The sequence below is a fragment of the Bradyrhizobium sp. 33ap4 genome (assembly GCF_032654765.1).
GTDB lineage: Bacteria > Pseudomonadota > Alphaproteobacteria > Rhizobiales > Xanthobacteraceae > Bradyrhizobium > Bradyrhizobium australafricanum.
Genome location: NZ_JAUMTJ010000061.1, coordinates 1 through 56,720, shown reverse-complemented (window position 1 = coordinate 56,720; position 56,720 = coordinate 1). Strand labels below are relative to the sequence as shown.

Genomic DNA, 56,720 nt, shown 5'->3' with positions numbered 1-56,720 from the left:
CGCCGGTGGAGTTTATTCGTCACAAACACCACCTCAAGGATAGCGGTGAGCAATTCGGACTGAACCTCGTCGAGGCTGGACCGGTCCAATTTGCAAATGCTGGCCAAGAGTATGGCTATGACGTCGGCTCCGCTTGTTTGGTCGATCGGGGAAGGACGCTGCGAGTATTTGGGCCGCGTGGGGGGAGCGTCAAATTCGTAACCGTGCAGGCTGCCGCCCTTAGGTCTCTGGTGGCCAACCCGGAAGACCTATCAGGCCGGCCAGCGCGTTCCGGACCGGCGCTGAGACTTCTCAACCGCTACCTGCGGTCGCTCGCATCCTTCAAAGAACCTCCGTCATCAGAGCTAGCCGCCACCGTCGGCGTACATCTCCTCGATCTTGTCGCCGCGACGCTCGGGCCGACCGACCAAGCAACAGACATCATTACGGAGCGCGGTGTGAAGGCAGCAAAGCTGCAGGCGATCCTAGCGGAAGTCGCGAGACGCTACAGCGATCCCAATTTCGATTTGAACAAGGTCGCTGGGGCGATCGGCATGTCGCGGCGATACGTGCAAAAATTGCTCGAGGAGGGGACCGGAAAGTCTTTCACCGAGCATCTTGCAGGACGCCGGCTCGAGCGTGCCTTCGCGATGTTGACTGACCCGCACCATCTGCATTTGGCCATCATCGACATCGCGTATGCAGTCGGCTTTGGTGACGTTTCTAATTTCAATCGCACGTTCCGCCGGCACTTCGGCGAGACGCCCTCAGGTGTGCGCGCCGCATCGACCATGCGGGAGCAGAAGTGATCCTGCGGCTCCTTACCAGTGCGCCGACGATGCCGCAGAATGCGAGTATTTGCGGGCTTCGCGAACACCCTTTCTTTAACATCATCGCCAAGAGGCGCATACCGACATCGCAGGGAATGAGCGCTAGACATGCAGACCGTCAGCTTAGGGCTAGCAGGCAACATCGAAATGAATTAGGCCGCCAACTGAGGCGGCCTAGTCATGTGACCAAAGTTGGTGGTCACTTCTCAACTTCCACGATGTATCGCCGTATCGTTTTCGCGGTTTTCGCGCCCTCAGGTGCAAGGTCCTGCCAGACCTTGGACTGGAAAAATGCTATGGCGGCATCTGCGCTATCCCACTCGGTCATGGCCACACTGATTGGAGCAGGCCCGCCCTCCGCGTGGAAAACTCTGCCTTTCAAAGTCCCCATTGAGCGGCCACCGGCCTCGGCCAGTGCCCTTCTCGCTGCCTCGATATAAGCGGGCGAAACAGTTGCACCAGCAATTGGTTCGATCTCACCGATACTGTAGGCCTTCAGCTTGGTTTGAGCGTGCAAACCTTGGAACGCGAACCCGCCGATTGCGATGCCGCTGAGCAGTGACAATGCCATCAAGTATTGAGTTCTCATGATTTCCTCCAGCTCGCCGATAACCGGCCGGGCGAGAGTAGGGTGAGAGGCAGCCGCACTCAACTTCGATAAAAGCGCGAGGGACTTCCGGTTACCCTCGAAGAGCCAACCTCTCGGGGATCATGCAGACCATCAGCTTAGGGCCATCCCGGACTCATGCGTGCGATGACCATCCTACTCGATCACCTCGTCGGCATTGGCAGGCAACGCACGAGAATGATGAGCCGGAGCACGCTGCGGTGGTGAGATTGAATGCAAAGACATCTCAACGTATTGGCTCGATCCATTGGGCGCGCGACGGCCCCGGCTCAAAGGGATCACCGAAGTACTGGGTTTCACGAACGACCTTCCCGCCTCTGAATTCCATGATGCTCACCGTGTAAGATGGCAAGCCGTCGTATGTGAGGACAAATTCAGTAACCCAAAGGTCGGCAGCGCCGAGTATGCGTCGCACCGTAAAGCGCTTCTTGTTCGGCTGCGCAAAACGAGACGCTTGAATATTGCGTCGACCGCGGATTCTCTCCCCGGATTGAGGGTACTCAAGCACGGCATCATCACGGTAAATCTCATGCTCCGCCTCGAAGTCATTTGCATCTGAGGCTGCCCAGTGATGATCCAAAGCCGCTCGAATGGTTTGATCTTCATTCATTCTCTTCCCTCGCGTCGCAATGCTGCATATTATCTCCAAAACGGAGCATCGGCACGAACGGAATGTCTGCTGAGGGGCCATAAGCCGCCGATAACTACCGAACCGGGCAACTTCCGCTTTATGACGGGAAGCCGACGGTTATGAGTACACGCCTAGGCCGTCGCAAGCGGCCTGACCCGCAAGCTCCCGCGCAGGCCGGCGCCGGTGCCGAGCATGATGCCGGCGATCGCGATGAGGGACGACAGCGAGAGCGTCGACAGCCCAGTCAGCCCCTGCCCGACCGAGCAGCCGAACGCCATCACGCCGCCCGCGCCCATCAACGCGGCGCCGCTCGCCGAGCGCAGCATATGCTGCGGCGACCGGTAGCCTTCGAGCTGGAAGCGCCCGGTGGCGATGGCCGTGATCAGGCTGCCGGCGAACACGCCGAACACGGTGACGATGCCGAAATTGAGCGTCGAGCCGGTCGACAGCATGACGTATTGCAGGGCGTCGGCGATCGGCGCGATGAAGGTCAGCGACGTCACCGGCACCGGATTGAAATCATCGGCGCCGAGATAGCCGGTCGCGTACCAGCCCCCCGCCACCAGCAGGCCGACGATCAGGCCGGCCGCGATCTGGCCCGGTGACTTGCGGAATGGCGCATGGGCAAAGGCGAAAATAATCAAGAGGGCTGCGAGAACCGAGGCCGCCACCATCCGCGCCGGCACCGCGCCGAGGCCGATGTCCGCCAATAGCGCCGGCACCGAATTGGCTGACACTGTGGCCTGTGACGCCTGCACCATCGCGATCCGCGCCGGGGCGATCAGGCCCTTCAGCGTCATCTCGGCGAAAATGCCGAGCACGATCACGACCACGAAGGAGCGCAGATTGCCGCGCCCGAGCAGCACCAGCGCCCGCGAGCCGCAGCCATTCGACAGCACCATACCGTAGCCGAACAGGAGCCCGCCGAGGAACATCACCGGCGCCGAGAAGGACGGTTGCAGATAGATCGACTTGCCGAGATCGACGAGGCCTGCCGCCGCCAACAGCTGCGAGGCCGCGATCGCGACGCCCATCGCCAGCGCATAGGTGCGCGCCAGGCGGCCGTCGCCCTCCGCCCACCAGCCGCGCAGGCCGCTCATCATGCAGAAGCCGCTGAGCAGCGCGACCGAGCCATAGATGAGGCCGATGGTCAGGGCGGCAATGATGACGATCGTGGCGGGGTCCATAATAGTCCTTCAATTACGTTCGTCATTGCGAGCGACGCGAAGCAATCCATACTATCACGCTGGAGAGAAATGGATTGCTTCGTCGCTTCGCTCCTCGCAATGACGGTGAACTAGGGTCGCAAAATCACGCGGTCGCGCGACGAGCCTGCCACGGCAACAAACGCCGCCTTGGCCTGTTCCAGCGGGTAGATCGCGCTCGGCTTGATCGGGAATGGCTTCAGATGTCCGCCGGCAAAGCCCGGCGCGAGCTCGCGCAACACCTCGCCGGTCGCAACCGACGACAGCGCAAGCGTGTCGATGCCGACATAGGTGTGCTGGCCGCGGTAGAATTCGAGGATGTTGAACTGCACGATGCGGTCGACCGCCGCGATCAGGATCTGGCGGCCGCGCAGCGCCAGCGACTTGTGCGCGGCCTGGAAATAGGGATCGCCGACCGTGTTGTAGACGATGTTGGCGCCCTTGCCGCCGGTCAGCTCGCGCACGCGAGCGGCGACGTCGGTGGTCGAGGCGTCGATCACCTCGACCGGCGAATTGCTGTGGCCTTCATAGGGCTCGCTCTTGCGCACCACGCCGATCACGCGCGCGCCGTGCCAGCTCGCGATCTGCACCGCGGCCTGCCCGACCTTGCCGTTGACGCCCATCACGAGCACGGTCTCGCCCGCCTTCGGCAGGCCGGCGCGGCGCAGGCCCTCCATCGCGGTGACGAAGGGCACGCCGATCCCGGCGGCTTCGTCCCAGGAAATGCCCGCGGGTTTTTCCACCACGGCATCGCGCTCGACCACCAGATGCGTGGCATGGGTGCCGTCGCGGCGGATGCCGAGGTCGCCGGACGAGCCGAACACCTCACGCCCGATGAATTCAGCGGGACCATCGATTACGACACCGGCGTAGTCGCGGCCCGGGGTACGCGGGAATATGGCATAGGGCATCAGCCCGGTCGCGGCCTTGACGTCGGACGGATTGACCGCGGCGGCCCTCACCTCGATGAGCAGATCGTCCGCCGCGCGCGACAACGCAAGGGTCTCGACCGCTGGCGCCACCGCCGCCGCGTTCTCCGCCTTCGTCAGCAGGCGGACGCAGCGCGCGTCGACAGGATGACGGTTTGCTTGCGGGGCCGGCGGCATCAGCGTTCCAGTCTCGGTCATGGAGCGCGCCGCAAGGCACGCGGATGGTGGCGGCCGGATGGCCTCGGGCCATGACTAATCGACTGACCGATCAATTCAAGGGGCTTGTTGCGGCCGGCCGAGTCAGAGCTTCGGCGGCGGGGCCGTGCCCAGGATCGCCTCGATCGACAGGCCGAGCCCGAGCAGCCTTGCATCGCTGCCGACCGGACCGTCGAGCTCGAGCCCAACCGGCAGGCCATCGGACGTCATGCCGGCATAGAGCGACAGCCCGGGAAGGCCAGCATTGCTGCCGGGATCGGTGTTGCGGATCAAGGTGCCGAAGGTCGGCACCTGCGCGCCGCCATTGACCGACATCTCGCCGGATCCGTTGTTTTCGTCGATGACCGGTGCAGGCGCGATCGTGGTCGGAAACAGGATCGCATCCAGCCCGTTGTCCCTGATGTAGGTGGCATAGATCGCCTGCAGCACCGGCCGCTGCACTTTGATTGCATCATCATAGGCGGCACCGAAGGCGTCCGTAGTGATGGCACCGAATGCGCCGACGACATCAGGACTGGCGACGCCGGCCGCGATGTCGGACAGCGTGATCCCTTCAATCCCGGAGGCGGCGAGCCAGGCCGGGATATCGGCGATCGGCTCGTGCAACGCGACCACAAACGACACCTTGCCGTTCTGCTCAAACAGATCGGGCATGTCGACATCGACCAGCACCGCGCCGGCCGCCGAGAGCCGGGCGCAGGCTGCGCGGGCGACGGCTTCGACATCGCGATCGAGGCCGCTCCAGAAACAGGCGGGAATGCCGAGACGCACGCCGCGTAGCGGGATGCTCGTTGCCAGCGGCGTGCCTGTCATCACGGCATCGAGCAGCGCGACATCGGCGACGGTGCGTCCCATCGGGCCGACGGTGTCGCGGGTATGGCTGATCGGAACCACCTGGTTGTCATCGTGATAACGCCGCTCGGCGCCGCCATCGCCGACTGAAGGCCGAAGGCCCACGGTCCCGGTCAACGCCGCGGGCACGCGGGTCGAGCCGCCGGTGTCCGATCCGAGGCCACAGGTGGCGATGCGCGCGGCGATCGCCGCCGACGTTCCGCCGGACGACCCGCCCGGGATCCGGCTGGTGTCGTATGGATTCCGCACCGGTCCTGCGAACGGTGCGAGATTGGTACTGGTGATGCCGAAGGCAAGCTCGTGCAGATTGGTCTTGCCGATGACGACGGCACCCGCATCGAGCAGCTTTTGCAGCGACGGCGCATTGCGCGCAGGCCGCGCGTGTTGCAGCGCCGGCGTGCCGCCCGATGTCGGCAGTTCTGATGTGTTGATATTGTCCTTCACGACGATCGGAAGCCCGGCCAGCACGCCGGTCCGCGTCCCGGCATCGACCTCGCGCGCCGCGGCCAGCGCGCCGTCGCGGTTCAGCACGATGAAGGCGTTGAGGTGCTTGAGCCGCTCCGCACGATCGAGCGCGGCCTCGACGACACTGACCGCCGTTACCTTGCCGGCGCGGATATCAGCCAGGATCTCCGCAGCGGTCGTTTCATTGGTGTCGGCCATACCCTGCGCCCTGTTGAATTGCAGGGATTAGGCTATTCTTTCGGCCGCTTGTCGTAAACACGTTTCGCCTTGCCGAGCGAACGCTCCAGCGTCTCGGGCGCAACGACGCGGACGCGGGTGGAGATGCCGATCGTGTTCTTGATGAAGGCGGAGACCTTCTCGGCGTGTGCAGTCAGCCCCTCGCCGTCCCAGCTCTCCGGCCGGGCTTCGGCGAGCACCGTCATCTCGTCCATGCGGCCCTCACGGGTCAGCTCGATGACAAAGTGACCGCCGCACCAGTCGGTCGCCAGCAGCGCTTCCTCGATCTGGGTCGGGAACACGTTGACGCCGCGCAGGATGATCATGTCGTCGGAGCGGCCGGTCACCTTCTCCATCCGCCGCATGCCGGGCCGCGCCGTGCCGTGCAACAGCCGCGTCAGGTCGCGGGTGCGGTAGCGGATGATCGGAAAGGCTTCCTTAGTCAGCGAGGTGAACACCAACTCGCCCTTCTCGCCGTCGGGCAGCACCTTGCCGGTCAGGGGATCGATCACCTCCGGATAGAAGTGGTCCTCCCAGATGTGCAGGCCGTCCTTGGTCTCCACGCATTCCTGCGCGACGCCGGGACCGATCACCTCCGACAAGCCATAGATGTCGGTGGCGTCCATGTCGAACGCCTGCTCGATCTCGACGCGCATCGCATTGGTCCAGGGCTCGGCGCCGAAGATGCCGAACTTGAGCGACGATTTGCGCGGGTCGAGGCCCTGTCGCTTGAACTCGTCGAGGATCGCCAGCATGTAGCTCGGCGTCACCGTGATGATGTCGGGCCGGAAGTCGTTGATGAGCTGCACCTGCCGCTCGGTCATGCCGCCGGAGATCGGGATCACCGTGCAGCCGAGCCGCTCGGCGCCGTAATGCGCGCCGAGGCCGCCGGTGAACAGGCCATAGCCATAGGCATTGTGCATCAGCATGCCGGTGCGGCCGCCGGCGGCGCGGATCGAGCGCGCCATCACGTCCGCCCAGGTGTCGATATCGGCTTTGGTATAGCCGACCACGATCGGCTTGCCGGTCGTGCCGGAGGACGCATGGACCCGCACCAATTGTTCGCGCGGCACCGCGAACATGTTGAAGGGATAATTGTCGCGCAGATCCGTCTTCACCGTGAACGGAAATTTGGCGAGATCGGGAAGCTGCCTGAAGTCGGACGGCTGCACGCCGGCGGCATCGAACGCCTTCCTGTAGTGCGCGACATTGTCATAGGCATGCTTGAGCGACCAGGCCAGCCGCCTGGTCTGCAGCGCCATGATCTCGTCGCGCGAGGCGCGCTCGGCCGCATCGAGCTCGGCGTGATAACCGCTGTCCTTGAGCTTTGCCGTTGCCATCGACGTTTCCCCTGAAGCCTTTATGCCTTGATGTCCGTATCCGGCAGCCAGGTGCCCGCTATCACGCGCGAATGCCCGCGGAATTCGGCGATCACGCTGTCGCCGGAGGTCACGCTCACGTCGTAGATTCCCGAGCGGCCATTGCGCGAGATCTCGCGCGCGGTCGCCACCAGGCGGTCGCCAAGCTTGCCGGGCCGGATGAAAGTGACGTTGCCCTGCGCCGCCACCGCGCGATCGTTGCGGCTGTTGCAGGCAAAGGCGAAGGCTGAATCGGCCAGCGTGAAGATGTAGCCGCCATGACAGATGCGCTGGCCGTTGACCATGTGCGGCTGCACCGTCATCGCCATCACCGCCTGCCCCGGCCTGATCTCGACGAGCTCCATGCCGAGGCCCTTGCTGGCGTCGTCTTCCTTCCACATCGCGTCCGCGCAGGCGCGGGCAACGTCCTCGGGCGATAGCGTGGCCTTCACGTTCACATCGAACTCCCTGTGCGCGGGCCCGTTGCGGAGGGCCTCTTGTGCCGAACTTCAATTTCAAGCGCGACGCACGAGGCGTCAACGCTACTTCCGTCATTCCGGGGCGATGCGCAGCAGCGAACCCGGAATGACGACAATCTCAGACGTGGTCGTAGTCGACCACGACCTTCTCAGAGCACGGCTTGGCCTGACAGGTGAGGATGAACCCCGCCTTCAGCTCCCACGGCTCCAGCGAATAGTTCAGGTCCATCGGCGCCTCGCCTTCGACCAGCTTGGCGCGGCAGGTCGAGCACATGCCGCCCTTGCAGGCAAACGGCAGGTCCATGCCGGCGCGCAGCGCAGCGTCGAGGATCGACTCGCCGTCGGCCACCGGGACCTCGCGGCGCTTGCCGTCGATGATCAGCCCGGCAATCGCCTTCGGCGGCGCGCCGGCCGGAACGACGACCTTCGCCCGCGGCTTGCCGCCGAATTCCGACACGAAGCGTTCGACATGGATGCGCTCGTCGGCGATGCCGATCTCGCGGCAGGTGGCCTCGATGGTCTCGCTCATCGCGGCCGGACCGCAGACGAAGACGTGATCGACCGTCTCGGCCGGCACCAGCGAGCGCAGCAGCACCCGCACCTTCTCGCCGTCGAGCCGGCCGTGCAGGATCGGAATGTCCTGCTCCTCGCCCGAGATGACGTGGAATACCGAGAGCCGCTGCATGAAGCGGTCCTTCAGCTCCTCCAGCGCCTCGCGGAACATGACGCCCTCAGTCGAACGGTTGCCGTAGAACAGGAAGAAGCGGCTGTCCGGCTCGCGCGCCAGCACGCCCTTGATGATCGAGAGGATCGGCGTGATGCCGCTACCGGCGGCAAAGCCGACATAGGTCCGCGCCTCGCCCGGCGCGTGGGCGACGCCGAAACGCCCGGTCGGCGTCATCACGTCGAGCTCGTCGCCGGTCTTCAATTCCTCGGCCGCCCAGTTCGAGAATGCGCCGCCGTCGACCTTCTTCACCGCGATGCGCAATTCGCCGTCGTCGGGACCGGAGCAGATCGAATAGGAGCGGCGAACCTCCTCGCCATCCATCGTGGTGCGCAGCGTCAGATACTGGCCCGGCGTAAAACGGTAGTCGCCTTGCAGATCGTCGGGGATCGCAAAAGTCATCGAGATCGCGTCCGACGCTTCGCGGCGCAGATCGCTGACGGACAGGCGGTGAAAGCGCGGTGTCGACATGGTCAATGACACTTGAAGTAATCGAAGGGTTCACGGCAGCTCCTGCAGCGCCACAGCGCCTTGCAGGAGGTCGAGCCGAATTCGGAGAGCAGCTCGGTATCTCCCGAGCCACACTGCGGGCACGCGACCGCCTGCTCGCCGAACAGCGCGCGGCGCGAGGAGCCCGGCAGCGGCGGCGCGATGCCGTACTCCTTCAGCTTGCGACGGCCGTCCTCGCTCATCCAGTCGGTGGTCCAGGCCGGCGACAGCACGGTGCGGACCTTCGGCCCATGAATGCCTTCACGCGCCAGAGCGAGCTCGATCTCGAGTGCGATCATGTTCATGGCGGGACAGCCGGAATAGGTCGGCGTGATCGCGACCTCGACATGACCGTCGTGGACCGCGACATCGCGCAGTACGCCGAGATCGGCGATGGTCAGCACCGGGATTTCGGGATCGACCACCTGCGCGGCCGCGCTCCAGGCGCGCCGGCGCAGATCGGCATCGCTGAGCGCGACGGTCACCATGTTGCCCCCGGAAAGGTCCGCTGCATCGATTGCAGCTCGCTGAGGAGATGGCCGAGATGCTCGCTGTGCCGGCCGCTGCGGCCGCCCTGCTGCATCCAATCGCTCCTCGGCAACGCCAGCGTCGCCTCGTTGACGATGCCGGTGACCGTCTTCAGCCAGCGCGGCTGCAGCGCCGCTGGGTCGATCGCGATGCCGGCATCGATCAGGCCGCGCTCGCCGTCATCGATCGTGAACATCTCGCCGGTATAGGCCCAGAGGTCGTCGATCGCATCCTGCGCGCGGCGATGGCTCTCCTCGGTGCCGTCGCCGAGGCGAACGATCCATTCCGACGAATGCCTGACATGATAGGCGCTCTCCTTCTCCGACTTCGCCGCGATCGCGGCGAGCGTCGGATCGGACGAGGCCATCATCGCGCGCCAGTAGAGATCGGCGAATGCCGCGTAGAAGAATTGCCGCACCATGGTGCGAGCAAAGTCGCCGTTCGGCTGCTCGACCAGCAGCAGGTTGCGATACTGCCGGACGTCGCGCAGATAGGCGAACTTGTCTTCGTCGTTGCCTCGGCCTTCGACCTTGGCCGCGTAGGTGTAGAGCTCACGGGCCTGACCGAGCAGGTCGAGCCCCATATTGGCGAGCGCCATGTCCTCTTCCATCGCGGGCGCATGGCCGCACCATTCGGACAGCCGATGGCCGAGGATCAGCGCGTCGTCGGCGCGGCGCAGCGCGTAGAGCACCAGCGGCGTTTCGGAGACTTCGATGTTGGCGGTTGCCATGTTCTCTATTCCACCTGCATCCACTTGCTCGACGTCATCCTGAGGAGCCTGCGCAGCAGGCGTCTCGAAGGTTGGCCGCGGTTACGATCGGGCGTCATGGTTCGAGACGGCGCTGCGCGCCTCCTCACCATGACGGGTGAAATTCACATGTGCCCGACTTCGTCGGGGACGTCGTAAAAGGTCGGGTGACGGTAGATCTTGGATTCCGCCGGCTCGAACATCATGCCCTTCTCGGACGGATCGGACGCGGTGATCGCGTTCGAGGGCACCACCCAGATCGACAATCCCTCGCCGCGGCGGGTGTAGATGTCGCGCGCGGCCTGCAGGGCGAGCGTCGCGTCGGCCGCGTGCAGCGAGCCGACATGCTTGTGCGCCAGGCCATTGCGGCTGCGGATGAAGACTTCCCAGAGCGGAACGTTCGGCGTGGCCATGGCGGCGCTCCCTTATTCTGCGGCTTGCGCGAGCTGGCGGCGCTTGCGCTTCTCGGCATAGGCCATCGCGGCCTCGCGCACCCAGGCCCCCTCCTCATGCGCCTTGCGGCGCGCGGCGAGACGATCGCGGTTGCAGGGGCCGTTGCCTGCCAGCACCTGCTTGAACTCGTCCCAGTCGATCGGGCTGTGTTCCCAATTGCCGTTAGCGTTCTGCTTCATGCCGGGATCGGGGATCGTCAGGCCCAGGAATTCGGCCTGCGGGACGGTGGCGTCGATGAATTTCTGGCGCAACTCGTCATTGGAGAAGCGCTTGATCTTCCATTTGGTCGAGGTGTCGCTGTGCTGGCTGACCTGGTCCGGCGGACCAAACATCATCAGCACCGGCCACCACCAGCGATCGAGCGCGTTCTGCGCCATCGCCTTCTGCTCCGCGGTGCCGCGACACAGGGTCACCATGATCTCAAAACCCTGGCGCTGGTGGAACGACTCCTCCTTGCACACGCGGATCATCGCACGCGCATAGGGGCCGTAGGAGCAACGGCACAGCGGGATCTGGTTCATGATCGCGGCGCCGTCGACCAGCCAGCCGATGGCGCCGATGTCGGCCCAGGTCAGCGTCGGATAATTGAAGATCGAGGAATATTTCGCCTTGCCCGAGAGCATCGCGTCGACCAGCTCCTCGCGCGAGGTGCCGAGCGTCTCGGCGGCGGCGTAGAGATAGAGGCCGTGGCCGCATTCGTCCTGCACCTTGGCGAGCAGCGCGGCCTTGCGGCGCAGCGACGGCGCGCGGGTGATCCAGTTGCCCTCGGGGAGCATGCCGACGATTTCGGAATGGGCGTGCTGGGAAATCTGCCGCGTCAGCGTCTTGCGGTAGGCGGCGGGCATCCAGTCGTTCGGCTCGATGCGCTCGTCGGCATCGATGCGGGCCTGGAACTGACTGGCACGGGCGACATCCTCGACGCCGCGATCGTCGCCGTCGGATGAGTTGAGCGCCTGCGTGTACATGGCCGACCTCCCAATGTGTTGTTAGGCAGCATATATAACACAAATTTTCGAATGCAAGAAGTTTTTGTAATATATTCAGACACCCTCGAAACGGCGCGCCACCGCGCCGTTGGGCTTCGGCAGCGGCCCGTCCTGGTTTTTTGCGTGGTCGTCAAGCCATTGTTCCGACGGCGAAAGCAGCCCGCGATAGATCTCGCCGCAGAGTTTCCGCGCCGCCCTGCCCGGCCAGTCCTTCGGCAGCAGCTGATACGGCAGCAGCGGATCGCGCAGCACGACGCGGCGGTAATGGTGGATCAAGAGAATGCGCGCGGTGAAGGCGTCGGCGTCGCTCAGCGTCTCGCCGCGGATGATCGAGCCGTGCAGCGGCTCGAACGTCTTCATGAACTTCAGATAGGCGTCCGCGGTGCGGTCGAGCGGCCAGCTTTCGCTGAGTAGCCGCCTTCCGCTGTCATCTTCCGCGGAGACTTCGAGCCGGATCGCGCGCGACGCTTCATCGGGGATCGGCACGCCCGACGGCGCGACCCATACGCCGGGCAGCGGGGTGCCGAAGCCAGCATTCTTCAACGCCTCGCGCGCGGCGTCGCGGTCCTCGGCATTGCCGATCAACAACAGCTCGAAGCGGCCGGTCCAGTCCGACGGCGGCGGATCGTAGATGTGCCGAGTCGCGGTGTCGAAGGTCTGCCGGCCCTTGGCGTTCAGCCGATAAAAACTGTTGCGGCCGACCTTGTTGCGCTCGAGCCAGCCGTCGGCGGCGAGCCGCGACATCGCGGTGCGCACCACATTGCCGTCGATGTCGAGCGACTTGAAGAATTCCAGCAGCGTGCCGAGCCACACCGAGCCGCCGCGCGGCACGATGGAATCGCCGAACACGGTGATGATGATCGAGCCGGTGCGTGACGGCTCGCGCTTCAGCTGATCGACGATGCGGGCAAGCGGCTGTGGCATGCCCAACGCATAGCGCGTTTTGTCGATTCACGACAATGCAGGGTCTTCTCCTTCTCCCCGCGTGCGGGGAGAAGCTCGGGATGAGGGGGCTCTCCGCAATCACGGTGCGAGTTGCGCTCGTGGAGACTCCCCTCACCCGGATCGCATTGCGCTGCGCTTCATGCGATCCGGCCTCTCCCCGCAAGCGGGGCGAGGCAAGCAAGTCAGCGATTCGGATCCGGATAAACGATGCTGCGCCAGCCGCTGCGATCGAACGGCGCCCACTCGCCTTCCTTCTGCGCGAGGCGATCGGCGACCGCATAGACCACGGCCGGATGATGACCCATGCCGCAATGGCTGCTCTCGACCTCGATGCTGTCGGTCATCGACGAGGCCTGCTCGCGGCAGCCCTGCCAGGCGCAGACGCCGTCGGTGCGGCTGAAGATCGCGGTGGTCGGCACCGGCGGCGCGCTGGCGAGCGAGCCGCCGAAACGGGAATCCTCCTCGTCGGCACGACGCCCGCTGGCCATCTCATAGACGCGCCAGGCGTTGGTCGACTTCGGGCCGGCGGCAAACGGGCTGCCGAGCGTGATCACCTGGCGCACGCGCTCCGGCATCATCTTGGCGAGCTGGCGCGCATAGAGGCCGCCGAGGCTCCAGCCGACCACCGAGACCTTGCGGCCGGTGGTTTCATTCATCTCCTGCAGCAGCTCGACCATCCCGTCCTGCACGCCGGCGCGAAGCCCGAGATTGCGGCCCTGGCGCCAGCCGCTGACGGCGTAGCCCTTGCTCCTGAGAAAGTCGCGCAGCGGCCGGGTCGACATGTCGGAAGCGATCAGCCCCGGCAGCACCAGCACCGGATGCCCATCGCCGCGCGGCGCGAGGCTGAGCAGCGGCAATGCACCAAGAAAGGCGCCGAGCTCATGAATGGCGCGGCCTTCCAGAAACATCAGCGTCCTGGACGGCGGGCGTAGCGTCTGCGCAGCAACGGACATTTCAGCTCCTCTTCCGGCAGGACCGCCGGCAATGGGACCAACGAGAATGGTCAACGGGATTGACTCAAACCCGGCGGAATCGTTCCGCAACGCAACAATCTGTCCTGAAAAGCTAGGGAACCGGACACTTTCGTGCAAGCGGTCCGGGTCACACTTGCCACAACTAAAGTGACGTTCGTGCCCAATCGGTCACAGCAGCCGCAGCGTGTATTCCAGGGTGTAAAGCGCAAGGCCGGCAAGCCCGCCGATCAGCGCGCCGTTGAAGCGGATGTATTGCAGATCCTTGCCGACATTGACCTCGATCAGGGAGATCAGCTGCTCCATGTCCCAGCTCTTCATCTGGTCGGCGATGAAGCCCGAGACGCCGCTCTTCTGCTCGGCGACGACGGTGCGCAGGATCGCCACCAGGCCCTGATTGATCTCGCCGCGCAGGTCGGTGTCGCCGTCGAGCGCGTCGCCGGCCTCGACCAACATTCGCGCCAGCTGATGCTGCAGCACCTGCGACTCGCCCGAGGCGCTGCGTTCGATGAAGTCCTTGACGTTGGCCCAGATGGTGCGCCCGAGATTGGCAAGCTCCGGCCGCGCCATCAAATCGCGCTTGAGACCATCGATGCGGTCGGCGAATGCCTTGTCGCTGCCGAGCCGGTCGACAAAGGACAGCAGCATGCGGTCGAACTCGCCGCGGAACGGATGCTGCGGGTCGTTGCGCACTTCCTCGAAGAATTTCGCGGCGGACGCGATGATCCGGTTCACCACGAACTTGTCGGCACGATAGAGCCTGAGCAGCGTCGGCATCTCGGCGCGGACCTTGTCGCGGATCACCGCCATGGTCTCCTGCTGCGTCAGCGTCTGGTGCAGCACGCGCAGGATGTCGTCGAGCAGGCCGCCATGCTTGCCCTCCTGCACGAAGCCGCGCAGCGCGCCGGCCGCGAGCGGCGCGAGGTCGATCGAGAGCACCTGCGTCGTGACGCGGCGGCTGATGAACTGCATCAACCCCGAGCTCTCGGTCGCCGCGAATGCCTCGGGCAGCATCCGCAGCACGAAGCGGGCGAGATCCTCGGAACGTTTGCGGTCGCGCAGCCAGTCGGCGATGAACGAACCGAAATCGATCTCGCGCAGCTTGGCCTCGACCGGCCCGGATTCCAAAAAGTTGTTCTCGATGAATTCGCCGAGCTTCTCGGCGATGCGCGCCTGATTGCTCTGGATGATCGCGGTATGCGGGATCGGCAGGCCGAGCGGCCGCTTGAACAAGGCGACGACGGCATACCAGTCGGCGAGGCCGCCGATGGTTGCGGCCTCGGCAAACGCGGCGATGAAACCGAACACCGGATGCACCGGCAGCAGTGCTTTCGCTGCGATGAAGATGATGAAGGTTGCCGCCAGCACGCCAGTCGCCAGCCACTTGACGCGCCGCAGCTCGGCCGCGCGTTCGACGTCGACTGGCGTTGCGATGAGGGCGGCGGGAAGGGTCATGGGGTTTCGCGGGGGTGACGAACGAAGCATAGCATGGCTCACCGCCGTCATTCCGGGGCGTGCGAAGCACGAACCTCAGGTGCGCAATTGCGCACCGGGGAATCTCGAGATTCCGGATCGCCGCTTCGCGTCGTCCGGAATGACGGTGGACACATGAGCTATGAAGGACACCGCCAAAAAAGAAGGCCCGCAAAATGGCGGGCCTTCGAAAAGGGCAGTTGGCCAGCGCGGCCGCGATCAGGCGGTCTTGCCGTAGACCTTGGCGAAGTTGTCCTGCGCGGTCTTCGCACCATCGGTGACGAGCTTGCCGAGATACTCAGTGGTGGCCTTCGCCCGCGAGACGAACAGTTCGCCACGCGCACGGGCCAGCTCCGACTGGATCTGGGCGGCTTCGCTCAGCGACTTGGCCGACGCGAGCTTGTCGATGCCGGCGAAGAACGCCTCGGCGTCCTGGTAGATCGCCTGCTGGATGTTGCGGCTGATCTTGGCGGCTTCGGTCACCGAACCGGCAACGGCGGACTCGATCACGTTGGTCACCTTCTCCGAGCCGGCATAGGCATCGGCAGCGCGGGTCTTGGCGGCCTCGGCCTGCTTCTTCACGAACTCACGGGCGGCTTCCGGAACTTCCAGGTTCTGAAGCTTGGTGAACGCCTCGGTGACGGGCGCGAAGGCTTCCTTGACGCTGTTCAGCACGGAATTGGTTTCGGTGGTCATTGGGGTCTCTCCATCCTCAGGTTTGAGCTATGGGCTCACCCCGTCCGGTTTGGCCCGGGGCAACGGTGTTATGACACGCCTCATGGTGCGTCGCAACATCTATGTTGCAGCGCGACATCACGAACCTGTGAACAGCACGAAGATCCGGCGGAATGCCTAGAGAACCAGCAGGAGACGGTTTCTAATTACCACTGACCGCGTCAGACACTCCGTAAGCCTCCATTTGGGCCCGGACCTGCGCCACGTTGTGCCCGAGCACGACAATGTCGTGGGTCTTGCCCTCGACGTCGCGGACATGGTCGCGCAGCAGGGCCTCAGCCTTGAAGCCGAGGCTCTCGAACAGCGCGATCGCCGCCCGCTGATCGACGGTCATCTGCACCGAGAACTTCTCCAGCCCGGCACCGAGCGCGATGGCGAAGGTCTCCTGCGACAGCGCCCGGCCGACGCCCTGCCCGCGCACGTCGAGCGACACCACCATCCGGATCTCGCCGACATGCGGCGACCAGGAATGCGGATCGCGCACCAGGGTGCCGCAGCCGACCACCTTGCCGTCCTTGATCGCGAGCAGGCTCGTGATGTCGCCGCGCTCGATCTCGTTGATCCAGGCCGACAGCACCTTCGGCTGGCTGATGTTGCGCGGCAGGAACAAGAGATCATGCGTCGGCAGCTTTTGCGCGAAGGCCAGCACCGCGGCCTCGTGGTCCCGAATCATCAGGCGAAACTCGATGTCGCCCGCCTCGGTCTTGACGCGGCGCGGATAGGAACGTTGTTCGGTCATGTCGATCTCTCTCAAGTCGACCCTTCTTAGGTCGATCTTTTGCTCAGCCAGGAGTCCAGTTTCGGCCACAGCCGCTTGATTGCATTGGCGCCGGCGACCAGCGAGACGTGACCGCCCTTCAGCATCACCTCCTCCTTGTCCTCGGAGCCGATCTTGGTGATCAGATGTTTTGCCGCATCATACGGCACGATGTGGTCGTGCTCGGCGACCGCGTGCAGGATCGGCACCTTGATGTCGGCAAGCTTGGCCGCGCGGCCGCCGACCGTCATGGTGTCGTTGTAGAGCTTGTTGTCCCACATCAGGTCCTTGGTGATGGAGCGGAAATATTCGCCCGCGAGCGGCAGCGTGTCGGTCGCCCAGCGATCGAACATCCGGTACGACTTGACGAACTCGTCGTTCCAGATGTTGTCCCAGAGCTGGATCTGGCCGACGACACGCGCGGCCGGCCGCAACATGTCGAACGATTGCAGGATCAGTTCGGGCGGCATGTTGCCGGTGCTGTCGATCAGGCGGTCGACGTCGAAATAGCGGCGGTCGGCGAAATTCGAGAACAGCTTCATCTCGCGGAAATCGATCGGCGTGGTGAAGCAGATCAGGTTCTTCATCGGCCCGTCGTTGAAGATCGAGCCGTACAGCAGCGACAGCACGCCGCCGAAGCAATAGCCGATCACCGAGACGTCCTTTTCGCCGGAATCCTGCTGCACGCGGCGGACCGATTCCGGAATGAAGTCGAGGACGTAGTCCTCCATGCGCAGCGATCTTTCCTCGGGCTTCGGCGCACTCCAGTCCAGCATGTAGACGTCGAAGCCGCGCTTGAGCAGGAACTCGATGAAGCTCTGCCCCGGCACCAGGTCGAGGATATAGCCGCGGTTGGTGGTCGCCATCACGATCAGCACCGGCACGCGATAGACTTCGCTGGCCAGCGGCCGGTAGTGATAGAGGTTCATGGTGCCGCGCGAATACAGCACGTCTTTCGGCGTCGAGCCGAGCGACGGGCCGGAGCTCGAGAAATACTCGACGCCCTTGATGCTGCGCTGGATCGCGCGCTGCACCTCGGACTGGACCCGCTCGGAGATCGAGGCGAAATCAAAGGGGGTGGGAGCATTCATTTGCTGCCTCCCTCCGCTGGCGGCTGCTTGGTGCGCGGTGGCCGCGGCGTTGCGCCATGGCCGTCGTCCGGCGCCAGCGAATTGTGGTGCACCTGCTGCAGCAGCGTCTTGATCTCGTTGAGCTGGTTCTCCATCGATTGCATGCGCTCGGCCATGCCGACGAGCTGGGCGCGGCTCGGCAGGTTCATCGCCAGCAGATATTTCTCCATCAGCTCGCCGAGCTGCTTCTGCGCGCCGGCCGCAACGCCGCCGGCCTGGTTCATCGCCTTGGAAAATTCCGGCGAGCTCATGAGCTGGTTGCCGAAGGAGTTGAACCCCTTCTCCATCTCGCCAATCATCGTCTGCCAGATCACGGCAGGGTCGTTGCCCTTGTCGGCCATGCGGCGCTCCTCCACACCAATTTCGGGCGCTTGCCGCGCTTCCATTTGTTTCTGCCATACGACACTGTTGCTGCTGATCGGTCAACTGCGCGGCGCGACCAGCGACGCCGAGGCTCTTCTGCGCTGCGTCAATCCGTGGCATAGAGGTTCCTGACCGCGACACCAGCAGGGGACGCCCGTGACCACGCTCGCCCATCAGCCGCCGCAGATCATCCGCGCCAATGGCATCGACATCTGCTACGAGATGTTTGGCGATGCGAATGCCGAGCCGCTGCTCCTGATCATGGGCCTCGGCGCCCAGATGATCCATTGGGACGACGAGTTCTGCCGCCAGCTCGCCGCCCGCGGTTTTCGCGTCATCCGATTCGACAACAGGGATATCGGCAAATCCTCCCGCCTGAGCGGCGGCAAGCGGCTGACCGCGCTCGAATTGCTCAAGCTCCGCTTCCTGAAGATCCCGGTCGCAGCGCCCTACAAGCTGGCCGACATGGCGAGGGATACGATCGGGCTGATGGATGCGCTCGGCATCCGCACCGCGCATCTGGTCGGTGCATCGATGGGCGGCATGATCGCGCAGGAGGTTGCCATCACCTTCCCCGAGCGTGTGCGCTCGCTGACCTCGATCATGTCGACCACGGGCAATCCAAAGATCCCGGGCCCGACCCGCGAGGCGACCGCAGTGCTGATGGCGCCGCCACCGAAGAGCAAGGAAGAGTATTTCGTCCGCTTCGGGCAGACCTGGAAAGTCCTGCGTAACGGCTCGTTCCCTGAAGATGAGGCGCTCGATCCCGAACGCGCGCGGCGCACCTTCGAGCGCGGCCTCAATCCGGAGGGCGTCGGCCGTCAGCTCCGCGCCATCCTCGCCTCCGGCAGCCGCAAGGAGCGCCTGCGCGGCGTCAAGGCGCCGACGTTGGTGATCCACGGCACCATCGATCCGCTGGTGCATCCCGAAGGCGGCAAGGACACCGCGGTCTCGATCCCGGGCGCGAAGCTGGTGATGATCGAGGGCATGGGCCACGCCCTGCCGATTCCGATGTGGCCGCAGATCATCGACGCCATCGACAAGCACGCGCATGGCGCGGCGGCGAAGGCGGCGTGAGGCCAGAGCGTTTTCGAGCGAAGTGGATCCCGGTTCGCGTGAAGAAAACGCCCCAAAGCCAAAATCGAGAGCCCCGTCCCGATTCAATCGGAACGGGGCTCCGGTATCTTCCGGTAACCATGTGAGCCAGGAGTGCGTTCTTCCGGGCGCGGCATGGACGCTGTAGAGAGCGCTATCCACGCTCAGCCACCGGGAGCAACCAGATGAAGACCCTTCTCCGGCCACAGACAGCCGTCGCCGCTCTCCTCCTCGCGCTCGCGTCTTCATCGGCACTGGCGGCTGCCAGCGAAGCGCAGCAGGAAGCCAACCGCAAGGCGGTGCTGGCGTTCTACGAGAAGGGGCTGAACCAGAAGGACGCCGACGCGGCGCTCGCCTATGTCGACAACCGCTATGTACAGCACAATCCCGGCGCGGCCGACGGCCGCGAAGGCTTCCGCAAGTTCATCGGCTTCCTGCGCGAGAAGTTTCCGAACTCGCACAGCGAGATCAAGCGCTCATTCGTCGACGGCGACTACGTGATCCTGCACGTCCACGCCGTGCGCGAGCCCGGCACCCGCGGCAACGCGATCATCGACATCTTCAAACTCGAGGACGGCAAGATCGTCGAGCACTGGGACGTGGCGCAGCCCATTCCGGAGAATCCCGCCAACAGCAACACGATGTTCTGAGGCATCGTGATGGCTTGTGTTCAGCCACTGGCATGATCAGGCTGGCGAGCGCGCCGGGACGCCCGCTATTGCTTGACCGCGATCCAGATCACGTGGCGGACACCGCGGCCTCGGCCGGTGGCGCGGACGGCAATTTCGTTGACCGCGAACCCGGCCCGGGTGAGCGATTTCGGGAACTTGGCATTCGGACCGGACGACCAGACGGCGAGCACGCCGCCGCGCCGCAACGCGGCGTGTGCGATCTTGAGCCCGGAGACATCATACAGCGCGTCATTGGCCTTGCGGGTGAGACCTTCAGGCCCGTTATCGACGTCGAGCAGGATGGCATCGAAGCCGAGCGGTTGGCGTTCGATCACGCTGGCAACATCCTCCTCCCGGATGCTCACGCGCGGATCGTTCAGGCTGCCGCCGAAGATCTCCGCCATCGGGCCTCGCGCCCAGGCAACGACCGCCGGCACCAGCTCGGCCACCGTGATCCGCGCCTCGGGTCCGAGCACGGCGAGCGCGGCCCGCAGCGTAAAGCCCATGCCAAGGCCGCCGATCAGAAAATGCGGCCGTGCGACCGTCTCGATCTTCTTCGCGGCAAGCGTCGCCAACGCCTCTTCCGAGCCCGACAGGCGGCTGTTCATCAGCTCGTTGGTGCCGAGCATGATCGAGAATTCGTGGCCTCGCCGCATCAGACGCAATTCACCCTCGGTGCCGGGAATGCGCGCGGTATCGATCTTTTCCCATGGAATCATGCGGCGGTTTGTATCATGGCAGGCACCTCTGCCGTAGCCCGGATGGAGCGAAGCGAAATCCGGGGTCTGCCCCGTCCGCATGAGACGCTGTCCCGGATTACGCTTCGCTTCATCCGGGCTACGAAGGCGTGAGCCTAGCCGCCTGTCCAGACGTCGAGCACGTAGCGGTTCCTGGTGCCCATTTCCTCGATCCAGCGCGCGGCGGCGTCGGTGTCGACACCGGTGCGCTCGCGATAGATCGAGATCAAGGTCGCCTTGACGTCGGGCTCCATCCTGCCGCCGTCGCCGCAGACATAGACGACCGCGCCCTTCTGGATCAGCTCCCAGACCCGGTCCTTGTGAGCGGCGACAAGGTGCTGCACATAGGTCTTCGGGCCATCGGCACGCGAGAAGGCGGTGTGGAGTTCACTGACGCCGTCGGCTGCGAACGCCTTCAGCTCATCCGCATAGATGAAGTCCTGCTCGGGGTGCCGGCAGCCGAAGAACAGCATCGCCGGCCCCAGCGTCGCGCCTTGCGCCTTGCGCGCGGCGCGCTCCTGCAGGAAGCCACGGAACGGTGCGAGCCCGGTGCCCGGCCCGATCATGATGATCGGCACGGCGTTGTCGTCCGGCAGGCGGAAGCCGGCCTTGGTCTCCTTGATGGTGGCGTGGACGGTGTCGCCGGCGCGGCGGCGCGCCAGATAGTTCGAGCACACGCCCTTGTAGATGCCGTGGCCGGAACTTGCCGGCGCCTCCACCACGCCCACGGTGACGCTGCAGCGCTGCGCCTCGCCGGCCGGAGACGACGAGATCGAATAATAGCGCGGCGCCAGCAGCGACAGCATTTCGAGATAGAGGTGGAACGGCAGCTCGCAGGCCGGATATTCCTCGAGCAGGTCAAATACCGATTTGCGCTTCGCCAAGACGTCGGCGCGATAGCGCGCGGCCGAGGCATCGTCGTCCCCGACATAGGCCATCAGCTTCGGCTTGGTCACCGGGCAGCGAGTGTGCTCGGCCATGATCTGGATCTGCTTGCGGGTCGCGACCTGCTGCAGCTCGACGAACTCGGTGAGCAGCCGTCCGACCGACACGGCGTTGCCGACCGGCAGTTGCGCGCGGCGGCCTTCCGAGACCTGCAGACGGATCTGGTCGGCCGGCAGGAAGCCGAAGCGGCGCGCAACGGAATCGACCAATGTAGGATCGTTGCGCGGCACCACGCTGAGATGATCGCCGACGCGGTATTTCAGACTGGACGGCAGCTCGACCTCGATATGCCGGGTCGAACGCTCCGACGGATGAGCGCCTGCCTTGGTCTGCAGCTCGCTATTGGCGAGCACCTTCATCGGCACCGCGCCGCCCTGTGTCACGATGGTATTGACCGCACCCTGCGCCACCGGCTCGATCGCGTAGAGCGGTTCGTCCTCGGCGGTGCGGGTGAAATTCCAGTCGATGCCGAATTCCTTGGTCGCGACCTTGGCCGCCTCCGGGAACCATTTCTGGAACTGGCCGTCGAGATCGCTGCGCGCGTCGCCCTCGCCGCGCGGATAGACGGCGCGCGCGCCATGTTTGGTGAGCTGCTCGTCGATGAAGCGCGGCACCGACTGGTAGGTCGCCGCCCAATCGCTGTTGCCGCAGCCGAACACCGCGTAGCGGACCTTGGCGAAGGCATCCTTCGGCAGGTCGCTGTCGAGCCATTTGACGAACTGCGTCGCGTTGTCGGGCGCCGCGCCATTATAGGAGGCGCAGATGATCAGCACGCCGCCCTCCTCCGGCAGCTTGCCCACATAATCGTCCAGCGGACCCAGCCGCGTCGCGAAGCCGTTGATCTCCGACAGATCGGCCATGCGGGTCGCCAGTTCCTCGGCGGAGCCGAGATTGGAGCCGTAGAGCACCAGCATCGGCGTGTTGTGGCCGGGACGCGTGGTCGGCGCGCGCGGAGCCTTCGGCGCGGCCGCAACCGCGCCCGTGCTGCCGGCGAACGCGCCGCGGTCCTTGTCGTCGCGCGGCCGCACCTTGATCCTGAAGCCATCCGGCTTGACGGTCAGCGTCTCCTTCAGATGCATCTGGTAGCGATGCACGTCGATCAGCTTGAAGCGTTGCAGGATCATCCCGATCGCCAGCGCCGCCTCGTGCATGGCAAAGCCGCGGCCGATGCAGGCGCGCTGGCCGTTGCCGAACGGCTTCCAGGCATTGATCGGGCGCTTGGCCTCCGCCTCACGGCTGAAATTCTCGGGATCGAACACGTCGGGGTTCGGACCCCAGACGCTGGGATCGCGATGCAGCGCCATCACCAGGATGGTGATGAAGGTGTTCTTCTTCAGCTTGTACTTGCCGCCGATCATCTCATCGTTGAGCGGCGCGATGCCGTAGGCCGGCGCCGGCGGCCACAGCCGCAGCGCCTCCTTCAGGCATTGCGTGATGTAGGTGAGTTGGGTCACCTGCTGATAGGTCGGCCGCGCATTGACGTCGGGACCGAGGACGCGATCGACCTCCTCATAGGCCTTCTTCAGCACCTCCGGGTGCTTCAGCAGCGCGTAGATCGTGCACGACAACAGGCCGCTGGTGGTCTCGTGGCCGGCGATCAGGAAGGTGTTGATCTGGTAGCGGATGTTGACGTCGTCGAGCTGCTCGCCGGTGGCGCGGTCGACGCCGGTCATCATCGCCGCCAGCATGTCCTTCTTGTCGTCGGTCGCGGCGGTGCTGCCGCGCCGCTCGGCGATGATCTCGTCGACCATCTTGTTCATGAAGGCGACGTCGTCGGCCAGCGTCCTGCGCCGCTTCTGCATCCACAGACCCTCGAGCGGCAGGCCGCGGGTCATCATGATGGTTTCGAGCGAGCGCACCAGCGATTCCACGAACGGGTGGTAGTCGCGGCGGTAGAACGAGTTGAAGCGGTAGTCGAAGCCGCAGAGGCCGATGGTGTCGAGGGTGAGCGCCGTCATATCGTGGACGACCTCGATCTCCTCGTCGGCGTTGAGGCGCTCCCATTTCTTGACCAGCTGCTCGGCGATGTCGACCATGCTCGGGTGGTACGACTGCATGGCGCGGTTGCCGAACGGCTGCATCAGGATGTTGTGCGCCTTGCTCCAGTTCGGCTCCTTGGTGTCGGCGGTGAACAGGCCGTCGCCGCCGACCGCACGCACCCGGCGCAGCGAGCCGCGCACCGCCTTGTCGAAGCGCTTCTCGTCGGAGAGCTCGTCGACGAGATCGTGGCCGGACACGATCACGAGCGGCGCGCCCATCATGTCGAGCCAGAAGATCGGTCCGAGCTCCTTGGAGAGCTTGACGAGATGCTGCACCGGCGCGGTCGAGTCCAGCGACAGCATGTTGCCGACCACCGGCTTCGTCGGCGGATGCGGAATCGGACTCAGTCTGTTGCCGGACGCCATTTTCGAAGTGCCCCCTCTAACCTCAGTCATTCCGGGATGGTCCGAAGGACCAGACCCGGAATCTCGAGATTCCGGGTTCGATGCTGCGCATCGCCCCGGAATGACGACGCTGCCGTCAGCCAAACCGCTTTCTGCGCCATTCGATCAGCTTCGCGCTGACTTCGTCAGGCTTTTCCTGCTGCGTCCAATGGCCGCTGTCCTTGACCAGATACTTCTCGAGGTCCGGCACCAGCCGCTCCATGCCGTCGGCGGCCGAGGGCGGCAGCACCGCGTCGTTCTCGGCCATGATCATCAGCGACGGCACCCGGACGTGATGGTCCAGCCCGGCCGAGCGCTCCCAGTTGCGGGTGAAATTGCGATACCAGTTGATGCCGCCGGTGAAGCCGGTCTTGATGAAGGTGTCGACGAACACCTTTTTCTCGTCCGCGGACAGGATCGGCGTGCGCGGATCATGCTTGGCGTCGTAATTCGCGATCATCTGCGGAAACGCCAGGTTGAGCCGCGCCGAGGCGCCGACGCCGGCGATCGGCTGTTCGGGCGGCGCGTCCGCCGGACGCGGCACCGGCTTGCGCATGAAGGCGTCGAAGGTCTGCTCGACGCGGCTGCCGAAGATGCGGTCGGGCTCGCGCGCCGGATCCTGGAACTGGACGATGTACATGTGATCGCCGAAGCGCTGGCGGAACAGCGCGATCGGATCCATCGGCGCGCGGTCCCAATGCGGCGTGTTGACGCCGACGACGCCGGCGACCCGCTGATGATGCCTGAGCGGCATCTGCCAGACGACAAAGCCGCCCCAGTCGTGACCGACGAAGATCGCCTTGTCGATCTTGAGATGGTCGAGCAGGCCGACGAGGTCGCCGGTCAGGTGCTCCATGTCGTAGGCCTCGACCGGCTCCGGCCGGTCGGTCGCGCCATAGCCGCGCTGATCCGGCGCAATCACCCGGATGCCGGCCTCGCCCAGCGCCTTGATCTGGTGGCGCCAGGAGAACGCCAGTTCAGGCCAGCCGTGGCACAGCACCACCGGCGGCGTGTCGGTCTTGGGGCCTGCTTCATAAAACCCCATGCGGATGCCGTTCGTCTCGGCGAACTGCAGCGGTGGCATCTCAATCATCGACAGGGATCCTTATTCGGCTGCGCCCTTGATGTCCGCGGGCGGGGGAGCGAACGCCGCCTCGAGGACATCGAACTCGAGCGGCAGCATGTCGCACATCACCTGCACGTGGGGAATGATGTTGGCGCCCACGATGAAGCCGAAATCGAGCTGATCGCGGTAGCTCTGCACGGTGATGTTGAGCGCCACGCCGTGGGTCGAGATCGAAACCGGGAAGATGTGCAGCAGCTCGGCACCCGCCGCATACAGCGTCTGCCGCGGCCCCGGCACATTCGAGACCGTGATGTTGGTGGCCGGCGGCAGCACGTTGGAGAGGTCGGAGCGGCTGTAAAGCAGCGCCATGATCTGCACCAGGATCGGCGCGCCCAGCAACGAGATGTTGGTGACCTGCGGCACCAAAGCGCGCAGCGGATGCGACATCTCCTTGGACTTGGTCGACTGCGCGATGATGGTTTCGAGCCGCTTCCTTGGGTTTTCGATGTCGGTCGCGATCGAGCAGATCATGCCGAACACCTGGTTGTTGGATTCGGCGTTGCCCTCCTCGCGCAGCGAGATCGGAACGCCTGCCGTCAGCGACTTGTTCGGCAGCGCGCCCTGGCTGATCAGATAGCGCCGCACCACGCCGGAGGCGAGCGCCAGCACGACGTCGTTGAGCTTGCCGCCGGACGCCTTCGCCAGTGCCTTGGCACGCGACAGCGAGATCGAGGTGCCGGCAAAGCTGCGCTCGGACGAGATCGCCTTGTTGAGGATGGTCGGCGGCGAGGACATCGCCTGCAGGCTCTCGCGCGACCTCGGATCGGCGACCTTGGCGACGACGTCGGACAGGCTCTTCATGACCGTCGGCATGGAGCCGGCGAACTTCACCGCGCTCTCGATCTGAAACATGGCGTTGTCGAACAGGATCGAGCCGAGGTCGCTCTTGCCGGAACGCGGCAGCTCCAGGCTCTTCTGCGCGGCGGCGGCCGCCTCGAACGGCTGGGTCCAGAGTTGCTGATAGGCATCGATCAGATTGGCCGCGATGTCGCGCGGTTCCTGCGCGACCTTCTTCGCGCTCGGCGGCTCGATCTCGCGCGGCACCGGCGTCAGGTCGTAGATCATGCTGGTCAGCGCCGCGCCGGCGCCGCCGTCGATGCAGGCATGGTGCATCTTGGAATAGAGCCCGATCTCGTTGTCCTTCATGCCCTCGAAGACGTAGAACTCCCAGAGCGGGCGGGCGCGGTTCAACAGCTTGGCGTGCATCCAGCCGACGATACGCTCCAGCGTCGCGCGATCGCGCGGCTCCGGCAGGCTGGCGCGGAAGATGTGGCGGTCGATGTCGAACTGGTCGTCCTCGACCCAGGACGGATGATCGATGTCGAGCGGCGCCTTCTGCAGCCGCGCCTTGAGGATCGGCGCGATGTGCAGCCGCGAGGCGATCATCGCCTTGAACTCCTCGAAGAAGTCGCCCTTGTAGCCGTCGGGCAGGCGGAAGATCGCCATGCTGCCGACATGCATCGGCATTTCCGGCGTTTCCAGATAGAGAAACGATGCGTCCAGCGAGGACAGCTTCTTGGCGTCGCTCATGGTCTCCTCCCGAGAGCCTACTTACGCGGGCGCCTTGGGCGGCGCTTCTCGTCGTTTGGTCAGGATAGTGCCTGTTCTGCCGGCCCGTAGGCAATGGCAAAGGGGCCCGAGCGGTCAAAATGCCGGAATTCCCCTTCCGGCTGGGCCAGCCGGTCCGCAATTGCCCACAGCGCCGCGGGATTGACGCCGAGGCCGATATGGCTGGCGAAATGCACCTCGATGTTCTCGGCGGTGGCCGACGGCCGCACGCGCGAGGTCCGCCAGTTCACGATGCCATCGGTGCGGGAATAGATCGAGGTTGTCGGCACCGGCATGTCGCCGGCGATCGCGGCGCGGATCTCAGGGATGTCACCCACAGCTTCGCCGGACAAGAGCTCATAGAGCCGCGTCGCATTGGTGGCGCGGATGTCGTCGGCGAACGGGCTGCCCAGCGTCATGATGGAGCGCACCAGCTCCGGCATCTGCGACGCCAGGTCGCGCGCATAGACGCCGCCGAGGCTCCAGCCGATGATCGAGACCTTCCGCCCGGTCGCCTCATGGACCCGCTTCAGCAGGTCGCGCAGCGCAGCCCGCCTGCTGGAAATCCCGCCGAAATTGCGGCCCATGTTCCAGGCATAGGCATCGTAGCCGAGCTCCTTGAGATAGCGCCGCATCGGCGCCATCGAAAGGTCGCTGGCAAGGAAGCCCGGCAGCGCCAGCACCGGATGACCATCGCCCTTCGGCGCCTGCATCAGGAGGGGTGACAGCAGCAGGCTCGAATTGAGTTCGAGCACGCCGCGCGCCTCCGCCAGCATCAGGAACAGGCTCGGCGGGCGCAACCGGCGTTCGGTCCCATCAACGCTCCTGTCCATGTCGGTCACTATTTCTTCTTGCTCGTGCCGCCGAAGCCGGCCATCGCCACGAACATGTCCTGGAAGCGTTCGGCGAGCTTGGGATCGAAGGTGAACCAGCTCTGCATCAGCGATTCCGGTGAGATCTTGTCGATGTTCGACGTCATCTGCTGCTGCAGCTTGTCCATCACCGCCGCCTGCATCGGCCCCACATCGGGCAGGCCGAAGAATTGCCGCGCTTCGAGGGGCGTACAATCTATCTCGACGTTGACTTTCATATCCGCCTCCTCAAATGCGCCTTGGCCCGCCACAGTATCGCCGGGACGGGGCGAGTTGCGCAAGCGAGCCGTACCTGCCCCGGGGGGCAGTCGGCCTCAATCATCCGTTATGGTCAACCAAACCGTTTGGAGCGGTTGCTCGAGGCGCGCCGGTGATCATTCCCGTGACCGACAAGCGGCACTCCGAAAGTCGAATGTCACGCGTTCGCGCCTACAGCCTACTCTCCAAGCCGGTTCATTGCGCTGCACCCGCGCGGATGGGTTAACCCTTTGGCAAATCGCGCTTGCGCGGCCGGTAAACTCTGGCAACATGGATCAATAATACCAGCCGGACAAAGCAGCCGGCGGACAAAAACGGGGACGCGGGATTACATGTCGGGACGTTGGAGTTTGTTTGCGGCCACTGTCGCCGCACTCGTCGCCTTTGCTTTGCCGGCATCGGCCCAAACGTTGAAGTATGCGAACCAGGGCGAGTTGAAGTCGCTGGATCCCTACACGCTGAAGGAAACCACGACGATCGCGCACCACGCCCACGTCTACGAAGGCCTCACCGCGCGCGACAAGGACCTCAAGATCATTCCGGCCCTGGCGGAAAGCTGGGAGACGCTGAGCCCGACCAAATGGCGCTTCCATCTGCGCAAGGGCGTGAAATTCCACAATGGCGATCCCTTCACCGCCGACGACGTGCTGTTCTCGGCCGAGCGCGTCCGCGCCAAGGGCTCCAACTTCCTCAGCAACGTCCCGGCCGACGCCAAGTTCAGCAAGGTCGACGACTACACCGTCGACGTGACGCTGGACTCGCCCAATCCCATTCTGATCTCACAATGGGATAGCTGGTACATCATGGACAAGAAGTGGTGCGAGGAGAACAACTCGGTCGCACCGACGCCGGCCTCCGCAACCACGCCGAGCTACGCGGCGCTGCACGAGAACGGCACCGGCCCCTTCACGATCGAGAGCCACCAGCCCGGCGTGAAGACCGTGTTCAAGGCGTTTGCCGGCTATTGGCGCAAGCCCGAGCATAATCTCAAGGAGATCATCTTCACCCCGATCGGCTCCGACGCCACCCGCGTTGCCGCGCTGCTCTCGGGCGAAGTCGACGTGATCGAACCGGTTCCGCTCCAGGACATCCAGCGCGTCAATTCCAGCGGCGTCGCCACCGTCATGACCGCGCCGGAGATTCGCACCATCTTCATCGGCATGGATACGGCGCGGGACGAGCTGCTGTATTCCAACGTCAAGGGCAAGAATCCGTTCAAGGACATCCGCGTCCGCGAAGGCTTCTACAAGACGATCGACGTCGATCTGATCAAGACCCGCGTCATGCGCGGCATGTCGACCCCTTCGACGTTGATGATCGCCCCCGAGCTTTATCCGCTGTCGAAGGAATTCACCCGGCCGAAGCTCGATCCTGATGGTGCCAAGAAGCTGCTGGCCGACGCCGGCTATCCGAACGGCTTCGAAGTCACGATGGACTGCCCGAACGACCGCTATGTCAACGACGCCGCGATCTGCCAGGCGGTGGTCGGCATGCTGGCCCGCATCGGCGTCAAGGTGAACCTGCTGGCGCAGCCGAAGGCGCAGTATTTTGCCAAGGTGCTGAAGCCCGGCGGCTACCAGACCTCGTTCTTCATGCTGGGCTGGACGCCCGCGACGTCCGACTCGCACAACGTGCTGCACGACATCCTCGGCTGCCGCGACGATCCGAAGGATGCCACAAGGGGTGAGGCCAATCTCGGTGGCTATTGCAACAAGGAAGTCGACGCGCTCACCGACAAGGTGCTGATCGAGGGCGACACTGCCAAGCGCGACCAGTTGATCAAGCAGGCCTACGACATCGTCATCAAGGATTACGGCTACATTCCGCTGCATCAGCAACCGCTGGTGTGGGGCGTGTCGAAAAAGGTCAAATTGACCCAGCGCGCGGACAACCAGGTGCTGCTCTACTGGGCGACCAAGCAGGGTGAATAGTGGCTTTGGCGAATTGGGTCCCGGAAGCGCAGGCTTCCGGGACCTCGCGTTTTCCGGCCGCGCAAAGCCGCGCGCCGAATGTCAAAGGCAGTGAAAGGTAGAGATGCTGGCTTTCACTCTTCGCCGCTTCCTGCAGGCGATCGGCGTGATGCTCGCCGTGGGCGTGATCGCGTTCGCGATGTTCCGTTTCGCCGGCGACCCGGTGAACCAGATCGTCTCGATCGACACCTCGGCCGCGCAGCGCGCCGAAATCCGGCACTCGCTCGGCCTTGACGATCCCGTGCTGGTGCAGTTCGGCCGCTACTTCATCAATGCGCTGCAGTTCAAGTTCGGCGTGTCCTACCAGTTCCGCCTGCCGGTCTCCTCGCTGCTGGCGGAGCGGCTGCCGGCGACGCTGGAGCTTTCGATCTGCGCCACGCTGTTCGCGATGGTGGCCGGCATCCTGATGGGGGTCTATTCGGCGCTGCGCCGCGACACCGTGCTTGCCAAATTATTCCAGGCGGTATCGCTGATCGGCATTTCGCTGCCGACCTTCCTGATCGGCATCCTCCTGATCTATCTGTTCGCGGTGACGCTGGGCTGGCTGCCCTCCTTCGGCCGCGGCGAGGTGGTGAAGCTCGGCTGGTGGACCACCGGACTGCTGACCGTCTCGGGCCTGAAGGCGCTGATCATGCCGGCGATCACGCTCGGGCTGTTCCAGATGACCCTGATCATGCGGCTGGTGCGTGCCGAAATGCTGGAAGTGCTGCGGACCGACTATATCCGTTTCGCCCGCGCCCGCGGGCTGACCACGCGCGCAATCCATTTCGGCCATGCGCTGAAGAACACCCTGGTTCCCGTGATTACGGTGGCCGGCCTGCAATTTGGCTCGGTTATTGCTTTCTCGATCATCACCGAAACCGTGTTCCAATGGCCGGGCATGGGACTTCTCTTCGTGCAGGCCGTGCAGAATGTCGATATCCCGATCATGGCCGCATATCTGTTGATGGTCTCGCTGATCTTCGTCACCATCAATCTCGTGGTCGACATCCTCTACACCGTGGTCGATCCGCGCTTGCGCTCGACCGTCGGCCGCGCGGCGTGAGGGCTGACCGATGTCCGATGCCGTCAAGTCGGATCGTAGCCATGTCGTTCTGTGAGCCAAGGAGTTGAGTGTTATAGTTGTCTTCCTAAGACCGCTTGGCCTCCGACTTAGGCTGACGATGGTCGCCGCCGTGATTACGCTGCTGTTCTTTCTGCTCGCAATCTTCGCGTCGTGGCTCGCGGTGCAGAACCCGTTCGATCCGGCGCAACTGCAGCTGATCAACTCGCGGATCGCGCCGCTGTGGACCGCCGACGGCCAAAGCCCGTTCCTGCTCGGCACCGACGAGCAGGGCCGCGATGTGCTCTCGGCGATCCTCTACGGCCTGCGCATCTCCCTTGCGGTCGGCCTGGCCGGCGTGGTCTTTGCCGGCGCGCTCGGCATCGCCCTCGGGCTGATCGCAGGCTATTTCGGCGGCGTGGTCGACACCGTGATCATGCGGATCGCCGACGTGCAGCTCACCTTCCCCGCGATCCTGATCGCGCTGCTGGTCAATGGCGTCGCCAAATCGGTGCTCGGCAACCGGCTCGACGAGATGAGCACGCTCGGCGTCCTGATCATCGCGATCGGCCTCAGTTTCTGGGTGCAATATGCCCGCACCGTGCGCGGTTCGGTGATGGTCGAGAAGAACAAGGACTACGTCGCCGCGGCGCAGCTGATCGGCCTGCCGGCGCCGAAGATCATGCTGCGGCACGTGCTGCCCAACACGATGGGCCCGATCCTCGTCATCGCCACCATCAACCTCGCGCTCGCGATCATCACCGAGGCGACGCTGTCGTTCCTTGGCGCCGGCATGCCCGACACCATGCCCTCGCTCGGCACCCTGATCCGGATCGGCAACAACTATCTGTTCGCCGGCGAATGGTGGATCGTCGCCTTCCCCGGCATTGCGCTGGCCGGCCTGATCCTCTCCATCAACCTGCTCGGCGACTGGCTGCGCGACGCCCTCAATCCGAAGCTCCGATGACCAAGCCTGTTCTTTCCGTGCGCAATCTCGAGGTGGAATTCGTCACCCGCCGTGCGACCTTGCGCGCCATCAACGGCGTGTCGTTCGACATCGCCAAGGGCGAGGTGCTCGGCGTGGTCGGCGAGTCCGGCGCCGGCAAATCGGTCACCGGCCTTGCCGTGATCGGGCTCATCGATCCGCCCGGCCGCATCTCCGGCGGCGAGATCGAACTGTCGGGCACGCGGATCGACCATCTTCCGCTGGAGGAGATCCGCCGCATCAGGGGCAAGCGGATCGGCATGATCTTCCAGGATCCGCTGACCAGCCTCAATCCGCTCTACCGGATCGGCGACCAGATCATCGAGACCATTCGCACCCACAGCAATCTGAGCGAGAGCGCCGCGCGCAGGCGCGCCATCGATCTGTTGGCCGAAGTGGGCATTCCAGCGCCGGAGAAGCGCATCGACGGCTACCCGCACGAATTCTCCGGCGGCATGCGCCAGCGCGTCGTCATCGCGCTTGCGATCTGCGCCGAGCCCGAACTGATCATCGCCGACGAGCCGACCACCGCGCTCGACGTCTCCGTGCAGGCGCAGATCATCGCGCTGATCAAGCGCCTCGGCCGCGACCACGGCACCGCGGTGATGCTGGTGACCCACGACATGGGCGTGATCGCCGAGACCTGTGACCGCGTTGCGGTGATGTATTCCGGCCGCATCGCCGAGATCGGCCCGGTGCAGGAGGTGGTGCGCAATCCGCTGCATCCCTACGCCAGGGGCCTGATGGGCGCGATCCCGACGCTTGCCGGCGAGGACAAGCGCCTGGTGCAAATCCCCGGCTCGATGCCGCGGCTGTCGGCGATTCCGCCGGGCTGCCCGTTCAATCCGCGCTGCGCGTTTGCCTTCGATCGCTGCCACGTCGAACGCCCCGAGCCGATCCGACAGGGCACGCAGTTCGTTGCCTGTCATCTGTTCGAGCCGGCGAAGGAGACGGCGGCATGAGCGGAACATTGATCGAGGTCAGGAACCTGCGCCGCGTCTTCGACGTCTCCAAGCCGTGGCTCAACCGCGTGATCGAGGGCGGCCATCTCGAATTCCTGAAAGCCGTCGACGGCGTCTCCTTCGACATCAAGCGCGGCGAGACCTTCGCGCTGGTCGGCGAATCCGGTTCCGGCAAGACCACGGTCGCGCGCATGGTGGTCGGCCTGCTGCCGCCGAGTTCGGGCGAGGTCGTCATCGACGGGGTCTCGATGACCGATCCGCGGCAGGGCCAGGCGCGCCGCCGGCTGCGCCGGCGCATCCAGATGGTTTTCCAGGATCCCTATGCGAGCCTCAATCCGCGCTACCGGGTCGCCGCCATCGTCGCCGAGCCGATCCGCGCCTTCGACCTGATCCAGGGCGAGCGCGACATCAAGGCCCGGGTCGGCGAATTGCTCTCGCTGGTCGGCCTGCACCCCGACGACGGCCAAAAATTCCCGCACGAATTTTCCGGCGGCCAGCGCCAGCGCATCGCGATCGCCCGCGCGCTGGCATCCGAGGCCGAGTTCATCGTCTGCGATGAGCCGACCTCGGCGCTCGACGTCTCCGTGCAGGCGCAGATCCTCAACCTGATGCGCGACCTGCAGGACAAGTTCGGCCTCACCTATCTCTTCATCAGCCACAATCTCGCGGTGGTCCGCCACATGGCGAGCCGGATCGGCGTGATGTATCTCGGCCGCATCGTCGAGATCGCCGAAGGGCGAGAATTGTTCGAGAACCCGCGGATGCCCTACACGAAGATGCTGCTCGGCGCGGTTCCGGATCTTGCGATGTCCGGCCGGCAGCGTATTCCGGTGAAGGGCGAAATTCCCAACCCGATCGATCCGCCGCCAGGCTGCTCGTTCAACCCACGCTGTCCCCTCGCCTTCGATCTCTGCCGCCAGAAGACGCCGGAACTGATCGACGGCGTCGCCTGCCATGCCGTCAACAGTCCCGCCGTCGTTCCGGCATGATCACGAGGATGGGAGCGGCCATGTGCACCAAGCGGTTGGCATACCAGCCGGCCTGTGATCAAGTGCGGCCGCCAAAGAGGCCCAACAACAAACCGACGAACGGTCAATCGCCATGAGCAACATCAACCCCGATCCGTTCACAACCCGGCCCGAGATCGAAGGCACCTTCGGCGTCGTCACTTCGACGCACTGGATCGCCACCGCGGTCGGCATGGCAACGCTGGAGAAAGGCGGCAACGCCTTTGACGCCGGAGTAGCCACCGCCTTCACGCTACAGGTGGTCGAGCCGCACCTGAACGGCCCCGGCGGCGACGTGCCGATCATCGTGCACGACGTCAAGCGCGGCAAGAGCGAGGTGATCTGCGGCCAGGGCCCGGCGCCGGCGAAGGCAACCATCGCGCATTATCGCAGCGAGGGTCTCGAGATGGTGCCCGGCACCGGCCTGCTTGCGGCCTGCGTGCCCGGCACATTCGAATCCTGGATGCTGCTGCTGCGCGACTACGGCACCATGAAGCTGCGCGACGTGCTGGAGCCCGCGATCGCCTACGCACGCGACGGCTATCCGCTGGTCGAGCGTGCGTCGGCCACCATCAAGACCGTCGAGCAGCTGTTCCGGAAATACTGGACCACATCGGCCGACGTCTATTTGCCTGGCGGCGAGGTGCCGAAGCCCGGCACCATCTTCACCAACAGGAAGCTCGCGGAGACCTACGCACGCATCCTGAGCGAGGCGGAGAGCGCCGGCGGCGATCGCGTGGCGCAGATCGAGCGCGCGCGGCAGGCCTGGTCGAAGGGCTTCGTCGCCGAGGCGATCGACAAGTTCTGCCGCACCCAGGAGGTGATGGACGTCTCCGGCTCGCCGCATCGCGGCGTGCTGTCGGCCGACGACATGGCGCGCTGGCAACCGAGCATCGAGGCGCCGCTCACCTACGATTACGGCCGTTACACCGTGCAGAAGGCCGGGGTCTGGAGCCAGGGTCCGGTGATGCTGCAGCAGCTCGCGCTGCTGAAGGGTTTCGAGCTCGACGGGCTCGATCCCGCGGGCCCCGACTTCATCCATCTGCAGATCGAAGCCGCCAAGCTCGCCTATGCCGATCGCGAGACGTTCTACGGCGATCCGAAATTCACCGAGATCCCGATCGAAACGCTGCTGTCCGATGCCTATAACAACGAACGGCGCAAGCTGATCTCGAAAGACAAGGCGTCGCTCGACTTCCGCCCCGGCTCGGTCGAGGGCTTCGGCGGCGTCGTGAAGTTGCGACACGCCGAAGGGCATCGCGAAGCGGTCGGCGCCATGGGTGCGGGCGAGCCGACCGTCGGCCGGTTCGGCGAGGTGCGTGGCGACACCGTGCATTTCGACATCATCGACACGGCCGGCAACATGATCTCGGCGACGCCGTCCGGCGGCTGGCTGCAGTCCTCGCCGGTGATTCCCGAGATCGGTTTCTGCCTCGGCAGCCGCGCCCAGATGTTCTGGCTCGAGGAGAACCACCCTGCTTCGCTCGCGCCGGGCAAGCGGCCGCGCACCACACTCTCGCCGACCATGGCGCTGCGCGACGGCGAACCGTATCTCTCCTGGGGCTCGCCGGGCGGCGATCAGCAGGACCAGTGGATCACGCAGTTCTTCCTGCGCCATGTCCACGCCAGGCTCAATCTGCAGGAGGCGATCGACGCGCCGGCCTGGCACTCCGAGCATTTCCCGATCTCGTTCTGGCCGCGCACCTCGCGGCCCGGCGTCCTGGTGCTGGAAAACCGCGTGCCGAAATCGACCGTCGACGAATTGAAACGCCGCGGCCATGTGGTCGAGATTGGTCCAGATTGGTCGGAAGGCCGCCTCACCGCGGCCTCGAAGGTCGGTGGCCGCCGCCGCGCCGCCGCCAACCCGCGCGGCATGCAGGGTTACGCCGCAGGCCGCTAGACACGAAGGTTTGAGATGACCTGGTCGATCATCGCCCGTGACAGCGCCACCGGCCAGCTCGGCATCGCCGTCGCGACGCGGTTCTTCGCGGTCGGCGCGCTGGTGCCGCACATCGCACCCGCAATCGGCGCGGTGGCGACGCAGGCGCTGGTCAATCCTTATTACGGCATCGACGGCCTCGCGCTGTTACGCAGCGGCGACAGCCCGCATGAGGTGATCGCGGCGCTGATTGCGCCCGACAGCGGCCGCGAAAGCCGGCAGCTCCATGTCATGGACGCCAGGGGCCGCATCGCTGCGCATTCCGGCAAGGACTGCGTCGACTGGTTCGGCCATATCGCCGGCGACGGGTTCTCGATCGCCGGCAACATGCTGGCCGGCCCCGCGGTGCTCGACGAGACCGCGCGCGTCTATGCCGCGAACGAGAAGCTGCCGTTCGCGGAGCGGCTGATCAAGGCGATGTTCGCCGGCGAAGCGGCCGGCGGCGACAAGCGCGGCAAGCAGTCGGCGGCTCTCTTAATTCACGGCGCGGAGGAATGGCCATTGCTCGACCTGCGCGTCGACGACCACGCCGATCCCCTGCGCGAGCTGGAGCGGCTGGAGGCCGTCAGCCGCGAGCACTGGGCGCCATTCCGGAGCTTCATGCCGACCCGCGACAACCCGGCCGGAACCAGCGATCGCGCCACCATCGACGCCGGCATCGCGGCGGCAACCACGAGCCGTAAATGACAGCAGGCCCGCTGATCGAGATCGAAGGCCTGCGCGTCACCTTCCAGGGCGATGACGGCCGCACCACGCATGCCGTCGACAGCGTCGATCTCTCCGTCGCCAAGGGCGCCACGCTCGGCCTGGTCGGCGAGTCCGGCTGCGGCAAGAGCGTGACCTCGCTCGCGATCATGGGGCTGTTGCCGAAGCAATCCGCCGCGGTGTCCGGCGCGATCCGCTTCGACGGCTTCGACCTGCTCGAGGTGCCGGACGAGACGTTGCGCGACCTGCGCGGCGATCGCCTCGCGATGATCTTCCAGGAGCCGATGACCTCGCTCAATCCGAGCTTTACCATCGGCGACCAGATCACGGAGACGATTCTGCGCCACCGCGGCGGCTCCCGGCGCGCGGCGCGCGAACGCACCATCGAGCTGCTGCGCCGCGTGCATATTCCCTCGCCCGAGAAACGCATCGACGAGTTTCCGCACAAGCTGTCCGGCGGCATGCGCCAGCGCGTGATGATCGCGATGGCGCTGGCCTGCGACCCGCAGCTTCTGATTGCCGACGAGCCGACCACCGCGCTCGACGTCACCTTGCAGGCCCAGATCCTCGATCTGATGCGGGAGCTGAAGGCTGCGAGCGGCGCCGCGATCATCCTGATCACCCACGATCTCGGCGTCGTCGCCGAAGTCTGCGACGAGGTCGCGGTGATGTATGCCGGCGAAATCGTCGAGCGCGCGCCGGTCGACGAGCTGTTCGCCAATCCGCAGCATCCCTACACGGTCGGACTGCTCGGCTCGATCCCGCGGCTCGATCGCCGCACCAGCCATCTCGCCTCCATCGAGGGCATGGTGCCGAACATGGCGAACCCGCCCGCCGGCTGCCGCTTCGCCGCGCGCTGTCCGTTCGTCGAGGATGCCTGCACCAAATCGCCGCCGCCGCTCGCGCTGCTGAGCCCAACCCACGCCTCGCGCTGCCTCCGCGCGCCGCTGGAGCGGCTGGTGTCATGACCGCGCTGCTCGAGGTCGAAGGGCTGGTCAAGCATTTCGTCGCCGAACGCTCGCTGTTCGGCCGGCCGACCGCCCATGTGAAGGCGGTCGACGGCGTCAGCTTCACGGTCGAGGCCGGCAAGACGCTGGCGCTGGTTGGCGAATCCGGCTGCGGCAAATCCACCGTCAGTCGGCTGGTGCTGCGGCTGATCGAGCCGGATGCCGGCCGTATCCGCTTCGAGGGCCGCGACCTCGGCACGCTCAATGCCGAGCAGTTGCGCGCATTCCGCCGCGACGCGCAGCTGATCTTTCAGGACCCCTACGCCTCGCTCAACCCGCGCATGACGGTGAGCCAGATCCTGACCGAGCCGCTGGCACTGCACAATCTCGTCCCGGCCGCGGACCGCCGCGAGCGGGTCGAGCAGCTGTTGCGCCTGGTCGGGCTCGAGCCGCGGTTCGCGCGGCGCTATCCACATGAATTCTCCGGCGGCCAGCGCCAGCGCATCGCGATTGCCCGCGCGCTCGCGGTCGAGCCGAAGCTGATCATCTGCGACGAGCCGGTGTCGGCGCTCGACGTCTCGATCCGTTCCCAGATCCTGAATTTGCTGCGCGACCTGCAGGATCGCCTGAAGCTCGCCTACATCTTCGTCTCGCACGATCTCGCCGTAGTGAAGCACATCGCCGATCGCGTCGCCGTGATGAATCTCGGCACCATCGTCGAGACCGCGGATGCCCAAGCGCTGTTCGCCGCGCCGCGCCATCCCTATAGCCGCGCGCTGCTGTCGGCGATCCCGGTGCCGAAGCCGCGTGCGAAGCGCAGCCGCATCGTGCTGGAGGGCGAACTGCCGAGCGCGCTCAATCCGCCCTCCGGCTGCCGCTTCCATACCCGCTGTCCCTATGTGATCGCGCGCTGCCGCAGCGAGGTTCCGCAATTGCGCGAAGATGGCACCGGTTATGCATCGGCCTGTCACCGGACGGGCGAGCTGCCCGACGCGGAGGCGATCGTGCCCTCCGATGGCGGGTTCTCGCCGACACTGGAAAAGCTGGTGGCGGCGTTCAATGCGGCGGAAGCCTCGGGACAGCCCGGGGTTATTTCACAGGGAACAGAGGCGTAGGGAACAAGGGGTTGGCGATGAGATTTTGGCGCTTGGCGGTCCTGATGGCGGCCCTTGTGACCTGGTGCGGAACGAGCGCGCGTGCCGAGACGACACTCCGCATCGGGCTCGCCGAGGACCCGGACATCCTCGATCCTTCAATCGGACGCACCTATGTCGGCCGCATCGTCTTTTCAGCCTTCTGCGACAAGCTGTTCGACATCGACGAGAAGCTGAACATCGTTCCGCAACTCGCGCTGTCCTACGAGAACTCGGCCGACGGCAAGGAGATGACGATCAAGCTCCGGCCGGGCGTCAAGTTCCACGACGGTGAGCCGTTCGACGCCGAAGCCGCCAAATTCTCGCTGGAGCGCCATCTGACACTGCCGACCTCGTTTCGCAAACCGGAATTGGCTGCTCTCGACCACGTCGACGTCGTTGATCCCCTGACCATCAAGCTGGTGCTCAAGACGCCCTACTCGCCGCTGATCGCCCAGTTGACCGACCGCGCCGGCATGATGGTTTCGCCGAAGGCGGTGAAGGAAGCGGGTGACAAATTCGGACTGCATCCAGTCTGCGCCGGACCCTACAAGTTCGTCGAACGCGTGCAGCAGGACCGCATGGTGTTCGAGAAATTCGGGGATTACTGGAACAAGGACAACGTCTTCATCGATCGCATCGTGTTCCTTCCTATCGTCGATGCCACGGTGCGGCTCGCCAATCTGAAATCCGGCGGGCTCGATCTGATCGAGCGCGTGCTCGCCACCGATATCAAGGACGTCCGAGGTGACAAGCGGCTCGTGCTGTCGACCGCACCTGAACTCGGCTACCTCGGCCTCACCATCAACGTCGGCAACGACAAGAGCAAGGGGCCGCTCAGCCAGTCGGAAAAGGTGCGCCAGGCGCTCGATCTGTCGATCGACCGCGAGGCGCTCAACCAGGTCGTCTTCAACGGCGAGTTCACGCCGGGCAATCAGTGGGTCAGCCCGACACACCCTTACTATCAGAAGGCGTTTCCGGTTCGGGGACGCGACATTGCCAAGGCCAAGGCGCTGCTGAAGGAGGCCGGTGTCACGCTGCCCGTCGCCATCGACTACATGGTCCCCAAAGGCGCCGAGAACGAAGCCGTAGCCCAGGTCGTGCAGTCGATGGCGGCCGAAGCCGGCTTTGACATCAAGATCCGCGTGGTCGAATTCGCGACGACTTTCAAGCAGGCCCAGGCCGGCGAATTTCAGGTGTTTCAGATCAACTGGAGCGGCCGGATCGATCCCGACGGCAATTCCTATGTCTTCCTGCACACCAAGGCGCCGCAGAACGATGGCGGCTATTCTAACGCGGAAGCCGACAAGCTGATGGAAGATGCACGGCTGATCAACGATCCCGCCCAGCGCAAGGCAATCTACGAGAGGATGACCAGGATCGTGCTCAATGACGAGCCGATCATCTATCTCTATCACCGCACACTCCTGATCGCGCATTCCACAAAAGTCGCGGGTTACCGGCAGATGCCGGACGGATTGGTGCGCGTGGTCGGGCTGAAATTGAAATGATCGCCACAGCGCAGGACACGCGAGGCCGACAATGCTGAACTTCCTCGCCAAGCGGCTGGTTCAGCTGGTCCCGACGCTGTTCTTCGTCTCACTCCTGATCTTCTCGCTGCAACATTTGCTGCCCGGCGATCCGGCACTCGTCATGGCCGGCGAGGAGCGCGATCCGGCCGTCATCGAACAGATCCGCCAGCAATATCACCTGGATCAACCGATCCCGGTGCAATATGCCTATTGGGTCAAGGGCGTGCTCACGGGCGACCTCGGCGAGTCCCTGCGCAACAAGATGCCGGTGTCGAGCCTGATCGCGCAGAAGCTGCCGGTTACGATGCAAATCGCCGGCATGGCGATCGTGGTCGCCTTCCTGATCGGCATTCCCGCCGGCATCATCTCGGCGGTGAAAATCGGCACGGCGTGGGACTATGGCGCCAATTTGTTCGCGCTGTGGGGTATCTCGACGCCGAATTTCTGGCTCGGCATCATGCTGATCTTCCTGTTCTCCGTCGAACTTGGCTGGCTGCCGGCCTCCGGCTACGTGCCGCTCAGCGAAAACTGGCGCGCGAGCCTCGCCGCATCGGTCATGCCGGCCTTCGTGCTCGGCAATGCGATCGCGGCGATCCTGATGCGGCATACGCGAAGCGCGATGCTGCAGGTGCTGGAGAGCGACTATGTCCGCACCGCGCGCGCCAAGGGCCTGTCCGAGCGCACCGTGATCCTCAAGCATGCGATGCGCAACGCGCTGACGCCGATCATCACGCTCGGCGCGCTCGAGCTCGGCACGCTGCTGTCGGGCGCGGTGCTCACTGAGCAGATCTTCTCGATCCCGGGCTTCGGCAAGCTGATCGTCGATGCCGTGTTCAACCGCGACTATGCGGTCGTGCAGGGCGTGGTGCTGACCACGGCGACGATCTACATCACGCTCAACCTGATCGCCGACATCGCCTACATCCTCGTCAACCCGCGGCTGAGGGGTTGATCGGATGACCGACGTTGCACTCAGCCCCCTCGCTCCGCTTGCCGCCGCCGAAACGCTCGAGAGCCCGGCGCGGCGCGCCTGGCGGCGGCTGATCCGGCGCAAGGGTGCCGTGCTCGGGCTCACCGTGATCGCGCTCTTCATCCTGCTCGCCGTGTTCGCGCCGTTGATCGTGCCCTATGATCCGGTCGCGACGAGCTGGTCGCTGGTACGCAAGGCGCCGTCGGCGCAGCACTGGCTCGGCACCGACGAGCTCGGCCGCGACGTGTTCGCCCGCGTCGTGTTCGGCGCTCGCGCCTCGCTGCTTGCCGGCGTCATCTCGGTCGGCATCGCGCTTGCGGTCGGCGTGCCGCTCGGCCTCGTCGCCGGCTATCGCGGCGGTTTCATCGACGCGCTGATCAGCCGCATCACCGATGCGATGCTGGCCTGCCCGTTCCTGATCCTGGCGATCGCACTCGCAGCGTTCCTCGGCCCGAGTCTTAGCAATGCCATGATCGCGATCGGCGTCTCGGCGACCCCGATCTTCATCCGCCTGACCCGCGGCCAGGTGATGAGCGTCAAGGTCGAGGACTACGTCGAGGCGGCGCGCGCCATGGGCAATCCGCGCTGGCGCATCGCGCTGGTCCACATCCTGCCCAACATCCTGCCGGCGCTGCTGGTGCAGGCGACGCTGTCGATCGCGGCCGCGATCATCGCCGAGGCCGCGCTGTCGTTCCTCGGCCTCGGCCAGCAGCCGCCGGCGCCGTCCTGGGGCAGCATGCTCAACGCCGCGCAACGCTTCCTGACCAGCGCGCCCTGGATGGCGGTCTGGCCGGGGCTTGCGATCTTCCTGGTCGTGTTGTCGTTCAATCTGGTCGGCGACGGCCTGCGCGACGCGCTCGATCCGAAGGCGCGGTAGTGGATTCGTGCCACAGCGAGCGCCTATGCTCTCTCCGTCACCCCCGCGCAAAGGCTCGCCTTGTCGCTGGAGGAGCGCGCATCTTGCGCGCGTCTCGAAGGGTCGACGGCCACCGACCGGGCCGTTCATCCTTCGAGGCTCGCTTCGCTCGCACCTCAGGATGACGGGACACCAAGTTCTCGTCATTGCGAGCGAAGCGAAGCAATCCTCCATCACCGAGCATGCGGAACTATGGATTGCTTCGTCGCTTCGCTCCTCGCAATGACGGCGGAAGCTAAATCACCACTTCCCTGAGCACCCTGCGGCAATCCATCTCGTATTCGAGATCGACCACCGGCGGGCGGCAGAAGTGCCAGGTCAGGCCGGAGCGGGTGGCGCCGCGGCGGACCAGCTCGTCGACGAGCACCGGATGGATGTCGTGCACGGTGTAGGCCTGCACCGCCGTCGTCTCCTGCCAGCCGAAGCTGAACTCGGCGAGACGGCGTTCCATCTCGCCGGCGGTGAAGCGGACCTTCTCCCGCCACGCGCCGGGACTGAGATCGCGATAGCAGACGATGCGGTCGGGATAGCTCGCGGTGCCGCCGCGCGCCTCCGCACCGCCGGCGATCACGAAGGATGGCGACGTCGTCGTGCTCGGCCGCGTGAACGAGAACGCATGGAACGACGGCTCGGCCGGCGGATCGATCTCGGGACAGACGTTGCTGCGCGCCACCGGATTTATGGTGCCGTCGAACAGGCCCCATTCGGCGAGCGTCTTGACGTAGTGCTGGTTGAAGGCGCGGAAGCCGTCCTCGGTGAAGGCGGCCGGCGAACGCAATTCGCAGGCGCAGAACGCGGTCTGCGGCCGGCCGGCGTCGCGGATGTAGGCCGCGATCCGCGCAAAACCTTCCGCGAGCGGCAGCAGGCGATCGAAGCGCACCCGTTCGATCTCATAGCCCGCGTTCGCCTGCGCGCCGCTTGAATATTGGAACACGGCCGGAATGAACCGGTAATTGCCCGCCGCAAACTCGCTCGCCATGCCTGTTTCCTCCGGATTTCCTTGAGGCGAGTATTTTCTGCCCGCCGTCGGCAAAGGCTATCACGAGACAAAGAAAAGGCGGCAGTGGCTTTCGCCAGTGCCGCCTTCCCTGCGAGCATGAGCTTGGAGGGCTCAGGTCGGTTTCAGCGCGCCGCCGCGACGGTCGAGCTCGTAGTCGGCGATCTGCTTGGCGCGATCGGAATGCGCAGCGGCCTGGTGGTCGGTCGCGATCACCGTGTAGACCATTGGCAGCACGAACAGCGTGAACAGCGTGCCGATCGTCATACCGGCGACGACCACAAGCCCGATCGAGAAGCGGCTGGCAGCGCCGGCGCCCGAGGCCGTGAGCAGCGGCAGCAGGCCGGTGACCATGGCCGCCGTCGTCATCAGGATCGGACGCAGGCGGATCCGGGCGGCCATCTCGATCGCCGCGCGGCGGTCCAGTCCCTCGTTGAGCTGCAACTCGTTGGCGAACTCCACCATCAGGATGCCGTGCTTGGTGATCAATCCGACCAACGTCAGCAGGCCCACCTGGGTGTAGATGTTCATGGTGGCGACGCCGAAGAACAGCGGGATCAGGGCGCCGACGATCGCCATCGGCACCGAGATCATGATCACGAACGGATCGCGCAGGCTCTCGAACTGCGCCGCCAGCACCAGGAAGATGATGATGATGGCGAACGCGAAGGTGACCAGCAGCTGGTTGCCTTCGTGGACGTATTGCCGGGAGTCGGCCAGGAAGTCATAGCTGAAGCCGGACGGCAGCTTCTTGGCTTCACCCTGCAGGAACTCCACCGCCTGGCCCATCGAGACGCCGGGCATCGGCACCGCCTGGAAGGTCGACGAGTTGAGCTGGTTGTAGTGGGTCAGCGCGTTCGGATCGACGCCGGTCTCGACCGAAACCACGGTGGACAGCCGCACCAGCTGCCCGGTCGCGGTCGGGACGTAGTAATCGTTGAATGCCTCAGGCGCGAGCCGGCTGGCGCGCGGCACCTGCGGAATCACCTGGTAGGAGCGTCCTTCCAGATTGAAGCGGTTGACATAGTTGCCGCCCAGCAGCGTCGCCAGGGCGCCGCCGATCGACTGCATGGTGATGCCGAGGTCGCTCGCCTTCGAGCGGTCGACCTTCACCCGGACCACCGGCTGGTTGAAGTCAAGGTCGCTGTCGGTGACGATGAACAGGCCGCTCTTACGCGCCGCATCCTTCAGCTTGCTCATCTGGTCGAACACCTGCTGGAATCCGGCCGTCGAAGAGATCACCATCTGTACCGGCAGACCGCCGGGGCCGCCGGGCAGCGGCGGCAGGCTGAACGCGAACGCGCTGATGCCCTCGATCTTGGACAGCTCGGCTTGAACCAGCGGCTGCAGCGCCTGCGCGCTGCGCTTGCGCTCATCCCACGGCTTGAGCAGCATGCCCGCGAAGCCGCCCTGCGGACCGGTGATGCCGTTCAGTATGAACCGCAGGTCGGTCTCGGGAAACTTCTGGAACTCCTTGTCCATCTTGTCGCCGTAGAAATCGATGTAGTCGATGTTGGCGTATTTCGGCGCCTTGGTCACCGCGAACACGATGCCCTGGTCCTCCTGCGGCGCCAGCTCCTTCTGGATGTGCATATAGAGGAAGCCGACCAGACCGAGGATGGTCACAGCGAACAGCGCCGTGATCGGGCGGTAGTCGAGCGAACGGTCGAGCTGACGGCCATAGGCCCGCGTCAACGCGCCGAACACGCGATTGACCACCTTGGCGAAACGCCCCTCCTCCGCGCTCTTGAGGAACACAGAGCACATCATCGGCGACAGCGTCAGCGCGATCACGCCCGACACGATCACCGAGCCCGCCAGCGTGAAGGCGAATTCGCGGAACAGCGTGCCGGTCACGCCGCCGAGGAAGCCGATCGGCGCGTACACCGCCGCCAGCGTGATCGTCATGGAGACGACGGGACCGACGATCTCGCGGGCCCCCTTTAGCGATGCCTGCACCGGTGGCAGGCCCTCCTCGAGATGTCGATGGATGTTCTCCACGACAACGATCGCGTCGTCGACCACGAGGCCGATCGCCAGCACCATCGCCAGCAGCGTCAGCAGGTTGAAGCTGAAGCCGGCGGCCAGCATCAGGATGCAGACGCCGATCAGCGACAGCGGGATGGTGACGACGGGAATGATCACCGACCGCAGCGAGGCCAGGAACAGGAAGATAACGACGACGACGATCAGGACCGCTTCGGTGAGCGTCTTCTCGACCTCATCGATCGACGATTGAATGAACTTGGTGGAATCGTAGGCCACCTTCATCTTCATCGACGGCGGCAGGTTGCGCTCGAGGTCGGGGAACAGCGCGCGCACGCCCTTCACCAGGGTCAGCGGGTTGCCCTGCGGCGTCGCCTTGATGCCGATGAAGATCGCATGCTCGCCGTTGAAGGCGACGCTGGCGTCCGTGCTCTGCGCCGCGAGCTCCACCGTCGCGATGTCCTCGATGCGCACGAAGCCGCCGTCCTTCGCCTTCACGATCATCCGCTTGAACTGGTCGATGTTCTGAAGGTCGGTATTGGCCGAGACGTTGGAGACGATGAAGAAGCCCTTGGTCTGGCCGGCGGCCGCCTGGAAGTTGTTGGCGGCGATCGCGGCGGCGACGTCGTTGGGCGATACGCCGCGTCCGGCCATGCGGGTCGGATCGAGCCAGACGCGCATCGCGAAGGTCTGGCCGCCGAGGATGTCGGCCGAGGCGACGCCATCGACCGTCGAGAGCACCGGCTGCACGACGCGGGTCAGATAGTCGGAGATCGACGATCCGGTCAGCTCCTCGCTGGAGAAGCCGAGATACATCACGGCGATGGTGTCACCGGTCGCCTTGGTCACGACGGGATCGAAGGCTTCCTTCGGGATCAGGTATTTGACCGAGTTGACCTTGGCGAGCACCTCGGTGAGCGCCTGGTTCGGATCGTGATTGAGCTTGACGTAGACCTGAATCGTCGAGGTGCCAAGCACCGAGTTCGACGTCATGTAATCGACGCCTTCGGCCGACGCGACGGCCTGCTCGATCGGCGTGGTGATGAAGCCGTTGATCAGCTCGGGCGACGCACCGGGATATGACGTGGTGATCGTCACGACGGTGTTCGAAAGATTCGGATATTGCCGGATCGGCAAAACCATCGCCGCGCGCAGGCCGATCAGCAGGATCAGCAGACTGACGACGACCGACAGCACCGGGCGCTTGATGAAAATATCAGTGAAGGCCATCGCCAACTCGATTCGTGTTCTGCCGGCTTGCGGCAAGATGTGGCGGAGGGCCGATGGCCCTCCGAGTTCGATGAATGAAGATCAGTAGCGCGGCGGTTCGGCCGGAACCGGCGGCGGCGGATCGGTCGAGATCGCAACCGGCATGCCCGACTGCAGCTTGATCTGGCCGACTGCGACGACCTTGTCCCCCGCCTTCAGACCCTTGAGGATCTCGACACGGCCCTCGACGCGGTTGCCGGTCTTCACGAAGGTGCGGTCCGCGGTCAGGGTGGTCTTGCCGTCGTCGCCCTTCTTCTCGGTGATCAGGAACACCGAGTCGCCGTACAGCGTGTAGTCGACCGCGGTTTCGGGAATGGTCACGACCGGCGGCTTCCCGGGCAGCACGATCGTGGTGGTCGCGAACATGCCGGGCTTGAGGATGCTGTCCGGATTCTGGATCGTGGCCTGCACCCGGATGTTGCGGGTGTCGGTCGCGATCTGCGGCTCGATGGTCGTGATCTTGCCCTCGAAGGTGCGGCCCGGATAGGCGTCGACCGAGACCCGTACGGCCTGGCCGACCTTGATCTGAGAGCTCTGCTTCTCGGTGACGGTCAGGTTGGCGTACAGCACCGACAGATCGGTCAGCGACACGATCTGCGTGCCGGCCGTCAGATACTGGCCGACTTCGACCTGGCGCACGCCGAGATCGCCTTCGAACGGTGCGCGCACCAGCTTCTGCGAGATCAGCGCTTCGGTCTTGGCAATGCCCGCCTTGGCCTGGTCGTAAGCCGCCTGCGCCGTATCGACGGTCGACTGCGGACCGAACTGGCGCGACGCGAGTTGCTTGGCGCGGTCGAGCTGCAGCTCGCCCACGGTCGCCTGCGCCTTGTAGTTGGCGAGGTCGCCCTGCTCCGGTGCGTCGAACAACTGCACCAGCGGCGTACCGGCCTTTACGTGGCTGCCGGCGGTGAACTGGATCTCGGTGATGCGGCCCGGCACGTCGGTCGTGACGTTGACCTGGTGCACGGCGACGAGATCGCCGACAGCGGTCAGCAGGTTCGGAATCACCTCAGTCTTCGCCTCGACGGCCGACACGTTCGCCGGCGGCGGCTTATTGTTGGCAAAGAACTGCGCGATCATGTGGCTGCGGAAGGCGTTGAAGCCGACCAGCGCACCGACGAGCAGGGCCAGCAACAGGCCTACGATGATGAACCAGCGCACCATGCGGACGGGACGCTTGGCTTGCTTCTCCTTGATCGGTTGCCCCGAGATGTGGCTTTCGGTCTGAATATTCATGTCATGCACTTTCTGCAGTTACCGACGGTCCTGCGATCGGCGACGGCTGGCGGCCCAAATGAGTTGAAATTGCGGCTTCGGTAAGTCCGATGCCGCGAAGGATGAATTGGCAAAGCTGCCGCTCGGCCGCAGCGGCATCGCCGTAGGGGAGACATGGTGTCGCAGGCAGCTGGGTCAGCGCACCCATCAGCACGGTATGGTGCGCAAACCAGAACAGGTTGAGCGGCTCGTCGCCGATCTTCGTGGCCTCGCCGGCGGCGATCGCCCGCTCGAGCGAGGCGGCGAAGGTCGGGCCGATCAGCTTGCCGACCTTGTCGTAGAGCAGGCGCGCAAACTCGCCGTCGTCGAGATGGCTCGTCACCATCAGCCGCATCCGCTGCGTCTCTTCCTGGTCCGGCGCATCACGCAACTGCATGAAGTGATCGACCATGCCTTGCACCAGCTCGACCAGGGTCGCGGTCGAGGGCTCCTGGCCGAGCAGATGCGCGAGATCGGGATCCGCCTCGCACTCCTCGGCAAGGATCTCGGCATAGAGCGCCGCCTTGGACGGGAAGTGCTTGAACAGCAGCCCTTCCGAAATGGCAGCCGCGGCCGCCACGCTCTTTGTCGTGGTGCCGGCAAAGCCGCTGCGGGCGAAACACCGCTTGGCGGCGCTCAGGATCAACTGACGCCGCAAGTCACTCGTCATGCGTAAGGTAGACATTTGGGTCGTGAGTAATCACTCACTTTACCAAAAGTCAAGGTTCTATTGCACCGCGAAAGCCACTTTAAATAGGAGTGTGGCCGATCGACCCTCTGATGCGGTTCACGAGGTAGGTGCCGTCGCGGCTGGACAGCACGCGCTCCAGATTGGCCCCGTCGATCTTCGCGCTGGCGAACCGCGGCCCCGCCGTAACGTCTTGCAAAGACGAGGCAAAAGCCTCGACCTCAGCCATCGTGCTGATCGCCCGGCTATCCCCGATTCCGCAGGCTTTGGCAACACCCACGAGGTCGGCGGTTCCGCCGGTATGGCTGGCCTGGCCGCCGGTCTCGCCGTACGCCTCATTGTCCAGCACGATGATCGAGAGATTTTTCGGCTGCTGCAGGCCGACGGTGGCGAGGCTTCCCATCCCCATCAGCATCTCGCCGTCGCCGGTGATCACGACGACCGGCAGCGTCGGCTGGGCCAGCGCGAGGCCGAGCCCGATCATCACGGCGCCGCCCATGCCACCCCAGAGATAAAAGTTGCGGTCGTGGTCGCCGGCAGCGGCGATGTCATAGGTCGAGGCGCCGAGGCCGCCGACGGCGAACGCGCCCTTGCGATCTTTCAGCAGTTCGGAAACGACGGCACGGCGGTCGAGGAGATTGGCTTTGCTCATTTGGTGAAGACCTTTGCCCCGATCAGGCGCTGCGACAGCAGGACGGCGGTGGGCGTGCAGGCGTTAAAGGCCTGCGCTGCGCCGGCCTCGACGACTTCGCGGACTTCTTCAGGGTGCGAGGCGCGCAGCACCTTGATCCCGGACAGTTCGAGTATCCCTTGCGTGTTCGAGCCCATCGGCACCTGCCAGGGATTGAACTCGCCCCATTCGCCGCGCATCGTCACCAGCGTCAGGAACGGCAGGCGGAAGATCTGCACCAGCGACAGCATGTTGATGCAATTGCCGACCCCGCTCGACTGCATCAGCAGCACGCCGCGCTGGCCGCCGGCCCAGGCGCCCGCGAGCAGCGCCACGCCCTCTTCCTCGGTGGTCAGCGCGATGCCGCGCATCGAGGACGACCCCAGCACCCGCTCGATCAGCTCTGAATGGCCGGCGTCGGGCACGTAGGGCACCTGACGCACCTCGAAGCGCTGCAATATCGAGAAGATCTCCTCGGGCCAGGAGGCCGCAGTGTCGGCACGGGCATGCATTGGCGTTTCCGGTCTTGTTGTTTGGTCGCGACTGTAGAGGGGCGCGCGCGCTTCATCAAAGCGCAAAACCGCATATGGCTCTGCGATTTGCTCGCACCACGCGACGCCCCGGCGCGCTGTTCCCGGCCCCAGCAAATTGTGTTGCGCGGCCGCCGCCCGCGGCTTACGATAGTTGCAAATGAAACTAATTGGGTTGGATGCGCCATGAACGGACACGCGCGCGAGCTGGCTGACGGCTTCGACCTCGAGAAGCTGACGCCGGAGTTCTATGCCGACCCCTACCCGACCTATCGCGCGTTGCGCGAGAGCGCGCCGGTCAAGCGGCTGCCGAACGGCTGCTATTTTCTCACCCGCTACGACGACCTCATCGCCGCCTACAAGAACACCAAGGCATTCTCCTCCGACAAGAAGAAGGAGTTCTTGCCGAAATACGGCAACTCGCTGCTCTACGAGCATCACACGACCAGCCTCGTCTTCAACGATCCGCCGGCGCATACCCGCGTGCGGCGGCTGATCATGGGCGCATTGTCGCCGCGGGCGATCGCCGGCATGGAGCCTGACCTGATCGCGCTGGTCGACAGCCTGCTCGACCGGATCGAGACCCGCGACCGCTTCGAGCTGATCGGCGACTTCGCCTCGGCCATTCCGGTCGAGGTGATCGGCAATCTGCTCGACGTGCCGCACGACGAACGCGAGCCGCTGCGTGACTGGTCGCTGGCGATCCTGGGCGCGCTGGAGCCGGTGATCGGCAAGGAGGCGTTCGATCGCGGCAACAATGCGGTGAAGGATTTCCTCGCCTATCTCGAAACGCTGGTTGAACGCCGCCGCAAGAAGCCGGGCAACCCCGAACGCGACGTGCTGACAAGGCTGATCCAGGGTGAGGACAATGGCGAGCGGCTGACCGCGAAGGAATTGCTGCACAACTGCATCTTCCTGCTCAACGCCGGCCACGAAACCACGACCAATCTGATCGGCAACGGGCTGGTGACGCTCAGCCAAAATCCGGATCAGAAGCAACGGCTGATCGCGCAACCCGAGCTGATCAAGACCGCGGTCGAGGAGATGCTGCGCTACGAAAGCTCGAACCAGCTCGGCAACCGCATGATCGTGGAAGAGACCGAGCTCGGCGGCATCAAGCTGCCGGCGGGCACGCTGGTCACGCTCTGCATCGGCGCGGCCAACCGCGACCCCGCGCAATTCCCCAACCCCGAAGCTTTCGACGTCGCGCGCACGCCGAACCGCCACCTCGCCTTCGGCACCGGCGCGCATCAATGCGCCGGCATGGCGCTGGCGCGCCTCGAAGGCGCCATCGCGATCTCGCGGTTCCTCAAACGCTTCCCGAACTACGCGCTCGACGGCGAGCCGGTGCGCGGCGGGCGGGTGCGCTTCCGCGGCTTCCTCAGCGTGCCCTGCAGCATCAGCGCATAAATTGTCCCCTGCGAATTCGGCCGGCGACACACTTCCCTGTGGAGGAACTGATGCCCAAATCAACTGCAGGCACGATTTGATGTAATCTCTCGTGCGCTGCAGCGGGAGTGACGCATGATGAATGCATCGGTCACTGATTTCCTCGCAACCGAGGCGCAGTTCGGCACTTACAATTACGAGCCGATCGGGGTCGTGCTGTCCCGCGGCGAAGGCGTCTGGGTCTGGGATACCGATGGCAACCGCTACCTCGACTGTCTCTCCGCCTATTCGGCGGTGAGCCAGGGCCACTGCCATCCTAAGATCCTCGCAGCCATGATCGAGCAGGCGCAGCGGCTGACGCTGACCTCGCGCGCCTTCCACAACGACCAGCTTGCTCCCTTCTACCGCGAGCTCGCAGAGCTGACCGGCTCGCACAAGGTGCTGCCGATGAACAGCGGCGCTGAAGCGGTGGAGAGCGCGATCAAGTCGGTGCGCAAATGGGCCTATGAGGTCAAGGGCGTGCCGGACGGGCAGGCCGAGATCATCGTCTGCGCCAATAATTTCCACGGACGCACGCTCGGCATCGTCGGCTTCTCGACCGATCCCGGCTCGCGCGACCATTTCGGCCCATTCGCGCCGGGCTTCAAGATCATCCCGTTCGGCGATGCCGCCGCGCTCGAGCAGGCGATCACGCCGAACACCGCGGCCTTCCTGGTCGAGCCGATCCAGGGCGAAGCCGGCGTCGTGATTCCTCCGCCAGGCTATTTCGCCCGCGTGCGCGAGCTGTGCACCACGCATAATGTGATGCTTGTGCTCGACGAGATTCAGACCGGGCTCGGCCGTACCGGCAAGCTGCTCGCCGAGCAGCACGAAGGGATCGAGGCCGACGTGACGCTGCTCGGCAAGGCGCTGTCGGGCGGCTTCTATCCGGTGTCGGCGGTGCTTTCCAACAACGCCGTGCTCGGCACGCTGCGGCCCGGCCAGCACGGCTCGACCTTCGGCGGCAATCCGCTGGCCTGCGCGGTGGCGCGGGCGGCGCTGCGCGTGCTGATCGACGAGGGAATGATCGAGAACGCCGCGCAACAGGGCGCCCGCTTTCTCGCCGGATTGCAGGACATCCGCGCCAACGTGATCCGCGAGGTGCGCGGGCGCGGGCTGATGTTGGCGATCGAGCTGCATCCCGAAGCCGGCGGCGCCCGTCGCTATTGCCTGGCGCTGCAGGCGCGCGGCATCCTCGCCAAGGACACCCATGAGCACACCATCCGGATCGCTCCGCCGCTGGTGATCACGGCCGATCAGGTCGACTGGGCGACGGAGCGGATCGCGGCGACCCTCACGCAGGACGTTTCCTGACGGTTCCCCTCGCCGGAAGACCGTAACGCCGGCCGTAGCCACAACGAACGAATCCGATGTCGGTGCGTTAAAGTACTGCGGGCGACTGTTGAACGGAGAGCTAAGCTCATGCTTTCCCGCAGCGCTTTGTTTGTTGTCTTTTCGATTGGCAGCTCGATGCTCGTGCCGCACGGCGGCGCGTCCGCCCAGCCACACGGAAAGGGCCCACCGGCGGCAAGGCCGGCTGCACCGGCCGCAATGGCGCGTCCCGCCGCGCCGATGGTACACGCCGCCCCTCCCGCAATGGCCAGGCCGCCCGCAATGGCGAGACCGCCTGCAATGGCGAGACCGCCTGCAATGGCTCGGCCACCCGCAATGGCACGGCCGGCAGCACCCGCGTTCCACGCCCCGCAGCGACCGGCGATGGCGCCGCGCCCGGCCCCGCATTTCGCCGCCCCGTCGGTGCGCCAGGCCCCCCATATCGCCGCGCCGCGTGTCGCAACGCCACGCCCCGAATTCCGTCGAGGAGCACCGCAGCGCCAGGCTCCGCATATCGCGGCGCCATCACGCCCGAGTCCACCTTCGCGCTTGAGCGAGCGGCCGTCGCCGACGGAGCGCGTTCAACAGCGCGCGCAGCAGCATCAGCAGATGATCCAGCAACGCCAGCAGGCGGCGCAGCAGCGGCAGCGTGACGCGCTCTCGCGCCAGACCACCGAGCGGCAGACCCGGATCGATCGCCTGCAGCAACGCGTGCAGCAATTGCAGTCGCAAAAGGTCCAAGGTGCACGCGCGCAACGCGTCCATGACCGTGCCCTGCAGGCGCAGAGCCGTCTGTTGCAGCGCGAGCAGCGTGCGCAGCAGGCCGACGTTGCCCGCCAGCAGAGATTGGCGCCGGCAGCAACGGTTGGAGCCGCGGTCGCGACCACAGCCGCGACGCAGGCGGCGCAGCGCGAGCGGTTTGCCGCGCACTTCCGCGAGCAGGCAGGCGCGCAAGGCCAGGCAGGGCTTGCGGCGCGCCAAGGCGGCTGGGCGCCCCGACATGCCTGGCGACGCGGCAGCCACGCGGCCTTCGTGGCGTGGCTTGGGCCGGTGTTCTGGCCCTACGCCTATTCGGACATCTTTGACTACACGTTCTGGTCCTATGCCTACGAGCCCGGCTATTGGGCCTACGCCTATGACGACTTCGTCGACACCGTGTTCTGGGACACCAACAGTCCCTACTCCGCCTATGCCAGCATCTATCCTGGCGACTATCCGGCGACGGCGGGCCGCGATCGGTCCCGTCAGCGCACCGACACGAGCCCGCAGGCAGTCAAGCAGCTCTGCGGCGAACCGGACAAGGGCGTCACGGCCTGGCCGCTTGCCGACATCGCGCGGGCGGTACGGCCGGACCAGCAGCAGCGCGCCCTGCTCGACGAGTTGAAGACATCAGCGGCAAAGGCCGCCGATATCTTCAAGGACTCCTGTTCGGACAGCTATGCCATGACGCCCACCGGCCGCTTGCGGTCGATGCAAAACCGCATCAGCGCGACGCTCGAGGCGATCAAGATCGTGCGGCCTGCGCTGGAGAATTTCTACAGCTCGCTCAGCGACGAGCAACAGGCCCGCTTCAATGCGCTCGGTCCACATGTCGGCGAGCGTTCGCCGCAGCAGGAGGCGACCGCGCAAGCCGGCAATTGCGGCGATTCGAAATCCGACCTGGCGCACCTGCCGATCAACCGGATCGCGGCCTCGCTTCATCCAGCCGGCAAGCAGAAGGAGGCGCTCGACCGCCTGAGCGACGCGACCACAAGAGCCATAGCGGACCTGCAGGCGGCCTGCCCGAACGACGTGCCGCTGACGCCGGTCGGCCGGCTGGAGGCGATGCAGCACCGGCTCGAAGCCATGCAGAAGGCCGCGAAGCTGATCGAGCCCGCACTGGACGAGTTCTATGCGATGCTGAGCAGCGAGCAGAAAGCCCGCTTCAACACGCTGCAGCGGGTCGCGAGCCCCTGAGACGGCCGGGCGGCGATCCGGATCGCCGGGCGCGCCACAGATTGCCAGCCCCCCATCTTGCCTTTGCGGCCGGCGCGCAGCAATGTCTGGTACCGGCATCCTGATGCAATGCCGAATGACGGGGCGGGAATGAAGCGCGGCTGGATGAGCACTGGCGAGCTACGCGAGCGCTGGGGCGATTCCTTGTTGACGGTGCTCACTGTCCTGCTCCTGGTCATGATTTTCGTGGTGGCGCCGTTGCAGGCGTTGGGCCTGTTCGAATTCCAGATTTTTGAGCTCCTGCTCGCGCTGGTCCTGGTCGGCGGCGTCTTCCTGATGTCAGGCAGCACGCTGGCGGTCGTCACGATGCTGGTCGCGCTCGTCATGATCGTCACGGGCGGGATCCTGAGACTACGCTCACCTTCAATTTTCGATCTCAACCTGTTCGCCGCATCCTGGCTGCTCGTCGGCCTCACCATGGCCGTGACGGTGGCGCGCGCGACGTTCGCGCCAGGCCGCGTCACCTATCACCGTGTGATCGGCGCGGTCCTGCTCTATCTCACGGTCGCCGTGATCTTCGCGGCGCTCTACACCTTTGTCGGCACGCTGAGGCCCGATGCATTTCCCGGCATGAAGGTGGAAGACAGCCCGACATTGGCGAGCCGCGTCCTCTATTTCAGCTTCGCCACGCTCACGACGACAGGTTATGGCGACGTCGCTCCGTTGCATCCGATCGCGCGGAGCCTGTGCAATCTCGAGGCGATCTTCGGCCAGCTCTATCCGGCAACGCTGCTGGCGCGGCTCGTCACGCTGGAGATCGAGCACCGCAACGAAGAGTCGTAATGAGCACGAGGCGCGCATGCGGCGCCGTGCCCACCTGACGGCGTACTAGACCACCGTCCGGTGCCGCTCGATGCAGGTTCGCAGCACCTCGTCCAGCGGACGGCCCCACCAGTCATTCGAGAAGATCTCGATCTCCGAATAGCCGTCAAAGCCCTGCGCCTCGACGGCGGCGCGCACCGATCTGATGTCGATGACGCCGTCACCCATCATGCCGCGGTCGTTGAGGATGTCCTTGGTCGGCACCAGCCAGTCGCAGACATGGAACGCGAGCAGGCGATCCTGGCCGGCGCGCGCGATCTGGCGCATCAGCTCCGGATCCCACCAGATGTGATAGACGTCGAGCGCGACGCCGATCGCGCCGGTTCTGCCGGGATCGAGTGCGTCGCAGATATCGAGCGCATGCCTTGTGGTGTTCACGCAGGCGCGGTCGGCGGCATAGGCCGGATGCAGCGGCTCGATCGCGAGCGGCAGCTTTGCTTGTTTCGCATAGTCCAGCATCTCGGCGATGCCGTCATGCACCTGCGATCGTGCCAACGCAATATCCTTCGACCCCGCGCTGCCCGGCCGCGAATATTGCGGCAGGCCGCCGACCACCAGCACGATGCAGGAGGCGCCGAGCGCGGCCGCCTCGTCGACCGCACGGCGATTGTCGTCGCGCGCTTCGCTGCGATGCACGCCATCTGCCGTGAACATGCCGCCGCGGCAATAGCCCGACAGATCGAGCCCGGCATCCTTGACCGCACGGACGGCGCGATCGAGGCCGACGGCCGCAACCTGGTCGCGCCAGGGATCGATGGCGCGGATGCCATGGCGCGCGCAGGCCTCGACGATGGCGAGAAGATCGCCCTGCTTGCGGACGGTCGCCGTATTCAGCGACAGCCAGCGGTGGTCGTTGGAAAAGTCGCGCATCAGGCGTCGATGCCGCGCGTGGCCAGGATCGTCGCCATCCGGCGCGTCGCGAGCTCCGGATTGGCGAGCAGACCAGCCTTGTCGGCGAGCCGGAACAGCTCGGCAAGATGCAAGGTCGAGCGCGCGCTCTCCTGCCCGCCGACCATGGTGAAGTGATCCTGGTGCCCGTTGAGATAAGCCATGAACACGATGCCGGTCTTGTAGAAGCGCGTCGGCGCCCTGAAGATGTGGCGCGACAGCGGCACCGTCGGTCCCAGCACGTCGTGGAAGCCGGCCTCGTCGCCGGCGGCGAGCCGCGACAGCGCGTAGGACGCCGCCGGTGCGATCGCATCGAAAATGCCGAGCAACGCGTGGGAAAATCCCTTGTCGTCGCCGGCGATCAGTTCGGCATAGTTGAAGTCGTCGCCGGTGTACATCTTGACCCGCGGATCGAGCCGGCGCCGCATGTCGATCTCACGCTGCTTGTCGAGCAGCGAGACTTTGACGCCATCGACCTTGGCCGCATTGGCGTTGATGATCGCAACCGCCGTATCCATCGCCTTGTCGAGATCGGCCGTGCCCCAGTAACCTGATAGCGCCGGATCGAACATGTCGCCGAGCCAATGGATGATCGCGGGCTCACGAACCTGCGACAGCACGCGGTCGTAGACCCTGGCGTAGTCGTCAGCGCTCTTGCCGAGCTTTGCCAATGCGCGCGAGGCCATCAGGATGATGCGGCCGCCGGCTTTCTCCACCGCCGCGATCTGCTCCTCATAGGCGTGGATCACATTGTCGATCGACCTGGCGTGCTCAACCGCGAGATGGTCGGTGCCGGCGCCGGAAAACACCAGCGCGTTGCCCCTGGCCTTCGCCGCCTTCACCGAGCGCTGGATCAGTTCGAGCGAGGTCGCCCAGTCCAGCCCCATGCCGCGCTGCGCGGTGTCCATGGCTTCGAAGTCGGATCGTAGCCATGTCGTTCTGTGAGCCAAGGAGTTGAGTGTTATAGTTGTCTTCCTAAGACCGCTTG

53 protein-coding genes (1 of these 53 running past the window's edge) are annotated in these 56,720 nt (G+C 65.0%); 19 read left to right on the top strand and 34 right to left on the bottom strand.

The genetic code is table 11. The features are described from left to right. Positions 1 to 788 carry the 3' portion of an AraC family transcriptional regulator gene (locus Q2M23_RS34860; protein WP_316398462.1) on the top strand. 193 nt of this gene lie to the left of the window's left edge, so only the last 788 of its 981 coding nucleotides appear in the window; its start codon lies off the left edge, out of view; it ends in the stop codon at positions 786 to 788. 220 nt (positions 789 to 1,008) lie between these two features. On the opposite strand, the gene Q2M23_RS34855 is transcribed toward Q2M23_RS34860, so the two are convergent. From Q2M23_RS34855 to Q2M23_RS34765, 19 genes are all read right to left on the bottom strand, one after another. Then, entirely contained in the window at positions 1,009 to 1,398 is a 390-nt protein-coding gene (locus tag Q2M23_RS34855; protein WP_156436242.1) for a DUF1330 domain-containing protein, read from the bottom strand. Positions 1,399 to 1,663: 265 nt separating this feature from the next. Beyond that, positions 1,664 to 2,047 (bottom strand): nuclear transport factor 2 family protein, encoded by a 384-nt coding sequence (locus Q2M23_RS34850; protein WP_057017631.1) that lies wholly within the window; start codon positions 2,045 to 2,047, stop codon positions 1,664 to 1,666. 152 nt (positions 2,048 to 2,199) lie between these two features. Next, positions 2,200 to 3,255, bottom strand: a complete 1,056-nt coding sequence (locus Q2M23_RS34845) for a YeeE/YedE family protein (protein WP_057017630.1) — start codon at positions 3,253 to 3,255, stop codon at positions 2,200 to 2,202. Positions 3,256 to 3,365: 110 nt separating this feature from the next. Beyond that, positions 3,366 to 4,400: a quinone oxidoreductase family protein gene (locus tag Q2M23_RS34840; protein ID WP_410469807.1), complete on the bottom strand. Its 1,035-nt coding sequence runs from the start codon at positions 4,398 to 4,400 to the stop codon at positions 3,366 to 3,368. A gap of 102 nt (positions 4,401 to 4,502) precedes the next feature. After that, positions 4,503 to 5,933: an indoleacetamide hydrolase gene (gene iaaH / locus Q2M23_RS34835; RefSeq protein WP_057017629.1), complete on the bottom strand. Its 1,431-nt coding sequence runs from the start codon at positions 5,931 to 5,933 to the stop codon at positions 4,503 to 4,505. 32 nt (positions 5,934 to 5,965) lie between these two features. After that, positions 5,966 to 7,291, bottom strand: coding sequence for a phenylacetate--CoA ligase PaaK (gene paaK / locus Q2M23_RS34830; protein ID WP_316398461.1), 1,326 nt, complete (start codon positions 7,289 to 7,291; stop codon positions 5,966 to 5,968). Between the two features lie 20 nt (positions 7,292 to 7,311). Next, complete coding sequence (gene paaI / locus Q2M23_RS34825) at positions 7,312 to 7,767, bottom strand: hydroxyphenylacetyl-CoA thioesterase PaaI (protein WP_057017660.1); 456 nt, start codon at positions 7,765 to 7,767, stop codon at positions 7,312 to 7,314. Positions 7,768 to 7,906: 139 nt separating this feature from the next. After that, a complete protein-coding gene (gene paaE, locus Q2M23_RS34820; RefSeq protein WP_057017627.1) occupies positions 7,907 to 8,983 on the bottom strand; it encodes a 1,2-phenylacetyl-CoA epoxidase subunit PaaE in 1,077 nt (358 codons plus the stop codon). A 2-nt stretch (positions 8,984 to 8,985) separates the two neighbouring features. Then, on the bottom strand, positions 8,986 to 9,489 hold the full coding sequence (paaD, locus tag Q2M23_RS34815) for a 1,2-phenylacetyl-CoA epoxidase subunit PaaD (protein ID WP_229190392.1): 504 nt from the start codon (positions 9,487 to 9,489) through the stop codon (positions 8,986 to 8,988). Continuing rightward, on the bottom strand, positions 9,483 to 10,259 hold the full coding sequence (gene paaC, locus Q2M23_RS34810; RefSeq protein WP_229190393.1) for a 1,2-phenylacetyl-CoA epoxidase subunit PaaC: 777 nt from the start codon (positions 10,257 to 10,259) through the stop codon (positions 9,483 to 9,485). Before paaC ends, paaD begins: the two co-directional genes overlap by 7 nt. Before the next feature lie 143 nt (positions 10,260 to 10,402). Then, complete coding sequence (gene paaB, locus Q2M23_RS34805) at positions 10,403 to 10,690, bottom strand: 1,2-phenylacetyl-CoA epoxidase subunit PaaB (RefSeq protein ID WP_016842890.1); 288 nt, start codon at positions 10,688 to 10,690, stop codon at positions 10,403 to 10,405. A 12-nt stretch (positions 10,691 to 10,702) separates the two neighbouring features. Beyond that, a complete protein-coding gene (gene paaA / locus Q2M23_RS34800; RefSeq protein ID WP_316398460.1) occupies positions 10,703 to 11,695 on the bottom strand; it encodes a 1,2-phenylacetyl-CoA epoxidase subunit PaaA in 993 nt (330 codons plus the stop codon). A gap of 75 nt (positions 11,696 to 11,770) precedes the next feature. Beyond that, positions 11,771 to 12,640, bottom strand: coding sequence for a phenylacetic acid degradation operon negative regulatory protein PaaX (paaX, locus tag Q2M23_RS34795; protein WP_316398459.1), 870 nt, complete (start codon positions 12,638 to 12,640; stop codon positions 11,771 to 11,773). Positions 12,641 to 12,843: 203 nt separating this feature from the next. Continuing rightward, positions 12,844 to 13,614 (bottom strand): esterase/lipase family protein, encoded by a 771-nt coding sequence (locus tag Q2M23_RS34790; RefSeq protein ID WP_057017622.1) that lies wholly within the window; start codon positions 13,612 to 13,614, stop codon positions 12,844 to 12,846. Positions 13,615 to 13,803: 189 nt separating this feature from the next. Then, a complete protein-coding gene (locus Q2M23_RS34785) occupies positions 13,804 to 15,087 on the bottom strand; it encodes a DUF445 domain-containing protein (protein ID WP_316398458.1) in 1,284 nt (427 codons plus the stop codon). Positions 15,088 to 15,324: 237 nt separating this feature from the next. After that, entirely contained in the window at positions 15,325 to 15,801 is a 477-nt protein-coding gene (locus Q2M23_RS34780) for a phasin (protein WP_028331816.1), read from the bottom strand. Between the two features lie 181 nt (positions 15,802 to 15,982). Continuing rightward, a complete protein-coding gene (locus Q2M23_RS34775; protein WP_038383826.1) occupies positions 15,983 to 16,579 on the bottom strand; it encodes a GNAT family N-acetyltransferase in 597 nt (198 codons plus the stop codon). Between the two features lie 26 nt (positions 16,580 to 16,605). Beyond that, positions 16,606 to 17,688 carry a PHA/PHB synthase family protein gene (locus Q2M23_RS34770; RefSeq protein WP_141340843.1) on the bottom strand — a complete coding sequence of 361 codons (1,083 nt, stop codon included), beginning with the start codon at positions 17,686 to 17,688 and terminating at the stop codon, positions 16,606 to 16,608. After that, entirely contained in the window at positions 17,685 to 18,068 is a 384-nt protein-coding gene (locus Q2M23_RS34765; RefSeq protein ID WP_316398457.1) for a hypothetical protein, read from the bottom strand. The genes Q2M23_RS34770 and Q2M23_RS34765 overlap by 4 nt, the downstream gene beginning before the upstream one ends. Before the next feature lie 178 nt (positions 18,069 to 18,246). Between Q2M23_RS34765 and Q2M23_RS34760 the strand changes: the two genes are divergently transcribed. Then, positions 18,247 to 19,167, top strand: coding sequence for an alpha/beta fold hydrolase (locus Q2M23_RS34760; protein WP_168857785.1), 921 nt, complete (start codon positions 18,247 to 18,249; stop codon positions 19,165 to 19,167). Between the two features lie 203 nt (positions 19,168 to 19,370). Beyond that, the gene (locus Q2M23_RS34755) at positions 19,371 to 19,835 is read left to right on the top strand and encodes a nuclear transport factor 2 family protein (protein WP_316398456.1); all 465 of its coding nucleotides are present in this window, start codon (positions 19,371 to 19,373) and stop codon (positions 19,833 to 19,835) included. Positions 19,836 to 19,900: 65 nt separating this feature from the next. On the opposite strand, the gene Q2M23_RS34750 is transcribed toward Q2M23_RS34755, so the two are convergent. The 6 genes from Q2M23_RS34750 to Q2M23_RS34725 all read right to left on the bottom strand — a co-directional run bounded on the left by Q2M23_RS34750 (position 19,901) and on the right by Q2M23_RS34725 (position 27,725). Next, the gene (locus tag Q2M23_RS34750) at positions 19,901 to 20,575 is read right to left on the bottom strand and encodes a spermidine synthase (protein WP_316398455.1); all 675 of its coding nucleotides are present in this window, start codon (positions 20,573 to 20,575) and stop codon (positions 19,901 to 19,903) included. A gap of 134 nt (positions 20,576 to 20,709) precedes the next feature. Beyond that, complete coding sequence (locus Q2M23_RS34745) at positions 20,710 to 23,943, bottom strand: bifunctional cytochrome P450/NADPH--P450 reductase (protein WP_316398454.1); 3,234 nt, start codon at positions 23,941 to 23,943, stop codon at positions 20,710 to 20,712. Between the two features lie 115 nt (positions 23,944 to 24,058). Next, the gene (locus Q2M23_RS34740; protein ID WP_316398453.1) at positions 24,059 to 25,054 is read right to left on the bottom strand and encodes an alpha/beta hydrolase; all 996 of its coding nucleotides are present in this window, start codon (positions 25,052 to 25,054) and stop codon (positions 24,059 to 24,061) included. Positions 25,055 to 25,066: 12 nt separating this feature from the next. Next, positions 25,067 to 26,617, bottom strand: a complete 1,551-nt coding sequence (locus tag Q2M23_RS34735; protein WP_316398452.1) for a wax ester/triacylglycerol synthase family O-acyltransferase — start codon at positions 26,615 to 26,617, stop codon at positions 25,067 to 25,069. Positions 26,618 to 26,676: 59 nt separating this feature from the next. Next, positions 26,677 to 27,468 (bottom strand): alpha/beta fold hydrolase, encoded by a 792-nt coding sequence (locus tag Q2M23_RS34730; RefSeq protein WP_316398451.1) that lies wholly within the window; start codon positions 27,466 to 27,468, stop codon positions 26,677 to 26,679. A gap of 8 nt (positions 27,469 to 27,476) precedes the next feature. Beyond that, positions 27,477 to 27,725: a DUF6489 family protein gene (locus Q2M23_RS34725; RefSeq protein WP_141340837.1), complete on the bottom strand. Its 249-nt coding sequence runs from the start codon at positions 27,723 to 27,725 to the stop codon at positions 27,477 to 27,479. Positions 27,726 to 28,097: 372 nt separating this feature from the next. Between Q2M23_RS34725 and Q2M23_RS34720 the strand changes: the two genes are divergently transcribed. From Q2M23_RS34720 to Q2M23_RS34665, 12 genes are all read left to right on the top strand, one after another. Continuing rightward, the gene (locus Q2M23_RS34720; RefSeq protein ID WP_316398450.1) at positions 28,098 to 29,696 is read left to right on the top strand and encodes an ABC transporter substrate-binding protein; all 1,599 of its coding nucleotides are present in this window, start codon (positions 28,098 to 28,100) and stop codon (positions 29,694 to 29,696) included. A 103-nt stretch (positions 29,697 to 29,799) separates the two neighbouring features. Further along, a complete protein-coding gene (locus tag Q2M23_RS34715) occupies positions 29,800 to 30,780 on the top strand; it encodes an ABC transporter permease (protein WP_028331828.1) in 981 nt (326 codons plus the stop codon). Positions 30,781 to 30,844: 64 nt separating this feature from the next. Continuing rightward, complete coding sequence (locus tag Q2M23_RS34710; RefSeq protein WP_316398449.1) at positions 30,845 to 31,744, top strand: ABC transporter permease; 900 nt, start codon at positions 30,845 to 30,847, stop codon at positions 31,742 to 31,744. After that, entirely contained in the window at positions 31,741 to 32,724 is a 984-nt protein-coding gene (locus tag Q2M23_RS34705) for an ABC transporter ATP-binding protein (RefSeq protein WP_316398448.1), read from the top strand. Before Q2M23_RS34710 ends, Q2M23_RS34705 begins: the two co-directional genes overlap by 4 nt. Continuing rightward, the gene (locus Q2M23_RS34700; protein WP_253609667.1) at positions 32,721 to 33,713 is read left to right on the top strand and encodes an ABC transporter ATP-binding protein; all 993 of its coding nucleotides are present in this window, start codon (positions 32,721 to 32,723) and stop codon (positions 33,711 to 33,713) included. The genes Q2M23_RS34705 and Q2M23_RS34700 overlap by 4 nt, the downstream gene beginning before the upstream one ends. 112 nt (positions 33,714 to 33,825) lie before the next feature. Then, on the top strand, positions 33,826 to 35,631 hold the full coding sequence (locus tag Q2M23_RS34695; protein ID WP_316398447.1) for a gamma-glutamyltransferase family protein: 1,806 nt from the start codon (positions 33,826 to 33,828) through the stop codon (positions 35,629 to 35,631). A gap of 15 nt (positions 35,632 to 35,646) precedes the next feature. Beyond that, entirely contained in the window at positions 35,647 to 36,357 is a 711-nt protein-coding gene (locus Q2M23_RS34690; RefSeq protein WP_316398446.1) for a DUF1028 domain-containing protein, read from the top strand. Further along, positions 36,354 to 37,343 carry an ABC transporter ATP-binding protein gene (locus Q2M23_RS34685; RefSeq protein WP_057017607.1) on the top strand — a complete coding sequence of 330 codons (990 nt, stop codon included), beginning with the start codon at positions 36,354 to 36,356 and terminating at the stop codon, positions 37,341 to 37,343. Before Q2M23_RS34690 ends, Q2M23_RS34685 begins: the two co-directional genes overlap by 4 nt. Then, positions 37,340 to 38,437 (top strand): ABC transporter ATP-binding protein, encoded by a 1,098-nt coding sequence (locus tag Q2M23_RS34680; protein ID WP_057017606.1) that lies wholly within the window; start codon positions 37,340 to 37,342, stop codon positions 38,435 to 38,437. Before Q2M23_RS34685 ends, Q2M23_RS34680 begins: the two co-directional genes overlap by 4 nt. A 17-nt stretch (positions 38,438 to 38,454) precedes the next feature. Continuing rightward, complete coding sequence (locus Q2M23_RS34675) at positions 38,455 to 39,966, top strand: ABC transporter substrate-binding protein (RefSeq protein WP_316398445.1); 1,512 nt, start codon at positions 38,455 to 38,457, stop codon at positions 39,964 to 39,966. 31 nt (positions 39,967 to 39,997) lie between these two features. Continuing rightward, entirely contained in the window at positions 39,998 to 40,939 is a 942-nt protein-coding gene (locus Q2M23_RS34670) for an ABC transporter permease (RefSeq protein WP_016842919.1), read from the top strand. Positions 40,940 to 40,943: 4 nt separating this feature from the next. Further along, entirely contained in the window at positions 40,944 to 41,834 is an 891-nt protein-coding gene (locus Q2M23_RS34665; RefSeq protein ID WP_076827116.1) for an ABC transporter permease, read from the top strand. 274 nt (positions 41,835 to 42,108) lie between these two features. Here Q2M23_RS34665 and Q2M23_RS34660 read toward each other — a convergent pair whose 3' ends face one another. The 6 genes from Q2M23_RS34660 to Q2M23_RS34635 all read right to left on the bottom strand — a co-directional run bounded on the left by Q2M23_RS34660 (position 42,109) and on the right by Q2M23_RS34635 (position 49,249). Then, positions 42,109 to 42,852, bottom strand: coding sequence for a hypothetical protein (locus Q2M23_RS34660; protein WP_316398444.1), 744 nt, complete (start codon positions 42,850 to 42,852; stop codon positions 42,109 to 42,111). A 132-nt stretch (positions 42,853 to 42,984) separates the two neighbouring features. After that, positions 42,985 to 46,086 carry a multidrug efflux RND transporter permease subunit gene (locus Q2M23_RS34655; RefSeq protein ID WP_057017603.1) on the bottom strand — a complete coding sequence of 1,034 codons (3,102 nt, stop codon included), beginning with the start codon at positions 46,084 to 46,086 and terminating at the stop codon, positions 42,985 to 42,987. Between the two features lie 81 nt (positions 46,087 to 46,167). Then, positions 46,168 to 47,361, bottom strand: coding sequence for an efflux RND transporter periplasmic adaptor subunit (locus tag Q2M23_RS34650; RefSeq protein ID WP_076827115.1), 1,194 nt, complete (start codon positions 47,359 to 47,361; stop codon positions 46,168 to 46,170). A 1-nt stretch (position 47,362) separates the two neighbouring features. Continuing rightward, entirely contained in the window at positions 47,363 to 48,064 is a 702-nt protein-coding gene (locus Q2M23_RS34645) for a TetR/AcrR family transcriptional regulator (RefSeq protein WP_076827113.1), read from the bottom strand. 64 nt (positions 48,065 to 48,128) lie between these two features. Next, positions 48,129 to 48,719 carry a thiamine pyrophosphate-dependent enzyme gene (locus Q2M23_RS34640; RefSeq protein ID WP_028338816.1) on the bottom strand — a complete coding sequence of 197 codons (591 nt, stop codon included), beginning with the start codon at positions 48,717 to 48,719 and terminating at the stop codon, positions 48,129 to 48,131. Further along, positions 48,716 to 49,249, bottom strand: coding sequence for a thiamine pyrophosphate-binding protein (locus Q2M23_RS34635; RefSeq protein WP_057017601.1), 534 nt, complete (start codon positions 49,247 to 49,249; stop codon positions 48,716 to 48,718). Before Q2M23_RS34635 ends, Q2M23_RS34640 begins: the two co-directional genes overlap by 4 nt. Before the next feature lie 204 nt (positions 49,250 to 49,453). On the opposite strand from Q2M23_RS34635, the gene Q2M23_RS34630 reads away from it, so the two are divergent. Further along, positions 49,454 to 50,677: a cytochrome P450 gene (locus Q2M23_RS34630; protein WP_229190412.1), complete on the top strand. Its 1,224-nt coding sequence runs from the start codon at positions 49,454 to 49,456 to the stop codon at positions 50,675 to 50,677. Between the two features lie 117 nt (positions 50,678 to 50,794). After that, positions 50,795 to 52,009: an ornithine--oxo-acid transaminase gene (rocD, locus tag Q2M23_RS34625; protein ID WP_253641063.1), complete on the top strand. Its 1,215-nt coding sequence runs from the start codon at positions 50,795 to 50,797 to the stop codon at positions 52,007 to 52,009. Between the two features lie 543 nt (positions 52,010 to 52,552). On the opposite strand, the gene Q2M23_RS34620 is transcribed toward rocD, so the two are convergent. Next, positions 52,553 to 53,008 carry a hypothetical protein gene (locus Q2M23_RS34620; protein ID WP_233475670.1) on the bottom strand — a complete coding sequence of 152 codons (456 nt, stop codon included), beginning with the start codon at positions 53,006 to 53,008 and terminating at the stop codon, positions 52,553 to 52,555. A gap of 51 nt (positions 53,009 to 53,059) precedes the next feature. Between Q2M23_RS34620 and Q2M23_RS34615 the strand changes: the two genes are divergently transcribed. Together Q2M23_RS34615 and Q2M23_RS34610 are read left to right on the top strand one after the other, a co-directional pair. Further along, positions 53,060 to 53,983 (top strand): Spy/CpxP family protein refolding chaperone, encoded by a 924-nt coding sequence (locus tag Q2M23_RS34615; protein WP_316398443.1) that lies wholly within the window; start codon positions 53,060 to 53,062, stop codon positions 53,981 to 53,983. Positions 53,984 to 54,127: 144 nt separating this feature from the next. After that, the gene (locus Q2M23_RS34610) at positions 54,128 to 54,805 is read left to right on the top strand and encodes a potassium channel family protein (RefSeq protein WP_225160765.1); all 678 of its coding nucleotides are present in this window, start codon (positions 54,128 to 54,130) and stop codon (positions 54,803 to 54,805) included. Positions 54,806 to 54,850: 45 nt separating this feature from the next. On the opposite strand, the gene Q2M23_RS34605 is transcribed toward Q2M23_RS34610, so the two are convergent. Both Q2M23_RS34605 and Q2M23_RS34600 read right to left on the bottom strand, forming a co-directional pair. Next, the gene (locus tag Q2M23_RS34605; protein WP_316398442.1) at positions 54,851 to 55,714 is read right to left on the bottom strand and encodes a sugar phosphate isomerase/epimerase family protein; all 864 of its coding nucleotides are present in this window, start codon (positions 55,712 to 55,714) and stop codon (positions 54,851 to 54,853) included. Further along, the coding region (locus Q2M23_RS34600; protein ID WP_316398441.1) for a dihydrodipicolinate synthase family protein at positions 55,714 to 56,720 on the bottom strand (1,007 nt) is incomplete at its 5' end. The genes Q2M23_RS34600 and Q2M23_RS34605, both read right to left, overlap by 1 nt.

Bases quoted from the DNA above. Each gene is read 5' to 3' on its own strand.
- Q2M23_RS34855 (WP_156436242.1), bottom strand. From the start codon at position 1,398: ATGAGAACTCAATACTTGATGGCATTGTCACTGCTCAGCGGCATCGCA.
- Q2M23_RS34850 (WP_057017631.1), bottom strand. From the start codon at position 2,047: ATGAATGAAGATCAAACCATTCGAGCGGCTTTGGATCATCACTGGGCA.
- Q2M23_RS34845 (WP_057017630.1), bottom strand. From the start codon at position 3,255: ATGGACCCCGCCACGATCGTCATCATTGCCGCCCTGACCATCGGCCTC.
- Q2M23_RS34840 (WP_410469807.1), bottom strand. From the start codon at position 4,400: ATGACCGAGACTGGAACGCTGATGCCGCCGGCCCCGCAAGCAAACCGT.
- iaaH (WP_057017629.1), bottom strand. From the start codon at position 5,933: ATGGCCGACACCAATGAAACGACCGCTGCGGAGATCCTGGCTGATATC.
- paaK (WP_316398461.1), bottom strand. From the start codon at position 7,291: ATGGCAACGGCAAAGCTCAAGGACAGCGGTTATCACGCCGAGCTCGAT.
- paaE (WP_057017627.1), bottom strand. From the start codon at position 8,983: ATGTCGACACCGCGCTTTCACCGCCTGTCCGTCAGCGATCTGCGCCGC.
- paaD (WP_229190392.1), bottom strand. From the start codon at position 9,489: ATGGTGACCGTCGCGCTCAGCGATGCCGATCTGCGCCGGCGCGCCTGG.
- paaC (WP_229190393.1), bottom strand. From the start codon at position 10,259: ATGGCAACCGCCAACATCGAAGTCTCCGAAACGCCGCTGGTGCTCTAC.
- paaB (WP_016842890.1), bottom strand. From the start codon at position 10,690: ATGGCCACGCCGAACGTTCCGCTCTGGGAAGTCTTCATCCGCAGCCGC.
- paaA (WP_316398460.1), bottom strand. From the start codon at position 11,695: ATGTACACGCAGGCGCTCAACTCATCCGACGGCGACGATCGCGGCGTC.
- paaX (WP_316398459.1), bottom strand. From the start codon at position 12,640: ATGCCACAGCCGCTTGCCCGCATCGTCGATCAGCTGAAGCGCGAGCCG.
- Q2M23_RS34790 (WP_057017622.1), bottom strand. From the start codon at position 13,614: ATGTCCGTTGCTGCGCAGACGCTACGCCCGCCGTCCAGGACGCTGATG.
- Q2M23_RS34785 (WP_316398458.1), bottom strand. From the start codon at position 15,087: ATGACCCTTCCCGCCGCCCTCATCGCAACGCCAGTCGACGTCGAACGC.
- Q2M23_RS34780 (WP_028331816.1), bottom strand. From the start codon at position 15,801: ATGACCACCGAAACCAATTCCGTGCTGAACAGCGTCAAGGAAGCCTTC.
- Q2M23_RS34775 (WP_038383826.1), bottom strand. From the start codon at position 16,579: ATGACCGAACAACGTTCCTATCCGCGCCGCGTCAAGACCGAGGCGGGC.
- Q2M23_RS34770 (WP_141340843.1), bottom strand. From the start codon at position 17,688: ATGAATGCTCCCACCCCCTTTGATTTCGCCTCGATCTCCGAGCGGGTC.
- Q2M23_RS34765 (WP_316398457.1), bottom strand. From the start codon at position 18,068: ATGGCCGACAAGGGCAACGACCCTGCCGTGATCTGGCAGACGATGATT.
- Q2M23_RS34755 (WP_316398456.1), top strand. From the start codon at position 19,371: ATGAAGACCCTTCTCCGGCCACAGACAGCCGTCGCCGCTCTCCTCCTC.
- Q2M23_RS34750 (WP_316398455.1), bottom strand. From the start codon at position 20,575: ATGATTCCATGGGAAAAGATCGATACCGCGCGCATTCCCGGCACCGAG.
- Q2M23_RS34745 (WP_316398454.1), bottom strand. From the start codon at position 23,943: ATGGCGTCCGGCAACAGACTGAGTCCGATTCCGCATCCGCCGACGAAG.
- Q2M23_RS34740 (WP_316398453.1), bottom strand. From the start codon at position 25,054: ATGATTGAGATGCCACCGCTGCAGTTCGCCGAGACGAACGGCATCCGC.
- Q2M23_RS34735 (WP_316398452.1), bottom strand. From the start codon at position 26,617: ATGAGCGACGCCAAGAAGCTGTCCTCGCTGGACGCATCGTTTCTCTAT.
- Q2M23_RS34730 (WP_316398451.1), bottom strand. From the start codon at position 27,468: ATGGACAGGAGCGTTGATGGGACCGAACGCCGGTTGCGCCCGCCGAGC.
- Q2M23_RS34725 (WP_141340837.1), bottom strand. From the start codon at position 27,725: ATGAAAGTCAACGTCGAGATAGATTGTACGCCCCTCGAAGCGCGGCAA.
- Q2M23_RS34720 (WP_316398450.1), top strand. From the start codon at position 28,098: ATGTCGGGACGTTGGAGTTTGTTTGCGGCCACTGTCGCCGCACTCGTC.
- Q2M23_RS34715 (WP_028331828.1), top strand. From the start codon at position 29,800: ATGCTGGCTTTCACTCTTCGCCGCTTCCTGCAGGCGATCGGCGTGATG.
- Q2M23_RS34705 (WP_316398448.1), top strand. From the start codon at position 31,741: ATGACCAAGCCTGTTCTTTCCGTGCGCAATCTCGAGGTGGAATTCGTC.
- Q2M23_RS34700 (WP_253609667.1), top strand. From the start codon at position 32,721: ATGAGCGGAACATTGATCGAGGTCAGGAACCTGCGCCGCGTCTTCGAC.
- Q2M23_RS34695 (WP_316398447.1), top strand. From the start codon at position 33,826: ATGAGCAACATCAACCCCGATCCGTTCACAACCCGGCCCGAGATCGAA.
- Q2M23_RS34690 (WP_316398446.1), top strand. From the start codon at position 35,647: ATGACCTGGTCGATCATCGCCCGTGACAGCGCCACCGGCCAGCTCGGC.
- Q2M23_RS34685 (WP_057017607.1), top strand. From the start codon at position 36,354: ATGACAGCAGGCCCGCTGATCGAGATCGAAGGCCTGCGCGTCACCTTC.
- Q2M23_RS34680 (WP_057017606.1), top strand. From the start codon at position 37,340: ATGACCGCGCTGCTCGAGGTCGAAGGGCTGGTCAAGCATTTCGTCGCC.
- Q2M23_RS34675 (WP_316398445.1), top strand. From the start codon at position 38,455: ATGAGATTTTGGCGCTTGGCGGTCCTGATGGCGGCCCTTGTGACCTGG.
- Q2M23_RS34670 (WP_016842919.1), top strand. From the start codon at position 39,998: ATGCTGAACTTCCTCGCCAAGCGGCTGGTTCAGCTGGTCCCGACGCTG.
- Q2M23_RS34665 (WP_076827116.1), top strand. From the start codon at position 40,944: ATGACCGACGTTGCACTCAGCCCCCTCGCTCCGCTTGCCGCCGCCGAA.
- Q2M23_RS34660 (WP_316398444.1), bottom strand. From the start codon at position 42,852: ATGGCGAGCGAGTTTGCGGCGGGCAATTACCGGTTCATTCCGGCCGTG.
- Q2M23_RS34655 (WP_057017603.1), bottom strand. From the start codon at position 46,086: ATGGCCTTCACTGATATTTTCATCAAGCGCCCGGTGCTGTCGGTCGTC.
- Q2M23_RS34650 (WP_076827115.1), bottom strand. From the start codon at position 47,361: ATGAATATTCAGACCGAAAGCCACATCTCGGGGCAACCGATCAAGGAG.
- Q2M23_RS34645 (WP_076827113.1), bottom strand. From the start codon at position 48,064: ATGTCTACCTTACGCATGACGAGTGACTTGCGGCGTCAGTTGATCCTG.
- Q2M23_RS34640 (WP_028338816.1), bottom strand. From the start codon at position 48,719: ATGAGCAAAGCCAATCTCCTCGACCGCCGTGCCGTCGTTTCCGAACTG.
- Q2M23_RS34635 (WP_057017601.1), bottom strand. From the start codon at position 49,249: ATGCATGCCCGTGCCGACACTGCGGCCTCCTGGCCCGAGGAGATCTTC.
- Q2M23_RS34630 (WP_229190412.1), top strand. From the start codon at position 49,454: ATGAACGGACACGCGCGCGAGCTGGCTGACGGCTTCGACCTCGAGAAG.
- rocD (WP_253641063.1), top strand. From the start codon at position 50,795: ATGAATGCATCGGTCACTGATTTCCTCGCAACCGAGGCGCAGTTCGGC.
- Q2M23_RS34610 (WP_225160765.1), top strand. From the start codon at position 54,128: ATGAGCACTGGCGAGCTACGCGAGCGCTGGGGCGATTCCTTGTTGACG.
- Q2M23_RS34605 (WP_316398442.1), bottom strand. From the start codon at position 55,714: ATGCGCGACTTTTCCAACGACCACCGCTGGCTGTCGCTGAATACGGCG.